We start from the raw sequence: 57,671 nt of genomic DNA, 5'->3' as shown, positions 1-57,671 counted from the left end.
TCTGAAATTTCAGCCGCTTCATCGTCTTCGAGACCAAGCAATGCTTCGAGAACTTGGGCCTTCTTTTCGGCCTCTTCGTTGTTGCCCCACATGACCATTTTGCCAGACGTCAGCTCGAGTTCAATTGAGTCTATCGAAGATCCTGAAGCTGCCCGTACTTGCTCGCGCAGATCGTCTGGCAGCGAGCCCAGTACTTCCGTGATGGTGTTGAATACATCTTCGTCGGCTACATCTGCTGCAGACGCAACCACTGGAAGGTCAAATTCTTGGGCTTTTTTCGATGTGATTTCGGCCAGTTCTGTGCCGTCTTTAGAGAACACAACATATTCTTTGCCCCGCGGTCCCATAGCAATAGGTCGATGCTCATGGATATTGACCACGAGCCCATGAGGTGGTTCTGCGCGCAACGCCACGTCTTTGACAGCCGGAATATCTTCAAAGAGTTCGTTCACACCGCGTTCCCCCACTTGGGGTAACGGCTTCCCTTCGAGCTGTGTCGTGCGTTCGGTTGCCTGGGATTCTGTCACCAGATCGAGTCCTTCATGCTCGATATCTTCAATGGCCAGAATCGGAGAGAAGAACAATACCGCCCATCCGCCTCCAAGGAGCGCCAGGGTTGCAAGGACGCTAATCCCTATGGTTCGACGACGTTTAGCTTTGCGTTGCTCAGGACTGGGTGGCAGTTCCAAGACTGTTTCATCCTGTTTGCCGGTGTCTGCCTGCGGACTTTCCTCTAAGACGCTCTTAGGCATTGCGGCTTTGTCTTCTGTCTGAGGTATCCCCGTTTCCGTCACCGTTTTTTCATCAACGTGGACGGGTCGCTCTACTGAAATAGATTTTGCCGGTTTTTTAGCTGCCAAACCGGGAAACTTCTGAGCGACTTTGTCAGCATCTTGCGAGCTATTTTGTGGATCGTTGGGAGGGTTTTTCGACATGAGCGCTAGCTATTGGTTTGGTTGAGACCGGCAAGAATGGCTTCAATAAGCTGATTTACATCACCGGCACCCAGGGTCAAGATAATGTCTCCCGGTGTGGCAACTTGCACGACCGATTTCACGGCAGCTTCCCTGCTGGCCACTTGCGTTGCTTGAGGATATCGAGTGGTGAGTTCTTGTGCCAGTTGGGATGTGATAAGTTCGGCGCTCACGCCCTCGATGGGTGTTTCTCGAGCACGGTAAATATCCAGCACACGCACAGTTGACGCCAGTGAGAGGGCTGCAGCGAATTCTTGGGCAAAGTCTTGCGTCCGGGAAAATAGGTGTGGCTGAAAAACTACGTGGACCTTATTTCCAGCAGCCATCGTGTTGGCTGCGGTGATCGCGGCGTGAACTTCCGTGGGGTGGTGAGCATAGTCATCGTAGACGCGAATGTCGTTCACTGTGCCGTGGTGTTCGAAACGTCTGGCTGATCCGGTAAATGATGCCAAACCTGCGGCTGCATCTGCTGCCGGTATACCTGCCAACACGGATGCTAAGAGCACACCGGCCGCATTGAGGGCATTATGTGTGCCAGGAGTCGCTAATGCAACGGTTTCAGAGCTTCCGTCGCTGAACTGATAGGTGACTTGTTGGCCAGAACCGGTCACATCCGGTTGGATATCGGTGATGGCTAGGTCCAGCGCAGGCGCGTATGTGTTGGTAGCCTCTTTCGGGTCCATACTCGGAGCGAGCCCATAGGTATATACTTTCGCTCTTGGGTTCTGTGCAGTTTCTCCGTCGCGGTGACGTTGTGCCAAGGAAGCTGCGCCCTCGTCGTTCACGCAAACAACAAGAGCCCCATCTGGTTTGATCTGCGTTGCAAAATCGGCAAACACTTGATGGACGGCTGCTTCGGTGCCATAGTAGTCGAGGTGATCTGCTTCAATATTTGTGATAATTGAAATATTTGGGATGTAGTTCAAAAGCGAACCATCGGATTCATCGGCTTCTGCAATAAACCAGTCACCTGCTCCATGCTCCGCATTGGTCCCAAGATTAGCAATGGCAGCCCCTACCGCGAACGAAGGTTGTGCACCGACATGGTTAAACGCGACTGCGGCCATTGATGACGTCGTCGTTTTTCCATGCGTACCGGCAACCGTAAGGACCTTCTTGCCATCCATCGCCGCGGCAAGGCCTTCAGAACGGTGGTAAATCGGCACCCCGGCAGCTTCGGCCGCCTGCCGCTCCGGGTTATCAGCATTAGCCACAGTGGAGGCAATAACAACGTCGATGGAGCTGTTGGATTGTTCTTGTGCCCGGTGAAAGTTCTCCGCGTCATAGCCCACGTAGATGGTAGCGCCACGATCACGGAGTTGCTGCATAACTGGCAAGTCTTTGGCATCAGTTCCGGTCACAGTAATGCCACGGGCGAGCAATATACGTGCGACACCGGATACGCCAACTCCTCCGATACCGAGAAAATGGGCATGCCGAATGTCTTGCAAACGAGGGGTGTCGTGGTGGGTCATCGTGCGACTTTCGTTTCGGAAATAATAGTGGCCATGGTTTCTGCGGCATCGTTAATGCCTAGATTTTTGGCAGTCTGAGCCATGTACTCAAGACGGGGCTGGTCGAGCAGAAGATTGGGCAACCTTGTGGCCACCCATTGGGATGTGAAATCTTCATCAGCAACCACCACAGCGGCCCCGGATTCTTTGAGGCCGGCCGCGTTTAGCTCCTGTTCTCCGTTACCGATTGGCAGTGGGACTAAAACCGAGGGAAGACCGATGGCCGCTAATTCATGGACAGTCCCGGCACCTGCGCGAGCTACAATCAGATCTGCTGATTGATACACGCGAGCAAGACCGTCAATATATTCAACTTGCACATACCCTTCCTTGTTGACGACGGCACCTGAGGTATCGGTTACGGCCTTGTCGCGTCCAGTCAAATGCAGTATTTGCGCGTCGGTAGCCAGGAGGTCATCCAACGCCCCACCAACTGCGCTATTCAAATTCAAGGCTCCTGATGAGCCGCCTGTGACCACGAGGGTTGTTTTGTCAGGATCCAGTCCGAGTGATTGTCGGGCCTGTGCCTGCATGGTGGGGCCCATTGGAAGGTCCGTAATATCCGTCCGCATGGGCATTCCAACGTGGATAGCGCCGGGTAACTCGGTGCCTTCAAATGCACAAGCGACCACGCTAGCGAAACGAGCCCCGAGTTTATTTGCCAGCCCGGGTCGTACGTTACCTTCGTGCACGATGACGGGGACTTTTTCAGCACGAGCGGCCAAATACACCGGTGTCGAAGCATATCCACCCACACCCACCACGACTTGGGTTTCATGGTCACGGAGAAGTTTCCGTGCCTGCTTAATAGCTTTTCGGAGCCGAAATGGAACCTTCAATAAATCTGTCGAAACCTTGCGGGGCATTGGCACTTTATCGACAGATGAAAACTCATAGCCTGCATCTGGGATGAGAGTGGCTTCCATTCCTTCTGCGGTGCCGACCATTAAGACATCTACCTCAACTTCAGTGTCTTGGTAACGATGAAGCAGGGCGTCAGCCATCGCGAGCATCGGAGAAACGTGGCCGGCTGTACCGCCACCTGTGAAGACAACGTTCATAGTCGTAGTCATTGTATGAGTTATACGCTTTCTTTCGTGACTGGCTGCCGTTGCGCCGTTGACGTTTTATCTTGGATCTCTTGTGCCTGATGCCTTGCAAAAGATAGCACCACACCTACCGCGAGTATGGCCATAAGCAGTGCCGAACCTCCCGCAGATATGAAAGGAAGTGGAACACCAATCACGGGAAGTAGGCCGGTCACCATGGCAATGTTCATGAAAGCTTGTCCTAATAACCACGTCATAATGGCACCGGTGGAAAGACGAACAAAATTATCGGTGCTGTTATAGGCCACGCGGAACATGCCGATACCGAGGGTGACGAATAGACCAATCACCAAGAGTGCACCGAGTAGCCCGAGTTCTTCACCCAATACCGTGAAAATAAAGTCGTTTCCGGCTTCAGGTATATAGGACCATTTTTGTCGGGACTGTCCGAGCCCGAGGCCGAACCATCCGCCCGAAGCTAAAGCAAAAATACCTTGTTCGTATTGGTAACAAGGGTCTGCTGGGTGGTCGCAGTTTCCCATCCACGCTTGGATGCGCATCATACGGTTATCAGACATCATGGTGAGCACAGCCACACTAATGAGTCCAAGCACAGCGGTACCAACCAGGTAGATGGTTCGCATACCACCCAGGTAGAGGATGGTGGCCATGATCATGAGCATAATGAGGACTGTGCCGAGGTCACGTCCACCCATAATCAGAGCCACGATCACGATACCGAACGGGAATACCACCGGAACCAAGAGGTCTTTGCCGAAGGTCTGATACTTCAGCTTTTGACTGAGCGCATATGCAGCCCACACGCTAAAGGCCAGTTTGGCCGCCTCCGCAGGCTGGAATGAGAATCCGCCCAGTCGCAGCCAGTTTCGGTTTCCGTTGACTTCTACACCTAGCGGTGTAAAGACTAGAGCCAGCAGCACAATACTGATCAGCAGCATAATCACCGCGAGCTTGTGATATGTTTGCCGTCGCCACTTTCCCATCCAGAACAACAGCACTAGCCCAATGACAGAGTACAAACCCTGTGAGCTCAGCGAGGAGAACGACCCTGAACCGCCAATGAACTCCACCGATGAGGCGGACAGCACCATCACGACACCGATAAAGGTGAGCGCGACGGTGGGTCCCAGGATCAGCCAGTAGGCCGATTTTTGGGAATGCACACCGGTGAGCCAATCCCAAGCACGAGCTACACGAGGTGTCGGACCTATGGTCATGTCGTGCTCCTGTTGGTTAGCGGTCTTCATGTCCCGGATAGTTGATGTCGGATAGCTTCGTGGCGATTGCGTCTGTGAAAGCATCGCCGCGAACCTTATAGTTGGCGAACTGATCCATTGATGCAGCAGCCGGCGAGAGCAACACCGTGTCATATGGCTCTGCTAGGTCGTGGGCTAAGTTCACGACTATTCGCATCACTTCGGCCCCGTTTCCAACTTCCACTGTAGTGTCTCGCAAGTAGTCGGTGTGGACAGGTACCGTCGGTGCGTGTCGCTGCAACGCGGCAATGATCCCAGCATGATCCGTACCTATGAGAATCACCGCTTTGAGGTTATTTTTGTGTGTTTTCACTAGGTCGTCATAGGAAGCGCCTTTCGACAGTCCCCCTGCGATCCAGATGATTGGATTATAAGTAGCCAACGCTGCATCCGTGGCATGCGGATTGGTTCCCTTGGAATCATCTACCCACAAAATGTCGTGAAAATGCGCTACGGGCTGGATCCGGTGCGGTTCCGGCTCGTAGGTGCGCAAGCCGGCTTGAACTGCAGCAGGCTCTACGCCCACAGCTCGTACCAAGGCAGCAGCGGCTAGTGCGTTGAAGACCATATGCTGGGGCGCAGGACTTCCGATATCGCCAAACTCGGCCAGTTCAAGCGCCTGAGATCCGCGGTTGAAGAGATATGCTCTATCAACCAGCAGGTCATCCACGGTGCCCAGCATGGACCGCTGCGGAGTATCTGTAGTGATGCCAATGGCTCGGCATCCTTCGATCACATCCGCTTCCTCGACCATCCGAATCGTCTCAGCTTCGGCGTCATTATAGACGGCCGCAATGCGGGTGTTCTCATACACCTTTGCCTTAGCCGCCATGTAGTTTTCCAGACCACCGTGCCAGTCCAAATGGTCCTCAGCAATGTTGAGCACCACAGAAGCTTCCGGTTCGATGCGTTCAATCCAATGCAGCTGGAATGAGGAAAGTTCTACGATAAGCAGATCAAAACCGTCGGGGTAACGAATCGCATCCAAAATAGGCGTCCCGACATTACCAACGGCAACGGCATCTAGACCCTGTGCACGAGCCATGGACTGCGCCATCGTAGCGACCGTGGTTTTACCATTGGTTCCGGTCAAGGTAACCCATTGGGCTGTGCGTTTCCCTTCGCGCTGGCGAACCCGCCAGGCAAATTCAACATCGCCCCATACAGGGATCCCAGCTTGTTGGGCTTCGATCAGCACGACATTGTCGGGCCGCCAGCCTGGCGAGGTGATAACGAGGTCGATGGTGCCACCTATACTCGTGGCGTCCGGCAAACCAGTAACAGCTTCCTCACCCAACAGTACGTCTTTAACCCCGACAATCTTCAGGGTCTCGGCAGCTTTCTGGTTCGCAGCGTTGTCTTTACCATCGATGACGAGAACTGATGCGCCTAGTTCTGCAAGTGTATCCGCGACCGAGAAGCCGGTGACGCCGATCCCGGCGACCACCACGGAGAGGTCCGACCAGTTGGAATCCCAAGTGGTGAGATGGTCTAAGGTCCTGTTCATCGGAGGATCACCCATTCAGCGTAAAACATTGCTAGTGCGGCCACGACGAAGCCTAATCCTATAAGCCAAAAACGGACCACGACAGTGACTTCTTCCCATCCTTTGAGCTCAAAGTGGTGCTGGAGAGGCGCCATCAGAAAGACACGCTTGCCGCCGGAAATTTTGAAATATCCAACTTGAATAATGACTGACGCTGCAATCACAACCATGAGTCCCGCAAGTACAACGAGTAGCACTTGTGTTTTCGAAAAGATTGCGAATCCGGCCAGTGCGCCACCAAGTGCCAATGAGCCGGTATCCCCCATGAAAATTTTGGCTGGTGCGGTATTCCACCAGAGAAAGCCCAGTAATACGCCGGCCAGAATCGATGCCAAGAGGGCAAGATCCATGGGGTCGCGTACTTGATAACAACCCCCTGCAATCGTTGTGCCTGAGCACGCTTGGTTGCTTTGAAAGAGAGTGATCAAGACATAGCCAACAGAGACCATCGCGACAGCTCCTGTCGCGAGCCCATCGAGGCCATCGGTGAGGTTCACTGCGTTGGTTGTCGCTGTTGTGATCAAGTTGGACCAGATAACGAATAGGATGGCACCCGCTGTCGCGCCGAAAAAGGCCAGGTCCCAGGATGTGTCACGAAAGACAGATATGGCTGTCGACGCGGGAGTGAATCCCTGACTATTCGGGAAGTTCAGGGCCAGGATGGCAAATGTAATGCCGACTGCGCCCTGCCCAATAATCTTGCCGGTGGCCGTCAGGCCGAGGGAACGCTGATTCGAAATTTTGATGTAATCGTCAAGGAAACCGATTATGCCCATACCCGCGGTAAGGAACAGCAGTAGCAACGCCGAGACGGTGATTCCTGAATTCTCTAACTCGAGCAGTGACATGATCCAGTGCGTGATGAAATATACGAGTACGAAATTCATCACGATCACTACCCCGCCCATGGTGGGGGTACCGCGTTTGGTCGCATGCGTGGTGGGCCCGTCGTCACGAATGATTTGGCCGTAACCACGCCGATGGAGCAAGCGGATAAACAAGGGGGTTCCCACAACCGTGAGGATGACGCCAAGTACAGCGCCTATTAATAGTCCAATCACTTACGGCATCTCCTTGCGGCCCACCAGTTTTTCAGTGGTCAGTCGGTCGGCGAGTTCCCAAAGGCGGGTGCCGTTGGAACCCTTGACGAAAATGATGTCGCCTGGTTCAGCTCGTTCTGCGAGCAGCTCGAAGGCCTCATCGTTCGATAACACGTGATCAACCTCATCGCCCCAAGACCCCTCATTAACGGCACCGGTATAGAGTGCTCGAGCGTCGGATCCCACCACGACAAGTTGGGCAATATTCAACCGTACGACGATCTCCCCCAGCAGGATATGTTCCTTGGCGTGTTGGTCACCGAGTTCCAGCATCGGGCCCAAGATTGCCCAGGTACGACGTCCGGTGTTGCGCCCGAGCATAGTTAGAGTTTTGAGTCCCGCACGCATGGATTCTGGGTTCGCGTTATAGGCGTCATCAATAATTGTGATGCCGTCAGCCCGGTCGGTACGTGCCATACGGTGTGCTGACACAGGTGCAACTTCAGGCATGACTTGAGCGATGGTCTCAAGACTGAGACCGGCAGCCAATGCCGCCGCTGCTGCAGCGAGCAGGTTTGTTGTGTGATGTTCACCGATCATGTTCGCGGTGACATCCCGCCCTTGTCGGTCGCTGTCTGTAGCATCTTCGGCGAGGTACTGGAGGTTGAAACGTGGGTTTTCATCCTCAGTTGTTGCTGCGTTTGCCGCATAAAGTACATGGTTGCGCTCCGGTGGCATGGAAGCAGCAGAAAACCAGATTGTCTTCGCCCCGCTGGGCACGCGGGAAGCCATTTCGGCAACCTTGACGTCGTCTGCGTTCAGGACCGCGATGCCGTGTGGCTTAAGCGCCTCTACGATCTCACCCTTTGTTATGGCGATGTTCTCCAAGGAACCGAAGGACTGTGCATGTGCCGTTCCTACGGTGAGGACCACGGAGATATCTGGGCGCACGATATTGGTAAGGTCTCGAATATTTCCGAGTCGATCAGCACCCATCTCAACAATGAGGTACCGGGTTTCTAGTTCGGCGGTGAATATCGTCAGGGGTAAACCGGTCTCACCGTTATAGGAGCCACGCGGAGCCGTTGTGGTTCCCTGGGATGAAAGCAGCGTAGCAAGCGCATCTTTGGTCGTGGTTTTGCCAACGGATCCGGTTATACCAATCACCGTGGTTTCTGAGTGTGCTCGAATCTTCTCGACAATGTAACGGGCAAGATCGCCCATTGCTACGGTCGAGTCTTCAACGATGACGGCTGGGTCGACGATACCGTCGTGGTCGGTCGTTTCTCGTTCCGCCAGAATAAGCTGGGCTCCGGCTGCTCGGGCTGAAGCAATAAAATTGTGACCATCCGTGACTTCACCGCGTCTGGCGATGTACAAGGAATTCGGTTCGAGTTGGCGCGAATCGGTATCAGCAGATGTCACTAGAGTCGATTCTTCGACGCTTGCTGTGAGTCGACCGCCCGTAGCTTCTGCTATCTGGAGTGCATTGAGTTCAATCATTTCGCATTTGACCTTACCGCGTTAGTCCGTGAGTTCCGCTGATGCTGCGCCAGTTGTGATGAATCCGTAATCGACGAGGTTACGGCGAAGAACCTCGCGATCGTCAATCTCGAAAGGTTCCCCGGCAATGTCTTGGTGCGTTTCATGCCCCCGTCCGGCAGCCAAAATTGTGTCGTGAGGCGTAGCCATCCCAATTGCGTATGCCAAAGCTTCGTTACGTGGCGCTATTTCCAATATCTCAGTGTCGGAGTTCGTGGCTTCAATGTGAGCCTTCGCCCCTTGGACGACAGGTTTACGAATCTCCGAGGGCTCTTCGTAGTGTGGATCATCATCAGTAACTATCACGACGTCAGCGTACTTTGCAGCGATACTGCCCATCAGAGGTCTCTTTGCAGTATCTCGCTGTCCTGTGGCACCAAAAACAATGATCGTTCGACCGTCGTCGTTCCGGGAACGATTCACAGCCTGTAGGGCTTGTGTTAGGCCATCCGGGTTATGAGCGAAGTCGACAATCACTGTTGGCTCTTGCGAAATAACCTCCATGCGTCCGGGCACGTCTGATTCGAAGGGCGTGTGCTTCTCGGCATTCAATATGGCGGTAATGTCGTCCCAGCCTTGGCGTTCATATCCGGTATAGACCATCACAGCGGCCAGGGCCGCATTAGCCACATTGAATTTGCCTGGCATATTGACTCGTGTTGTGACTTCATAGCCGGATTCGTGCTGCAGAGTAAATCGATGACCAATGCCTACGGTCTCAAGCTCAGTAACCTTCCAGGTGGCGGCGGGCACCTCGGTTTCGATGGCTGCCGCCGGGCCAAGGTCGAGGGTCACGGCATTGGCTATCTGTTGGGACAACGCTCTGCCCCATGCAGGGTCAGGCCCACCGTTGACGGTTACGACTTGTTTTTTAGAGTGGTCCTCATTGAAGAGGAGTCTTTTTGCTGCGAAATAGTCCTCCATAGTGCCGTGGAGGTCGAGATGGTCCTGCGTCAGGTTGGTAAATCCGACCACTTCGTACTGTATTCCGAAGGTTCGCTTATATGCCATGGAGTGTGAAGATACTTCCATGGCTGCTGCGCTGACGGATGATTCCCGCATAAGCGCAATGAGGCTATGCAGGTCTGGTGCCTCGGGCGTCGTAAATTGCGAGGTTACCGATTCACCTGCGATACGCGTCTCGATTGTCCCGATCAGTCCGGTAGTTTCGCCTAGTGCTGCTAAAAGCGCATTGACGAAATAGGTAGTGGTAGTTTTCCCATTCGTCCCGGTTACGCCATACATTCGAGGAGTTGTGGCGGCGATATTGTTGTATATCGCCGCTGCGGCATCGGCGAGTGCTCCGCGTACGTCTTCCACTACGATTGCGGGAAAATTCCTAGGGACGCGCTCCATGCCACGAGTATCCGTCAATACTGCAGCGGCCCCAGTCTGCAATGCTTGGTCAAGATAGTCCGCGCCGTGGTGATTCGCACCGGCAATTGCCGCATACAGGTCCCCGTCTTGGACGGTTTTCGAATTCATGGAGATACCAGTTATCGAAACATCGGTGGGACCCGATGTTGAAGGCTTGTACTGCCTAAGATGTTTTGTGATTGCGTCGAGTTTTACGTTGAGTTTATTTTTTGGTCGCAGCATGCTCATTGTGGTGGCCCCATTACCCGGGCTACCACGGCCTTTCCTGTGGGTCTTCGGTAAATACATCATAGCTTTGGGATCCGGTCTCGGACGGCGGAACGGAGTATTTACTCAGCAGATATTTCATGATATCGGCCGCAGTGTCGGTTACTTGCCAGGTTTCCCAGTTGCCCTGTGGCCGGTGGACTGCCACTGAAACGATGAATTGTGGATCGTCCAAGGGCACGACACCCGTAAACGATGTGGTGTGGCCGTCATATCCTCCTGCTCCAGCTGCCTGCCCTGTTCCTGTCTTACCGCCGACCCGATAGCCGTCTATTTGGGCGTTATAAGCCGTGCCTTCTTCTACGACGCCTTCCATAAGCTTCAACATTTCATCTGCTGTGTCCTCGGAGACAACTTGTTTGGGTTCTGTTGGTGGTTCCCATGGAGTTTCGACGCCGTCTTCGTCGATATAGGAATCAATGATCCTTGGCGGCATCATCTTGCCATCATTTGCAAGAGCTTGGAAGATTCGGGTGGTATGAAGTGAAGTTAGGGAATACCCTTGACCGAATGTCGTGGTGAAGTGTTGGCGACGATCCCAGTTCTCCCACGAGGTAAAGAGCCCTTTATTGACCCGCGTCATTCCTATGTCTATAGGCTCGCCAATGCCGAAGTCTTTCATGTACTCCCAGCGTTCTTGGGCACTAAGTTTCGTGGCCACTTGAACTGTGCCGGTATTGTAAGACCGGCTGAAGATTCCTGCCGTAGTCATATCAAAGGTGTCATGCGGCATGGAGTCACTGATTTCTTCGTTATTGAAGGTCTGACTATTTGGTACCGTCCACTTGTCCTCAGGCTCGACCGCTCCGGCATCCAGGGCGGCTGCGAAGGTGACTGCTTTACCAGTCGAGCCGGGCTCGAACGCTTGTGATATTGCAGTGGGGCGCCAGAAGAGCGGGTCCGTCTCGGTGGGATCTGTCGGATCGACTGTTTCGGAGTCCGATAGGGCCAGTATCTCGCCGGTTTTGGCGTCCATCACCACAATGTTGCCCCATTCCGCATTGTACTGATCAACCTTGGCAGCGATGGCTTCCTGTGCGTACCAGGAGACGTCTTGATCAATGGTCAGCTTAACATCATTACCGTCGACTGCTGGTGTTTCAGAAAACGATGCATTGGGAATGCGCACACCGTCGGCAGAAATCTCAAAAATACGCTCACCTGTCTGGCCACTGAGGCGTTTGTCCTGTGAGCGTTCGATGCCTTCCAGACCATTCCCGTCGTGTCCGTTAAACCCAATAACGGACCCGGCTACGGCCCCATTTGGGTAGATCCGATCCGCCACAGGTTCGGAGATCAGGCCGGGAATGTTGAGTTCGAGGGCTTCTTCTTTGACCTCCGGGGTAACTCTGCGTGACACAACACGGTAGGGCCGTTCTCCCACCATAATTTCTTCTAGCTCTGGATAGTCGATCTCCAGCACATCGGAGAGTTGTTGGAGCTGCTCTTCGATGTCGAGATTCACGTAGCCCGATTCTTCAGGATCCCAAACTCTGGAGTCCTGCACTAAGCGCTGGTCAACGACAAGGTCATAGCGTTGGACAGACTCCGCGAGGATCTTGCCATCTCGATCTAAGATTGAACCCCGTTCAGGTGCAAGCGTGACCGGTCTTGTCCTTCGGTCCATCGCTTGCTGAGCTTGGTCCTCTGCGTCAATACCTTGAATAAACAGGAGTCGACCGCCCAGCACCAGCAGGCATATCATTAAGAGCGACATAGTCACCTTTAATCTGGATTTTTGTGATCCAGCACCTAGTGCCTGGGGCACACGACTCACCTGCCTTCAACAGATTCAACCAGTTACCCGGCGTTAGTTGCCGGTAGGAAGACTAACCTGGGGTCCTTGAAGACTACCTACCGGTGAGTCACCATTCGCATCTGCCACGCCATTCTCAGTTGCTGAATTCGTCACACCTGACTCTGGCATGGAGATTTGCGGTTCAACGATTTTTACTGTGTCAGACTCGGGCCCCGGGACTCCCTCGTTTGTCATCGTCACTGGCTCAGTGTCAGTGTCTGCCGGCGCTTCCACTTCTGCAGGTACGCCGGTACCTGCTCGAACAGTAGGTTCCGATACGAAACTCGTTGGGGTGTTATCTGCTTCAGCAGCAGTTGCAGTACCTGTGATCTTCCCCGACGCGAGATCGATTGACGCCGACGTACCCGGCAAGACCATGCCAAGATCAGCAGCCTGTTGCGCCACCGACTGAGGTGCAGAGCTTTGGGCCAGATCTTGTACCAGCGCTTCGTTTGTCTGTGTGATGTTCGTCAGCTGGCTATTGAGCTCAACCAGGTCGTACTGTCGGTTCGAGAGCACGATGTTAACGACCAAGACCACTAGGAGCGCAACAATTGGGATGGTCATAACAAATATCGTGTACCCAATTGGTGTGCGCTTGAGCTGGCCAGAAATGACCTTGAACTGCTCCCGACGTGTGTTTGCGTCTGCGTCTCCACCATTTGGTATGGACTCGGGCTGAGTTTCTAGGTCGTGAAATTGATCATCGTTAAGAATTCTCGCGGTGGCATCCGTGGAGTATTCGGGGTGCAATACGCGGATGTTCGAGGGGGAAGTTGTCATCCGTTGCTCCTGTTTGGTCGAATCTTTTCAATTGCGCGTACTTTTGCGGAGGCAGCGCGAGGGTTTTCAGTAATTTCTTGTTCAGTGGGCTTTTCGGTGCCCCGCGTCAATATCTTGACCACGGGGGCGTGTTCCTCGAGTTCAACCGGAAAGTTGGGCGGTGTAAGACTAGTCGCGAGTTCCTGGAAAGCTTTTTTGGTAATTCGGTCCTCTAATGAGTGATAACTCATGACGACCATGCGGCCACCGATATGCAAGCCTTTGAGTGCAGCAGGCAAGGCGTCTCGGAGAATATTGAGTTCCTCGTTGACTTCTATGCGCAACGCTTGAAAGGTTCGTTTTGCAGGGTGCCCACCGGTGCGGCCAGCTGCTACTGGTACTGCTGCGCGGATTACCTCTACGAGGTCGCCTGTGCGGGAAAAGCGTCGCTGATCTCGTCTTTTAACGATGGCTGTGGCAATACGCCGTGCAAACTTTTCTTCACCAAAACGGCGAATCAGCTGTTCTAGTGGGCGCTGGTCATAGTCATTTACCACGTCTGCAGCACTGAAACGGGCCGTGGGATCCATCCGCATATCAAGCGGAGCGTCATACGAGTAAGCGAAGCCACGTTCTCGTTCATCGAGTTGATATGAAGAGACTCCCAGGTCGTAGAGGTATCCGTCAGCAGCTTCTGTTTCTGCTGTCGCTAATGCAGGGAGAATTTCCTCATACGTACCGTGGAAAGCGATAAACCGGTTGCCGTAAGCTGTAAGTCTTTGCCCTGCAAGTTCAAGGGCTTGGGTGTCACGGTCGATACCGATGACGAGTGCATCTTCAAATCGCTTCAATATCAACTCAGCATGTCCACCCATGCCCAGAGTTGCATCGACAAGTACTGGTCGACGATGCTGCTGTCGCGCAGATTCGACCCCTGGTACGAGTAAATCGATGACACGCTCAGCCATTACAGGCACATGGCGTCGGGCAGCGCTAGGAGCTTCTTGGGCATCGTGCTGACCATGTCGGTCACTAGCTGCCATTATGCTCCTTTGCGTTGCTCCGATAGTGCTGAGAAAATGATGGCTCTTAGTCCAGATCCCCATCCGTGCACCTGGCCCAGGGGAAGGCAGGCCAGCTGTCCGGATAGAGGTCTGAAATAAGAGTCCCCACCATAATGAAGTTGTATTTACCTTGAGGGCCGTTCGCTAGAACAGTCCTGGAATGACTTCCTCATCAGTTTCAGAGAATGCCGACTCCTGTTCGCTGAGGTAATCGCTCCAAGCAGTTTGATCCCAGATCTCTGCACGGGTCCCCGCACCGATGACTGCTACGTCACGATCTAGCCCCGCATACTCACGCAGCGGGGCTGGAATGGTAATCCTGCCTTGCTTATCCGGTTTCTCATCTGAAGCTCCAGATAGGAAAACACGAATATAGTCCCTAGCTTGGCGCGAAGAGAGCGGAGCTTCTCGCATCTGTTCATGCACCCTGTGGAACTCTTCCATTGAGAACACGTACACACAGCGCTCCTGTCCTCTTGTGAGCACAACGCCATCGGACAGCTCATCCCTGAACTTTGCGGGCAAGATCAGGCGTGATTTCTCATCCAAGCGTGGAGTGTATGTACCCAAAAACATTTGGCACGACCCCCCACGTTGTTTGATCCCACTTCGTTCATGCTCTGCGACCACCGTCCTCTTATTCCTCCACTTTACCCCACTTTCCCCCACAATCAATATTTCAAGTACCATTTTGCGGGAATTGCTGCCTTTTATCCACCCCCTCACGCCCACCAAGCGCATGAGATTCGCTGCATTTCAAAGAATTCCTGATGAATGGACCGAAGTGGAGCGCTTTGGGGAGGGAATTGGAGGGCGTGTCGTCGCAGCGTGAAGCCTGTGACAAAAGTAAATAGAGTTCGGCCACAAGCCCATTTCCGGTCGGATTTTTGACCCGCATACGCACTTCCCTGAACAAGTGGAGAGAAGTGGGGGCTCTTTAGGGAGCGAGGTGGGGAATGACAAAACATTGCTCGTCGACCTTTTGGCAGTGACCAACGCGCTAAAACAAAATAGCCAGTGCAGACACATCGACGACCTCGGCTCGTTAAGATAGATGCAGCAGCCATGCGTCGATATGTCCAAACGGCGTTGAATCAACTGAAAGCGACACCTTGGAACAATTACCGCCACCAAAGCCCGACCCCGCGCTCCCACCAAACACCAGAGCGCGACTCCTCACATTTTTCGCTTTCTTCGGCACCCTCGTTCTCACGGCTTGTGGCGCCGACGTGAATACGCAGCTCAAACTGCAGGAGGATCATTCAGGGCAACGTCAATTCGTAATGACCATGGCCGACGAAGACGCTCAGAACCTCGACGGAGGTGTTGATGGCGCGGCCCAAGCACTAAAAAACCATACTCCAGATGTACTGACCTTCGAGGGCATTGAACAGGAAGATGCTGGGTACAGCGCTACTTTTACAATGGACTTCGATAATGTCAGCGACTACGAAAACAAAATCAAGGCCCTACTCGACGCCTCAGATGTACCCGATGAGGCCCGTGAGATGGACGTGCAAATAGACGAGCAGCAGTTGGTGACGTCGATTATCTTCGAAGAATCGTTCTATAACGACGACCTTATGGGTTGGGCGTCAAACGCTCTGATCGAAGATGACATTGTGCCAGCAAGCACCACGGTGCTGACTTCCGGAGGTACCGCCTCCGTTGTCTATGACGGCGATGAAATCGAGACCTCCACTTCTCTCCCCCGCATTAATTTCAGTCTGCAAGATGATCGACGGTTCCATAATTTAGGCATGGACCTGGCAATCCTCGGATCAGGAGATTTTGAGATCGCCATGTCATACCAGGTCTCCCCCGACAACGCCGCGGTACAAAATAGATTCATCACTGACCGGGTACAAAACCTCAATGCCCAAGAGGGAGTTACCGGTGCCGTTGAAGACTCTGGAGCAACAGAAAACCATGATTCCGACAATGCTGAAGTGCGACAAGTTTCGGCCAATTTCGAATCTGTCGAGGCCGTAGAAGAAGGCTTACAAACTTTGCTGGCAAACGAGCAAGCAACCTTTAGCGCTACTGAGACTGTGGGGGAAGCTGCTCCAGACACCATCATCGAATACTCTGGTTCAGACTGGACTTGCGACACCATCTGTGACCCGACTAATATTCAACAATTGGACGGCGAAACCGACTATCCAGACGACTGGCAGTTGGTAGACCAACGTCGGGGCGATGGCGATTTTCAGCTCGAGCTCAATCGGGGTATGCCTTTGGACTCCATGGCCTCCACTACGCACTTACACTTCGACGGAAGTATGGAGCAGACGTTTGAATTCGTTCTAACTGATCAAACGACGGAAGAACATGAGGACGCCATAGCTGAGCGCTTCGAACCTCCTCAAGGAAGCGGTTCCTTTCGTTCCTCTAGCCAAGATGGAAGTACCGTCTACACCACTTCGTTTAAGGCACAAGATGCTCAAGCGCTTGCCGGCCAGGTCAACACTTACCTCGAAGAAAAAGGCGTTAGCGATAGTATTACGCTCCGGCACGATCCACTTGTCGGCATATGGGCGGACTACAACCTTGACGTCGATTTGTCTGCTATATGGGGACTCGCCAGAGGCGGTGTGGAAGAGTCTGCAACGTTCCATGTAGTACTGCCAACTATGCATTCAGGTGGAACGATGTCCGGAGACTTGACGGACCAAACCGTCACGGTCGAAGACTCCAGTGGCACATTTACGGTGGCCGCAAGCGGTCCAACTATGACCACCGTTTGGGTAGTGCTGGCATTAATCACGTTGCTAGTCATCGTATTCGTCGCACTGCTGATCTGGCGGAAGCGAACTGTCGATCACAGCGGGGCAGACTCGTCGGAAAGCATGAAGGGTGCACCGTATAACGTACAAGGGCCGAAGGATACACTAACCGAAACCCAGATCTTTCGGTCGCCATTGGTCCCAAAGGCACTCCGCACAGATCCTGAAGATTCGCGCACGACTCCACTGGCAGATTGGGAACATGCGCGTATATACGATCAAGCACGCCCCTTTCCAGATGTACCGATTCCCTCCCCCACAGAGCATCCACAACTGGAAAAACCCCATGACCAGCAAGATGACGCGGACAACATATCTGATACAAGCTCAAACACCCAAGGTGAGTCAGCTAGCGAAGATGATCAGAAATAGATCTGCCAGAGCTGCCGTCATGTAGACAGCAGAAAACCCGCAGTAGATACTGCGGGTTTCCATGAAAGGGCAGGCGCCAGTGGTATGGCGAACATCATTGATGACGGCGCCGCTCGTCCCAGCGAGATTCCAGCCCTTCTATAAAACTTTGATTTGAAGTTGATGAATTACTGGCGGAGCCACCACGTCCGCCGGATTTACTCGGTGGTTTAGTCGTCCGTTTGGATGCTAGATAAATACCCCCACCCATAATGATGAAGCCAACGATACCCAACCAAATTGCATCGATCGTTACGCCCGTCAGCAGGACGGCGATGCCGGCGGTTGCCATTAACACGCCTAAAACAATGTTCCGGGTAGAGAATCGGCGAGCCGAATCTTTCTTGCCCATCTGCATCTGCGACGCGAATTTGGGATCGTCGGAAATCAGCTGAGATTCAATCTCAGCAAATGCCTCTTTCTCTCTATCGGATAAGCCCACTGTTGCCTCCACATAATCTGCCGAAAATCCCTGAGAATCTCCGGTTGAGTTTGACTCTATTCTAGAGTTTTTGCCTGACGATTTGCTGATATTGTCACACCGTGACGTGTGTGACTCACCACCTATCCGTCTGACATGCGCTGTTGTCTTTCATGTTGTAGTAATGTGGCGGGTTTTATTGCTGCACTAGGAAATTTCTTAGCTACATCATCTAAAATTTGGTCAGTCGAAATCCAGTCTTGACTTGCGTCGGGCTGTTCGAAAATAGTGTCATCTTCGAAAAGCGATTCTTGTACCTCGTGCTGCACCGCTGGCTCAGCCAAGCGATCAGCCCTTACGCCGAGCAGACGTACCGGATGCCAACGCTGCTGCATTAGCATCTGCAAGAGCGGCACTGCTTGTTTAAAGAACACCGCACCTGAAGTAGCTGAACTTTGTAGTGATAGTGATTTTGTACGCGTTGAAAGCTCAGTATCTTTGACTTTGACGCTCAAGCCCCAAGCCACGAGACCCTCCTGGCGCATCCGACGCGAACACTCATAGGATAGATCAAGCAGATATTTTTCCAGCACCTGATTATCGACGATATCTCGTTCAAATGTGTGCTCAACCGATACGGATTTTGAGTCGTGACGCGGTTCAACAGTTCTCGGATCTTCGCCAGATGCAAGTGCTACTAGCTGCGGCCCAATTGCGCCTAACCATCGTTGCATTCGCCGCGGATCCTGTTTGGCAAGTTCGCCTACTGTATGTATGTCTGCATTCATCAGACGTTGATGTAGCTTGGGTCCAACGCCCCAGATCACGTTGACGGGCAGCGGTGCCAAGTACTCTTGGGTTAGCTCGATTGGAACCACCCCCAGACCATCGGGTTTTGAATGATCCGAAGCTATCTTGGCAACGGATTTGTTCGCGGCTACGCCAACGGTCGATGGGAGCCCAGTGACAGCACGCACTCGCTGCTTAATAAGTGCAGCGATTTGTGCCGGGGTACCGAGTCGTCGCCGAGCTCCACTGACATCAATAAATGCCTCATCGATAGAAAGCTGTTCAACGCTTGGGGTGATGTCGTGTAGCACTCCCATAACTTTCTTAGAGGCGTGTGAATACTTATCACGAGTGGGTTCGATAATTGTTAGGCGCGGATATAAAGCCAGGGCCTGGGACATCGGCATTGCCGAGCGGATTCCGTACTTCCGTGCTTCGTATGACGGCGAAGTCACAACCGAGCGACCTGAATTACCGCCCACCACGGCAGGTATGCCCCGAAGTTCTGGATGGTCCAATAGCTCCACCGACAGAAAGAAAGCATCCATATCAATATGTAAGATGGTCGAGTCCCACGAACTATCAGCCCACTCAGGGCGGGGAGTTGTGCTTCGACCCGTAGAGACCATATACCAATTCTACGCGGTTCTCCCAGTAAGGTTGAAGGGTCAGGATTTAAGCCGTTCGCTTCAGTCAGTCAGGAGATTCAAAACAGTGACAACGATCGATGCGATGTGGTTCCGGAACACATTACATAGCCGGATGCAGGAATTGTTAGCTGAATATCAACAACAAGCCCGCACCATCTCAGATTCTGCCGAACCGCTCGTGACATCGATCGTTGACCTGGTACAGGGAGGTAAGCGCTTACGCGCACTTCTCGCATGGTGGGGCTGGCAGGGTGCTGGCGGCGATGCGGATGACACGAGAATTATCGACGCTGGTGTTGCGTTAGAGCTTTTCCAAGCTGCGGCTCTGATCCACGACGACATTTTAGATCGCTCTGACACACGACGAGGACAGGCCTCAGTGCATAAGCGGTTCCAGAATCTGCATGACGACAATCAGTGGGTCCAGGACGGCACGCATTTCGGAGTTTCAGCTGGCATTCTTGCAGGTGACTTAGCACTTGGCCTCAGCGAAGAAATCTTCTCCACCACTGCCGATGCCACAGCATTCGCGGCTCCGGCCCGTGAAGCGTTCCACGCCATGCGATTCGAAGTCATGACCGGCCAATATCTCGACATATTAGCCGAAGCAGACATCCCAGATGACTCCGGAGTCGCTTTGGAGCGCGCCAGAAAGGTGTTGCAGTATAAATCTGCACACTACTCTGCCGTCTGGCCGTTTGAACTCGGAGGTGTCTTAGCAGGTGCTGACGACACAACCCTGTCGGCCTACCGTGACTTTTCCCTCCCTGTGGGTATGGCCTTCCAACTCGGCGATGATTTGCTCGGCGTATTCGGGGACCCGGAACTGACTGGCAAACCTTCCGGGGACGACCTGGTAGAAGGTAAGCGGACAGAACTGGTGGCCCACGCGCTCAGCAGTCTCGGTGAAAGAGAAGCTCGAATGCTCAACAACTTTTTGATGCATCCAGCAGACAGCGCCCACAGCGTCCAAGAAATTCAGGAACTGCTGGAGCGCTCTGGGGCACGCACCACCGTCGAAGCTGAAATCGAACGACTCAGTCTCGAAACACAAGGTGCGCTAGACCGACTCGCTGTCCCAGATGCTGTGAAAACCGGCCTAGAAGACCTCGTATCTGGACTCATCGGCCGACAAAACTAAAGCGCCTACCAACCCATGGCTTGAGCGCGGCGTCGGATTTCGGTCTTTCGTCCGGCTCGCAAAGCGTCAATCGGGCGTCCGGGTAATGACTCATCTTCCGTAAACAGCCACCGGACTATTTGTTCCTCATCAAAGCCGGCGTCCTCGAGCACAGTAATGGTGCCACGCAGTGGCTTCAATAAGCCTGATTCCATGAGAAATGCAGCCGGGATATAGCGGATTCGATCGTTGCCGAGTCGTATATCTAAAAGTTGTCTGTCCTTAATCATCTTGTGAACTCGGGTCACAATTACATCAAGGCGCTCTGCAACGTCTGGAAGCGTTAGCCAGCTGCCAACAAGATTTTCTAGATCACGTGTTTGATTCACATCTCTACCGTATCGCAGATATTCAAGATTTTGCGATTGGATCCCGTGAATAACCTATCTTCGAGCTGATCCGGGAATAAACTTGAAGCTTCTATTAACATTTGCACCAATAGTCATGTATATTCTCGTATGTAACATTTTCATCACGTACACCTCGACGCTACTTTTGTCACACGTTGCACAAAGGAACTTCCCCTGGCGCAGGTGCCTGACGCAAGAGGATACGTTTAATGATCGACCGTACATCCGGTGCTTCCCGGTTCTACAAAACAGCGGTTGCCACATCGGCCCTGCCGCTACTCGCGATGGGCTCTGCTGCAGCAGCTGCCCCTGCGGTGGCTGCTGCACCTGGTACGGCGCTGAGCCCGAAACCAGCGACTGCCACCAACGTGAACGCCGCGCAAAGCAAACTGCACAGCACTCTCCTGTCAGCTGATCAGCAAGCTGTCCAACTACCAGCCCGATTCACCCAAACCAACTTCCGGGCTGCCAGAACGGCCCCCTCCACCTACAAGGTGAAGGCAGGTGACACCCTCGGCCATATTGCGCATGCTGAGGGAGTATCTCTTTCGAAGCTGCTGAAGTGGAATGGCCTCAAGGCGTCCTCGGTTATCTATCCTGGAGATGTTCTCAAACTCGGAGAATCCAAGTCCACTACATCTTCTTCTTCGACTGGCTCAAGCTCTTCATCAAACTCCTACACTGTTAAGGCTGGCGACACTCTTTCCGGTATCGCCGCTAAGCAAGGCATGGGGCTGTCATCACTACTCCGTGCGAACGGGCTGTCGATGTCCTCGATCATCTATCCGGGGCAAACTTTGAAACTTTCGGGCACTTCGGCCTCGCCTTCGGTGTCAACCGGGTCAAACACCTCGAGCTCGAACTCATCGAACGGTTCGTACAAGGTCAAGTCGGGCGACACACTCTCCGGCATTGCTGCGAGCCAGAACGTCAGTTTGTCAACGCTTTTGAAAGCCAACGGTATTTCTGCGTCAACAGTCATCTACCCGGGGCAACAGCTGAAACTCTCCGGGACTAGCTCCTCGACAACCTCGACAGATTCCTCCTCGACTTCTTCCTCCAGCTACACAGTTAAAGCCGGCGATACGCTTTCAGGAATAGCCGCACGAAACAATGTCACCCTTTCAACCGTTTTGAAGGCTAATAACCTGTCCCTCTCCTCAGTTATTTTCCCCGGGCAGACTCTCAAGCTCTCAGGTTCGAATAGCTCAAGCTCGAGTAGCTCGGCAGTCTCATCGGTCAGCACCGCCAGCTCCGCCGGATCCACCTCGAGTGGCACTTATAAAGTAAAATCCGGTGACACACTCTCTGGCATTGCGGCCAAGGAAGGCGTCAGTGTTTCGACCCTTCGCAGTGCGAACAACCTAAGTGGCGATAACATTTATGCCGGTCAGTCGCTCAAACTCTCAGGGGCAACGAGTTCATCAGCAAACTCAAGCTCCAGCACTTCGAACTCAGCAAGTTCATCGAGCTACAAGGTCAAGTCCGGAGACACCCTATCCGGTATTGCCTCACGCAACGGCCTGAGCTTGCAGCAATTGCTCAGCGCCAACAGTATGAAATCCACAGATATCATCCGTGCCGGCCAAACACTCAAGCTCAGTGGCTCAGGCACCAGCTCAACCACTACTGCCTCATCCGGTAACGCTGAGCAACTTGTGGGAGACACTTTCCTCCACAGAACCTACCCGCAAGACGTTGTCGCAAATGCAAACGACAATAAGCGCGCGCTGCTCAATGCGCAGATGCCATCCCGCAGCCAGGTTCGCGAAATGGTACGCTCAACCGCGAGCTCGATGGGCGTTGATCCATCACTCGCCCTAGCGCATGCACAGATCGAATCGGGTTTCGACGCCACTGCGGTATCACCTGCCAACGCGATCGGCACCATGCAGGTTATTCCGAGTTCAGGCGAATGGGCTTCACAGTTGGTTGGCCGGGATCTCAATCTCATGGACCCACAGGACAATATCACCGCTGGTGTGGCGATCATCCGGCATCTCCAGAGCAACAACCCTGGCGACGTCGGCATCGCAGGCTACTACCAGGGCGCGGGGGGCGTCGCCAAGTACGGCATGTACGACGATACCAAGGACTATGTGAAAAAGATCAACGCGGCAAAGAGTCGATACTAAAATCACGTCCACTTACATGGAAACGATACCCGGTCAGCGTGGCTGACCGGGTATCGTATGTGTCGTGAATACACCCGCAAGCCCCTCACTCGTTGGCACTACCGTTGACAACCGTTACACCATTACGCAACGGATCGCGCACGGCGGCATGGCCACTGTTTATCGTGCAGTTGACGCCCGACTTGACCGCGAGGTCGCGCTAAAAGTTCTGCGCCCGAACATGACCGAAGATCCGGCTGTGATCGAAAAGTTCGAAGCAGAGGCTAAGAACACGGCCAAAATCAATCACCCCCACGTAATAAATGTTTACGATCAGGGGGTTGGACCAGCAGGCGATGGCAATGTGGCATTTCTCGCGATGGAGTTCATTGAAGGTCACACTTTGCGTGAAGTCATGCGTGCTGCCCACGACATGACCGTTGAAGAGATGTGGAACATTGCCCTCCCCGTCATCCGGGGTGTTGCAGCCGCACATCGCATCGGGCTCATTCACCGTGATATTAAGCCAGAGAACGTTCTTGTATCTCACGACGGTGACATTAAGGTTGCTGATTTCGGTCTGGCACGAGCTGCCTCAAATCATACGGGTACGGGTATGGCTCTGATGGGCACAGTGTCGTATATGTCGCCCGAACTTGTGACAGGAGAACAGGCTGATGAACGATCAGACGTCTACGCCCTCGGTATTCTTATATTCGAAATGTTGACCGGTAGCCGACCCTATACAGGCGAATCTGCTGTAGCTATCGCCGTCCAGCATACTAATTCTCGGGTCCCGGCGCCGTCGACACTCGTATCAGGCGTCAGTCCTGCCGTTGACGACCTTGTCCTGCATATGACCGAGCCGTCGCCTGAGGATCGTCCGGCAGATGCCACTGAAGTTCTTATCCTGATTCAGCATCTACTTGAAAATCCAGATACCGCGGACCAACTCGCGGAACATTCCCCCGCTGACGAAGCCGCTACCGACGCATTTAGCGATGTCGCAACACAACCTTTCAACCACGCTGCAACGCGTCCGTATCAGGCCAGCCCTGAGTCGGACGAAGTTGACGATCCGACGAAAGTCACCGGCCCCCCACAACCTCCGGCGCCTCCCCAGCCAAACGTGTCAATTCTGCCGCCCTCGGTGGTCGCAGGGGCAGCACCTGCTGGTGACTTCAACCATTATCAACGGGAACCCGAACCGTCTCTATCGGTGCAGCCCCAGGCCCGTTCGTTTGGCAACAAGAAGCCACATCAGCCCGCGCAGACGTTCGCACCGATCGCACCCTCGAGAGCTGCGATCCTGACGTTACTGATCATTATGGCATCCGCAGCTACTGTCTTGCTCGGCCATTGGGCAGGAACCTGGATCATGAGCTGGCTATTCGGGTAGCAGCCTAAAGCCATGCTCTCCATCACCGTGGAGCGGGTAACCGGCACGAAGATCTGTACGCTACCGTCCTCGCGAAGTTACACGCTCTCAGCAGCCGAATACTGACCCCGCAGCTGAGATTTCACACTGCGGGGTCAAACATTTTTTACATCGTTGCTGTCGGTTAGCTCGTAGCATCAGCCTTTGCTTGAGCAGATAATGCCTCCGCAACTAAAAACGCCAGTTCTAACGACTGCTGATGGTTCAACCGCGGGTCGACCAGGGTCTCATAACGCTCATCAAACGCGGATTCATCTACTTCAACAGATCCGCCTAGACATTCCGCAACATCGTCACCGGTCAACTCGATGTGCAAGCCCCCGGGATGAGTGCCAGTTGCCTGTGCCACCTCGAAGAATCCACGAACCTCGTTCATGATGTCTTCAAGGCGACGGGTCTTGTAACCGTTGGCCGCAGTAATGGTATTGCCATGCATCGGATCATTTATCCAAAGCGGTGTCGCACCGGCGGCTTTGACGCCTTCCATGATGGTGGGTAACTTTTCGCGAATAGTATCTGCGCCCATACGCACAATGAAAGTCAGGCGACCTGGTTCGCGGTTCGGGTCAAGCTTTTCCACCAGTTCCATTGCCTGGTCCACGGTCGTTGTTGGCCCCAATTTCACACCGATTGGATTACGAATGCGGGACAAGTAGTCCACATGGGCGCCATCGGCCTGACGGGTTCGTTCGCCGATCCAGACAAAGTGTGAAGACGTAATATAAGGCAGCCCGGTGCGTGAGTCCACGCGAGTCAGTGCCCGTTCATAGTCAAGCAGAAGCGCTTCGTGAGCAGAAAAGAACTCCACTGTGCGTAGCGCGTCGAAATCTGCTCCAGCGGCAGCCATGAAGCGGACTGCGCGGTCGATTTCTGCGGCAAGTTCATCAAACCGGGCATACGCTGGGTTCGACATAAAGCCCTTGTTCCAGGAGTGCACGGTCCGCAAGTCTGCAAATCCACCGGTGGTGAATGCACGAATCAGGTTCAATGTCGACGCCGAGGTGTGATACGCCTGCATCATGCGACGTGGATCGTGGCGGCGGGACTCTTCAGTGAAATCGAACCCGTTGACAATTTCTCCACGGAATGATGGCAACGTGATGTCACCGCGAGTTTCCATATTGGATGACCGGGGTTTGGCGAATTGTCCTGCCATACGTCCCATCTTGACCACGGGCATGGAAGCGCCATAAGTCAGGACGACTGCCATCTGCAAGATCGTGCGGATTCGTGAGGAAATCTTGTTTGCGGTTGCACCCGCAAACGTTTCTGCACAGTCACCACCCTGCAGGACAAAAGCATTGCCAGACGCAGCCTGAGCTAACCGTTCACGCAGCACATCAACCTCACCTGCGAACACCAAAGGCGGCACGTGCGAAAGCTCATTGAATGTATCGTCAAAGACTTTCTCGTCATACCACTGCGGTGCCTGCTTTACTTCAAGATCCCGCCAAGCGTCCAAGCCTGGATAGTCAGCAGCGCCTTGGGAAAGGTTGGTCCCGAAGGGTTCTATCGCTTGAAAATTTTCCGCAGTGTCAAACATCATGCAGCCAAGCATACGGCTCCCAATCGGGCCGTTGGTAGTTCATGACGCTATAAGCCAACACATTGATATTGCCAGCGCAATCGCTGATAAATCTGGCCCGCGGCTCCTCACTGGTTGCACAGGTGACTATGCTGGTGGCAATGGATATACAGCATTCCTCAAATTATCTTGAGCCGGAACCGGGCGGGGCACTCAATTCTGATGGAGTCCGTTGGGCAGTTCTTTTGCTGCACGGTTTTACTGCGGGACCGGATTCGGTGCTCCCTTGGGGCCGCGCCTTGGCACAAGCCGGTGCAGCTGTATCAATCCCATTACTCAGCGGTCATGGCACCAACCTTGCTGAGCTAGCCCAGACGACAGCTGGCCAGTGGCGTAGCGACGTGCAACGTGAACTCGATCGCCTTCTGGCTGGACCATACGACGCCGTCGCAGTTGGCGGACTATCAATGGGCGGCACCCTTGCCCTTGATGCCGCAGCCCATCGTCCAGTTGAGGCAACCTTTGTCGTGAATCCGGCACTGAGTTTCAAGGCAAGTGACCGACTTGGTGCATATCTGTCACCGCTAGTACATCGGATCGTGCCCACCGTAGGTCCGCTCGCCGGTGACATCAACCGACCAGGTGTAGCAGAAAAGGCTTACGATCGAACCCCTGTAGCAGCAGTACAACAGTTGGCACAGCTATTTCGAACAACCCGGAAGAATTTATCGCGGATCAATTCCCCGGTCTCACTTTATCTCTCGCGAGTAGACCGCATCGTGCCACGTTCATCCGCACGCATCTTAGAGCGTCATCTCGCTGCTGGCATATTGCGCAAGCTCGTACTTGAAAACAGTTTCCATGTTGCGACACTGGACTATGACGCCGAGACGATCCACCAAGATAGCGTCGCGAAACTTACCTCAATATCTGGAGGGCTTCGTGACGCATGACGAGAGAAACCGCGATTCCGAATGGGAAGACCTTGTTCGTCGCTTGGGTGGAAGTCCTGAGCAGGCGACAGGCGAGCCTATAGTCGAAAGTCACCAAGACAGACAACATCGGAACGTCGAAGATTTGGACGCCGATGTTCCCCACCCGACGTTGGGTGCTCCGGGCCCGAGAGACTATTCGTTGGCTGAAGAAGAACCCCTGGACTTTCAGCCACCTGATCCGAAACCAGTTTCAGCTAGTGCTCCTCGAACAGTGCTGTCGTGGCTGGGAGTTATCAGTGCTACGGTGCTGTGGATCATGGCAGGTATGGCAGGTTGGCAACTCCCCTGGTGGCTCAGTGCGGCCTCAATTTTAGGCTTTTTAGCCGGTGTCACTAGCCTGTTCTTTCTCCTTCCCAAAACCTGGGCACACCGTGACCGTTTTGACGACGATGACTACGGCAGTGGAGCAAAAGTTTAATACCGTACTATTCCGACTGACTCCGCATCATAACTCGTCAATCAAGATACTAGCCGGTAGAATGTGAGTCACATCTCACTAGCACTTACACCACAGAGGAGCCACATGCGAGAGATCACCCTTCCGTCGTTGGTTGAAGCACCACCGAACTCAAATGCTACAGACCTCATTGAGGACCATTACGCAGACGACCCAAATCTCGCCTTATTTGCACGTCAGACAGCTGCCGGTGAATGGACAGATATTTCAGTCCGCGAATTTCGTGAAGACGTCCAGACACTAGCTCGTGCACTCGCGGCCATGGGTGTCGAACAAGGCCACTCCGTCGCGATCATGAGTCCTACCCGGTATGAGTGGACACTGTTGGACTTGGCAATCTTATACGCTGGTGCCGTCACTGTGCCCATCTATGAGACATCGTCCCCTACACAGATTGCCTGGATTTTAGAGGACTCCGACGTACAAGCGGCCATCGTGGAAACCGACCAGCATAAGCGTGCGGTCCAAACCGCCATCCAGCGCGAGGGACTTGGCGATCTCCGCGGCATCTGGATCATGGACAACGGTCTTGACGACCTGCGTGCTCAAGCAGAACTCGGCCCAGATGCCGAAGCGATGGACAAACGTCGCTCCGCAGCCAATCTAGATGACGTGGCAACGATCGTGTATACCTCCGGAACAACCGGCCGTCCCAAGGGGTGCATGATTACCCACGGCAACCTGGTAAATCTATCGCTCAACGTGTTGGCCTCGGAAATGGGCTCCGTATTGCCCCGCGGAAGCAAGACCATCATGTTCATACCGTTGGCACACATCTTTGCTCGGTTCATCTCGTTTCAAGCTATAGCCGCGGGCGCAAAAGTGGGCCACACACCTGACGTGAAAGATCTGGTCCCCGATCTGAAGTCATATCAGCCGGACTTCATCCTGGCGGTCCCCCGGGTTTTTGAGAAGGTCTATAACTCGGCCATGCTCAATGCCGAGCAAAGTGGCAAAGGAAAAATCTTCAAGACTGGTGCTGCGCTTGCAGCCGAGTACTCGAAAGCGAAAGAAGCGGGCCACATTCCAGTTGGACTCCGACTGAAACACTGGGTCTTTGATAAATTGCTCTACACAAAAATTCGGGCAGCCATGGGTGGCAACGTCACCGATGCGATCTCGGGAGGTGGACCACTCGGCGAATATCTCAGCCACTTCTTCCGAGGAGTCGGTATCGATATTAAAGAAGGCTATGGTCTTACTGAAACCACCGCTCCAGTGACAGTCAATCGTCCAGGTGATCGGACTCGAGTAGGTACCGTCGGCCTCCCCATTCCGGGGAATAGTATCCGCATTGCCGATGACGGCGAAATCCTGGCGCAAGGTATCTCCGTCTTCAAGGGATACCACAATCTGCCAGATAAAACTGCCGAAGAGATTGTTGACGGTTGGTTCCATACTGGTGACGTAGGGCAGCTAGACGATGACGGGTTCCTGTCCATTACTGGACGGAAGAAGGAAATTCTTGTCACGGCCAGTGGGAAAAACGTCGCACCAGCACAGTTAGAAGATCAAATCCGCGCAGATGGACTCATCTCCCAAGTCATGGTCGTTGGCGATAACCAAAAATTTATTGCTGCGATCATTACCTTAGACGCTGAGACGGCCCCGTCCTGGCTTCAGCAACGTCAGCTTGATGACTCCATGACGATGTCTGAAATGGCTCAACACCCTGCGGTTCGTGAGCACGTTCAAGGTCTCATCGATCAGGCCAATGAATCTGTGTCTCGCGCAGAATCGATCCGCGAATTCAGAATCACTGATCAGGATTTCACCATCGAATCCGGTCAAATGACGCCATCACTCAAGATCCGTCGCGAAACTATTATGCGCGACTACGCTGATCTGATCGACGACATCTACCAGCCGACCGCATAGTATCGCCTATACAAAGTCTTCCGGATCGTGGCAGAGCTGCCCGGTCCGGAACGCTTTTACATACGCGGCACTCCGCTACAGCAACCCGGCATCTGGCACTTCCAGGCCTAACAAGGCATTTTCCACAACCTCAGCCATGGCAGGGTGAATCCAGTACTGACCTCGTGCCATTTGATGAGCGGTGATGCCAAACGACATCGCCATAATAATCGGCTGGAGCAGGTTCGTAGCTTCTGGCCCCATAATGTGTGCACCAAGTAGCAAACCAGTTGAATTATTTGCGATGAGCTTCACGAACCCATGTGAGTCCTCCATGGCCCAGCCGTAGGCTGTGTCCCCGTAATCTTGAATTTTTACGGAGATTGCATCCTGCCCGAATTGAGCACGTGCTTCGTCTTCTGTCAATCCTGTACTAGAAATCTGCGGGCGGGTAAATACCCCTGCAGGTACCGGCCCCAGCGTATCTGATTTCATGTCGGCCGGGTTTTCCAAATTATGCGCGACCACCCGCTGTTCATGGTTCGCTACGTGCTTCAGCATCTGTGGATTTGCGATATCCCCGATAGCCCAGACGTCCTCGAGTGGATGATCATTCGATAATACCCGGAGATACTCATCCCTTGCAATTACATCGCCGGCCAAATCGATATCAGCAGCTTCCAAATTCAGTCGATCGGTATTGGGAACCCGACCCGTAGCCAACAACACGACATCGCCGGTGAAAGACTCGACGATGTCATCGCTATTCTGTCCTGTCGCAGTGACGTTGATTCGCAGCTGGTCACCGTCTGTCTCAACAGAGTGTAGCGTGCGGTTTAACGCAAGTTCCCATTGTTCCTGTGCGACGCGGGTGAATCGTTCCGAAACTGTTTTGTCGTGGCTGGATAGAAGCTGCCCGGAACGGTTGACTTGGATTACCTCCGACCCTAACCCGGCGAAAATCGCAGCAAATTCGGAGCCGATATATTTTCCACCAACGATAATGATGCGTTTAGGCAGCTCCTCCAGTCGCATCACGGTGTCAGAAGTGTGCACGCCGGGGAGAGTTGTTCCAGGTACATCAGGCAAGCTCGGCCGAGAACCTGCAGCAATTACAATCTGCTCAGCTTCAAGAACACGTCCAGAAGTTGTTGTGAGTTGTTTCGGGCCTGAAAAACGAACTTCTTCGGTGATGAGGGTCGTGTGATCCAGTTCGACATCACGGTACTGCTTACCGCCGTCTGAAATAGCATCGATTCGAGAGAAAATACGATCGCGAATCGCTGGCCAATCTGCTGATCGGAAGTCCATATCCACGCCAAGTCGTGCAGCGTCAGCAGGATTCGACGCTAACTGCGACGGGTACGCGAACATTTTGGTTGGAATACAACCAACGTTTAAACATGTTCCGCCAAAGACACCAGAGTCAATGATCGCGACTTTTTTATCATCCCAATGGGGCGTAATAAGTGAATTACCGGACCCAGAACCAATGATGGCCAGATCGTATTTTTCGATGCTCATGCCATCAGTGTAATGGTTCCGAATCCGGTAATGACGTACTGGTTCACACCCAGCGTTATGCTTGGTCAAGCACCACTATGAGGTCGTTGCCTGCAACTGGGGTTGGTGACGGCAGTACCACGCGCGAGACTGTACCGGCTACCGGCGCAGTAATGCCGGCTTCCATCTTCATAGCCTCGATAGTCGCCACGGTATCCCCGACTGCTACGGTGTCGCCTTCTTCGACAGTGACGGACACAGTCCCCGAAAACGGAGCGGGCACATGGCCCTGTTTGGAAGCATCCGCCTTTTCAGCTTCATGAACGCTGGATTCGACAGACCGGTCACGCACATCTACCTGGCGTTGTTGCCCGTTGAGGGTCACCATGACGGTTCGCATGCCCTTATCATCGGCTTCTGACACAGCTTGAAGAGTCGTGAGCAACCGGACGCCTTTCCCAAGCGAGATGACATGCTCGTGCCCCTCAACCATTCCATATAGGAAGTCACGGGTATGCAGCACCGATGTATCGCCATACTGGCGTACGTGCTCCTCATACTCTGCTGTGGGCCCAGGGAACAGCAGATGATTGAGCGTTCGGCGACGTGTTTCGCCAGGCTCATCGAGTTTGGCTGCATCGTCCGCCGAGATATCTTCAAGCTCAATTCCGGTTGCCTTGCGGCCTTCTAGGGCTTTAGTACGGAATGGTTCGGGCCAGCCACCTGGAGGATCTCCAAGTTGGCCCGAAAGGAATGCAATGACAGAGTCCGGAATGTCGTAGTTTCCGGGGTTCTCTTCGAAATCGGCCGGGTCTGCATCCGCAGATACCAGGGCCAATGCAAGATCGCCGACCACTTTGGAAGACGGGGTGACTTTTACGATGTCGCCGAGAATGTCATTGGCAGCCGCATACATGTTTTCAATATCTTCGAACCGTTCCCCAAGGCCTAGCGCAATAGCCTGTTGCCGTAGATTGGACAGCTGCCCGCCTGGAATTTCGTGGGAGTAGATACGTCCGGTTGGTGCCGGGAGACCCGATTCGAAAGGTGAGTAAATCTCACGTACCGATTCCCAGTAGGGCTCCATTTCAGCAACATGTTCCAGATCCAAACCGGTTTCGCGTTCTGTATTGTCCGTTGAAGCGACCAACGCTGACATCGAGACTTGCGAGGTCGTACCGGCCATGGCCGCAATAGCGGTGTCAACTGCGTCTACACCTGCTTCGGAGGCAGCTAACAAGGTTGCGAGCTGGCCCCCGGAGGTATCGTGAGTATGCAGATGAACCGGCAGGTCAAAGTTTTCGCGCAGCGCAGTAACAAGCTTCGTCGCCGCGGCGGGACGAAGCAGTCCGGCCATATCTTTGATCGCTAGTACATGTGCACCAGCCTTCACCATCTGATCGGCTAAGCCAAGGTAGTAATCAAGCGTGTACAGCTGCTCTTTCGGATCCAGCAAGTTGCCGGTGTAGCAAAGCGCGGCTTCTGCAACCGATGAGGTGTTTTCACGGACCGCAGTAATAGCGGGAATGATCTGGTTGACATCATTCAGCGCATCAAAGATACGGAAGATATCAACACCTGTTTGTGCCGCTTCCTCAACAAATGCTTCAGTTACACGTTGTGGGTATGGCGTGTACCCGACAGTATTGCGACCGCGAAGCAACATTTGCAGCGGGATGTTCGGCATTTCCTCGCGAAAGCGAGCAAGACGGTCCCATGGATCTTCAGACAAGAACCTGAGTGCAACATCATACGTAGCCCCACCCCAGACCTCTGCAGATACGAGGTTGGGCAATAGGTGCGAGACCGCTGGAGCTGCAGCAAGCATATCTCGTGTGCGGATTCGAGTCGCCAGTAGGGACTGGTGTGCATCGCGGAACGTCGTATCCGTGACCCCTAGGCCCTCGTAGTCACGTAGTGTCTGTGCAAAACCTTCCGGTCCTTTTTCAAGCAGCAGGTCGCGCCATCCAGAAGGAGGGGCAACCTTCGACGGACCATCAAACGGGCTTCGGTCGGGTTCATCGGACTTATCGCCGGGGAAATGGGGCAACTTCTTCCGTGGATCCATGCCTTCAACTCGCGGACCATACGGACGGTTGACCGTGACATCAGCCAGGTACGCGAGTGCACGGGACCCCCGGTCTTGAGACCGGTTAATCTGCGTCAGGTAAGGGTTTTTATCGATGAAGTCTGTTGCAACGTCACCGTCAATGAACTGTTGGTTGTCAAAGACGTTGAGGAGAAATGGAATGTTTGTGGCAACACCACGAACCCTAAATTCAGCCAGCGCCCTACGAGCCCGACGCTGTGCCGTTAGGAAATCGCGACCACGGGCAGACATCTTGACCAACATCGAGTCGAAGTGCGGAGAAATTTCCGCACCCGTGTAGATCGTTCCCCCATCCAGTCGAATTCCTGAGCCTCCGGCAGACCGGTATGCGGTAATTTTTCCAGTATCGGGACGGAAGTCATTGGCCGGGTCTTCTGTCGTAATACGGCACTGAATAGCTGAACCGCGTACGTAGAGGTCCTCCTGACGAATGTCGAGGTCTTCAAAGGTTGCCCCCGCAGCAATGCGCAGCTGTGCCCCTACCAGATCCACATCGGTAATTTCTTCGGTAATCGTGTGTTCAACTTGGATGCGCGGGTTCATCTCAATGAATACATGCTGTCCGGCACGCGCACCTTCGGTATCTACCAAAAATTCCACAGTGCCGGCATTGCGGTAGTTCATTGCCTTAGCAAATTTCACAGCATCATCGTAGAGGCGCTGACGCAGCTCGTCATCAATGTTGGGCGCAGGTGCAATCTCGATGACTTTCTGGTGTCGTCTCTGCATTGAGCAGTCACGCTCGAACAGGTGTACGACATCACCGTTGCTGTCAGCCAGGATTTGAACTTCAATGTGCCGCGGACGCAGTACTGCTTGCTCAAGGAAAGCTGTTGGGTCGCCAAAGGCTGTGTCTGCTTCATGCATAGCCGCCTTCAACGCTTCAGCCAGGTCTTGTGCCTTCTCAACACGTCGCATGCCACGGCCGCCACCGCCGGCAACGGCCTTGACGAAGAGTGGAAATCCAATGTCTTCGCCTTGTGCGATGAGTTCATCCGCATCAGAGGACGGCGCTGTGGATTTGAGAACTGGCACACCAGCGGCTTCAGCTGCACGCAGCGACGCAACCTTATTGCCCGTTTGTTCAAGTACATCTGCTGGTGGGCCCACAAAGGTCAAACCGTTTGCTTCGGCTTTCCTTGCGAGTTCTGCGTTCTCAGAGAGGAACCCATAACCTGGGTAGATGGCGTCGACGCCCGCTTCCAAGGCCACGTTGACAATGCTATCCACATCGAGATACGCCCGTACAGGGTGGCCTTCTTCGCCGATCCGGTACGCTTCATCGGCTTTTTGCCGGTGAATCGAATTACGGTCTTCATAAGGGAATACGGCTACGGTCTTTGCATTGAGTTCGTGACACGCGCGGAATGCACGGACAGCGATCTCGCCTCGGTTTGCAACCAGAACTTTCTTAAACATTCGTCCCCCACCGTTGCTTTCGGCCGAGTTAGCTTGAGTATCAGCCAAGGTACCTCCATGGATGTTGGTGCTGCTGTCACGATTGGCAACAGACGCTCAGGTATGTCCCACGATATCGTTCGTGTATACATTGAACATATGTGATACTACCCACGCTGGAGGTCATTGCAAAAATTATGTACGTCACAGGGACGAACACCGAAAGCAGCCCATTCGCTTGTTAGAATGTGTTATCGACCAAATCTTCTATTTCATAACTAAGGTGCAATCGTAGTGCAGGTTATCTCTATTTCGAGCCTCAAGGGCGGCGTTGGCAAGACTTCTATAACGCTAGGTTTGGCATCAGCTGCCTGGGCAGCCGGAATTTCTACTTTGGTCATTGATCTTGACCCGCACGCTGACACGACAACTGGTCTAGGTATCAAACATGACCACAACGGACGCGACATTGGAACAATGTTGCGGAAACCAAAACACCACAATCTTGCAGAGCACGCCGTACCAGCAGGATGGGCTCCTGCTGCCCACCAAGAAGGCACCCGTCCCGGTATCTTGCACGTCGCTCGCGGTTCGGCAAAGACATCGATGTTTGAAAAGGTGTCTACGCGACGCCGCGAATTAAACCGACTTTCGACACTGCTGGAAACCGCAAACGAATATGACCTTGTACTCATTGACTGTCCCCCGGCGCTCAATGGCATCACTCGAATGGCCTGGGCTGCCTCCACCGCGGTACTTCTTGTCGCTGAACCAAGTCTCTTCTCGGTTGCTGGAACCGAACGCACATTCCGCGCTTTGGATTTATTCCAGCGCGAATACGCTCCGAAGCTAGAGACCTCTGCAGTTGTCGTGAACAGAGTTCGGGCCGCATCGACTGAACATAAATATCGTCTCTCTGAGATGCGCAGGATGTTCGGCAATCGCCTATTAGAAACCCAGGTGCCTGAAACTTCCAATTGGCAACAGATGCAAGGCGCGGCATGGCCGGTACACGCCTGGCCTGGCGACACAGCCTACACTGCGGCTCGGACCTTCGATCAGCTACTCGAGCGTTTGTATGACGCCAAGCAGGCGCCACGGAGGGCTCGTCGAGGTTAAGAACCTTAAACAACAACGCATGTGTTGCGAATAACATAAACCCGGTTATGTATACATAACCGGGTTTTCTATGCTTCGTGAGTAGTAAGCTCAGACCAACTTTAAGACGCTGTCTTACGTCGAGCATCACGCCGTACTGCGAGTTCGTCGCCAGGAAACTCGTCTTCCGTTGTCTGTCCATCTGCAAGACGTTCTGCCGGAAGTTCAGACAAGGTGCCTTCGACTTCACGCCATACGCGTCCCACGGCGATACCGTATACACCCTGGCCGCCTTGGACAAGATCGATGACCTCATCAGCCGAGGTACATTCATAAACGGACGCGCCATCAGACATCAACGTGATTTGCGCGAGATCCTCCACGCCGCGCTCACGGAGATGCTCAACCGCGGTCCGAATCTGCTGGAGGGACACGCCAGTGTCAAGCAGACGTTTCACTACCTTCAGCACAAGAACATCGCGAAATGAGTAGAGCCGATGTGTACCTGACCCTTCAGCGCCACGTAATGACGGGACAACAAGACCAGTACGCGCCCAGTAATCAAGTTGACGATAGGTGATGCCAGCTGCTTTCGAAGCTGTAGGACCGCGGTAACCGTGGTCATTATTTAGCCAGGGTGCGTCGTCGCTAAACAGTACGCCCTGATTGCCAGAGTCCATATTCTGGCCCTGCCCTGAATCACTGGTGTGAGACACTAGGGGTTCCTCCTGCTGATCTGTTCCACCCGGGGAAGTTTTGTAAGCACATCACCCTTCGCCGAATCACGCTCGGCTTCCAAATAATGGTCTCACATATACTGTGGAACTTATAGTGGTCCACGCTATTCTGCGAATTGATCCCGGTCAAAGACCACAAGCGAATAATCAATTCGTGTCGGAACTATTTATCTGTTTCACCAGGATTATCGTTGTCTTCCACGCCGTTTTCAGGGTCCTCTTCTTCGAACAGGGGCGGCGTTTGTGGTGCTCCGCCCGATTCCAGAAAATCTTCTGGATTCAGGTCTTTTAAGAATTCACGGAAATCGTCAATGCTTTCTTCAGTTTCTTCAGGCTGTGTCTCGGGAGTCTCGATATTAAGTTCCGCGGCAATGTCGCCCTCGGTCAAATCAATACCTGCGGACTCGAGAACATCTTCACTTGCATATACGGAGACGTCTGCGAAGAGAGCGGCTGCAACAGCGTCTGATGCACGTGCATCCACCGTTGTGCCAGATTCCAGCATGAGTTCCGCGTAGAAGACCTCGTCATCAACTTTGGCGATTCGCACTGCATCAATCGGGTCCCCAGCGCGCTCAAGAGCCTCTACCAGGAGCTGGTGCGTTGTTGGACGAGGGGTGTCAACGCCTTGCTGTGCCAGACCTATAGCCGTACCTTCTGACGGGCCTATCCACAGTCGCAATAACCTCTGAGAGTCTTGGTGCAAAAGTAGAAGAATGGGTTGATTACCGGGAAGGACAATCCGAATTTCAAGGACCTTCATTACTATGTCGGCCATGGCGAAGCTCCTTATCTGAGTGCTGCCTAAAACGAGACGAGACTATTCTTCCATATCTGCAATTTCAGCACTCACTACCCCAGCATGCAAGCTCAAGCAAGCTTGGGTTATTTCCCGTGCAGCTTCCGTCACGCGTTCTTTAGAGACCCCGCCGTTATTTTGGGCGATGCCTGAGGTAGCTTGTTCAACCATTCCTAGTTCACGGTCTGCCGCTATACGGAATGGTCGAAGATGCCGTGCTTCAAATCCGAACCCCGTAAGTGTCACAGCCGCCCGGGCCACTTTGAGACTGTGGTCATCGTAACGTCCAGTCTCGTCGGCCCAAATAAGGCGATAGGCTTCAAGCGTTCGCATGAGGTCATCTGAAGCACCAGACATACCTTGCAGTTCAGCTCGAGACATCGGCCGAATATGTCCGGTCAGTTCTTGCGCAAGCTGTTGCGACACAGAACGAGGCTCGAGTCTTAAACCACCAGGTAAAGAATCTGGCCGTTTTCCAGCGTCGATCGCATCCAAGTAATCTTTTATAACTTTAAGCGGCAGAAACTGGTCTCTTTGGAGCGCCAAGATGAACCGGAGCCTGTCAACGTCCACCTCGGTGTATTTCCGATATCCAGCCGCTGTTCGTGCAGGTGTTAGCAACCCACGTTCCTCAAGAAAGCGTACTTTCGAAGCTCGCACCTCAGGGAACTCGGTATTAATACGCTCCAACACTTCGCCAATCGTCAAAAGCGCTTGGGAACGTTTAGCTATATCAGAGGTGACAGGACGTGGTTTTGGGGAAGCGGACAATTGGTTTAGACCTTTACGACAAGTAGGACCAGATACACCTTGTCGCCACTTATCTGAGCAGCGACAAAACGACCGAGAGCTTAAGCGTTTGTTTGCTGTGTTCCTGCATAATAGGACAGCCGGAATTTTCCAATTTGAAGTTCCATACCCGTATGCAGTTCGAGAGAATCCACCCGGTCGTTATTAATATATGTACCGTTCAGCGAACCAGTGTCCACGACTTTGAATCCTCCTGAATGACGTTCAAAGGTCGCGTGTTGACGGGAAACGGTGACGTCGTCCAAGAAAATGTCTGCATCCGGGTGCCGTCCAACCGAAACCTTGTCTTGGTCGAGCAAAAATCGTGCGCCTCGGTTAGGACCTTCGTGTGCAACAAGCAGAGCTGAACCCAAGGGCAATGCTTCTACAGCAGCACGTTCGTCCGGCTGCAAGTGAAGATCCTTAAGAGGTTCAAGCTTTGGCAACCCTACGGTTGTTGGCTCAACATCAGAATGATCTTCTGAATTACCAGGAACGGGGTTATCTGTTGTCATGCTTGAGCGCTCCTTGCAGTGCATAATTTTGCTGACGACTCGGTTCCATGAGTCGCCTTGACTCACATAGTTTAGCTGATCGGTGGTTTGAATTCACGGCTTGGGGAAAACTAAATAGCATCGAATCAGCTTGTCACCTTGAAATTTCAACTTCAGTATGCTGGAAGTGAGATCTTTCCCCGAATTACGTTGCTGGCCAAGACCCAATTATCGTCGCAACGGGCAAGCGATTGTGCAAGATATGAAAAAGAAAACATCCTTGGCCGAACTATAAGTCCAAGGATGTGCTGGTCGGGCTGACAGGATTTGAACCTGCGACCCCATCTCCCCCAGAGATGTGCGCTACCAAGCTGCGCCACAGCCCGTTCCAACGCCTAAGTGCAAGCGCTAGGATACTCGGGTTACTATACACGATGCCAAGTGAAAGTCCGAATTCACTATTGAGTTGAGTATCTTCGGCTGACGCTAAACGTTTTAGACTACAACCCATGACTACTTTTCCTTCTGACACCGAGCACATCGCGTATGCGCGCTCTTTGATCCGTACCATCGAAAACTACCCCCAACAGGGTGTCAGCTTTCGTGATATCACTCCCCTATTGGCCGACGGCCAAGCCATGCGGACAGTGGCAGAAGCTCTCGTGGCACAAGCCGACACCTCATTTGATGTCGTAGCCGGTGTCGAAGCTCGAGGATTCATCTTTGCTGGTGCAGCTGCTGCGGTGGCTGGAACCGGAATGATCCCCATCCGGAAACAGGGCAAATTACCAAAACCAGCTCACCAAATCTCCTACGAGAAGGAATACGGTCAGGACGTGCTGGAAGTTTCCACAGAGCTTCAGGCGGGTATGCACGTGCTTCTCCTCGATGACATTCTTGCCACAGGTGGCACGTTGAAAGCCGGAGCAGAGTTGGTTGAACGTGCCGGAGCTCAAGTCGTGAGTGTCGGAGTCGTCATGGAGCTCCAAGGGCTCGACGGGAGAGCCATGATGCCGCAAACTAAAGCCCTATTCAGCTTATAGTCCACGGCATCTTCAGGGATCTGAAGCTTAGCGGCGTCGGCGTTCCCGTACTCGCATCGCAAGCTCAATCGGGCTGCCTTCGAAACCAAAGAACTGTCGCAAACGATTGATAATAAAGCGACGGTACCCTGGGTCTAAGAAGCCAGTGGTAAACAGAATGAATTTGGGCGGCCGAGTAGAAGATTGCGTGGCGAATAGGATTCTCGGCTGCTTGCCACCTCGCACAGGGTGCGGATGAGCTGCAACGAGTTCTCCGATGAATGAATTGAGTTTTCCAGTTGGGATACGACTTTCCCAAGACTCCAGAGCAGTTTCTAGCGCGGGTACTAACCGATTTTTATGCCAGCCAGTTTTGGCTGACACATTGATCCGTGGTGCCCATGAGACGTGTTGCAAATCTAGGTCGATCTCACGTTCGAGGTCATCTCGGCGATCTTCGTTCATGAGATCCCACTTGTTGAAGGCCAGGATCATCGCACGTCCAGCGTCCAACACCATCTGAATGATACGCACGTCTTGCTCACTAAGAGGCTGCGATGATTCCAAAAGCACTACCGCAACTTCAGAGCGGTCTAACGCGGCACGAGTACGCAACGATGCATAATAGTCCGAGCCCGAAGCCATGTGTTGACGTCGACGAATACCAGCCGTATCGATAAATTCCCAAACTTCACCGTCCAGCTCGACTAATTCGTCAACGGGATCTCGGGTGGTACCAGCAATATCATCCACAACAGCCCGCGACTCATTAGCGAGGGTGTTAAGCAACGAAGATTTGCCAACATTCGGACGTCCAACGATAGCAACACGACGTGGGCCCTGTGCAGTAAGAACATCCTTATAGGCCGACTCCTCGGGTAGGTCATCGACCAGCACGTCAAGCAAGTCAGCTGTGCCTCGACCGTGTAAGCCAGAGACGGGGTACGGATAGCCGAAGCCAAGCCCCCAAAGCATGGAAGCATCAGCTTCCTGTGACAGGCCATCGACTTTATTTGCAGCCAAGAGGATAGGTTTGCTGGCTTTGCGCAGCATGGTGACGATCGCTTCGTCCGTGGCTGTGATGCCCACCGTGGCGTCAACAACGAAAATCACGTAGTCCGCTAAATCAACTGCACGCTCTGCTTGATCCGCGACTTTTGCGCCTAGACCTTTCACACCGTATTCCCAGCCGCCGGTGTCGGCAACAGTGAAGAGTTTGCCGTTCCATTCAGCTTCATAGAAGACGCGGTCGCGAGTAACTCCAGGCACATCTTCCACGACTGCCTGACGACGACCAATAATACGGTTCACCAGGGTGGATTTACCTACGTTTGGACGCCCCACTATTGCAACGACGGGCGGAATGAATGAGCGTTCTTCATATTCCTCAGCAGCGTCGAAGCCCGACAAGACCAGATGGTCGTCGTCTTCTAAATCATATTGCTGCAAGCCCGCCAAATACGCTTCTGTACGAGCCTGATGGTCTTCATCTGACATTTGTGTCAGATCTTCATCAACTGTATCGGCAGTCGATGGAATGTATTCTTCTTCAGTCATAATGCTTTCTTAGGATCCGCTCGTATTTACTTGACGCTGAATTTCGGCCAATACGACGGTCACGGTGTCTTCAAGGGAAAGATTGGAGGAGTCAATTTCGGCAACGCCTTCGGCAGGGGTCATGAAATCAACAAGTGCAGAATCTTTAGCATCGCGTCCCACGACATCTGATTCCACGTTGCCTGGGTCCTGTTGGGTTTCGCGCAATTGTTGGCCACGACGCGCCATCCTGACCTCAGGAGAGGCGGTTAATAAGATTCGGGCTTCGGCGTCTGGTGCAACAACCGTTGTGATGTCGCGACCTTCAACCACGATGCGTGGTCGCGATTGGATCGCTTGGCGTTGCAACTCCACGAGGTGTTCACGAACTTCACGTCGTGTTGACAATACCGATACATTAGCGGTGACCTCATCGGACCGAATCGCCTCAGTAATGTCTTGACCGTCTAATGCCAGCGAAAAATTATGCGGGTTCAAATCTTGAGCCAAAGGCATGGTCGTAATGAGATCAGTGATTTGTTGAGTATCCACGGAGTCAGGTTGCGCAAGGTCTAGGCCGTTTTTCATGCACCACAGGGTGGCAGCGCGGTAGTTCGCTCCCGTATCTAGGTAACTGAGGTTCAATTCCTGGGCGATCCAGCGAGCGATCGTAGATTTTCCGGTGCCTGAAGGGCCATCAATAGCGATGACGAGTCGAGGTTGTGCTGACATTAGAGTACCTTCCATCCAAGATCGGTCAATGAATCGACCAAGTGCTGTTTTTGGCCAGGAACGACGGCAATCTCCAGCATACCGACCTGGTAACCAGATGAATGCTCCATTCGCAAGTCTTCCACGTTCACCCCAACATCAGCTACCGCTTGCAGAGCTGCGACAATTGATCCAGGAGCATCGTCGACCAGGACCGTCACCAGAGCAAAAGACTCTGCGGGTCCACCATGTTTTCCAGGTATTCTTGCTTGCCCACGGTTCCCCTCATGCATCAGCCGTGCAACATCAAGGCGCGACCCGGTTTCGAAGGGCGCAGATAAGGTCCGGATCAAACGATCCAGGTCCTCTTTCATGCCGTGCAGCTGTGGAAGGATCTGGCCGGCATTCGCCGTCAAAATTTGCACCCATAGCCCACCGTCTGAAGCAGCGATACGCGTCGTGTCGCGCAGACCGTTCCCGGTCAGCTGGAGCGCATGGGCTGGCGTATCCTGCAGCCGGGATGCCAACAGCGACGCTGCAATTTGCGGTAGATGGCTAATTTGTGCCACAGCAGCATCATGTTCTTCGACTGTCATGTGGTAAATCGTGGCACCCAACAAACGTGCAACGTCAGAAGCTGTATCGACGATGGATTGCGGGGTCTCCTCTCTCGGGCAAAGCACCCACGGGGCGGCAGTGAAAAGTTCACCGCGCGCTGCGACAGGTCCCGATCGTTCCCGGCCTGCCATAGGGTGGGTCCCGATATAGCGTTTCGCATTGGCTTCAGGAAGTCGCCCTGCCGCCACGGCTTCAGCTAACTCTTCTGCTATTGCGCCTTTGACTGATGCGATATCAAGCACCACCGCTTCGGGCCAACGCTGCAGAGCCTTGATAACTTCTTCGCCTGTGACATCTGGGGGTGCAGCTACCACAACGGTCCCCGGTTCGTCGCCGTCAGTGAGACCTCGCCCGGCACCAATGTCTTCGGCAACCGCCTGTGCCGAAGGCGAGGGGTCGCTCAGCAGGACCTCAATTCCAGCGCTTCGTAAACCGAGACCGATCGAGGCGCCCAAGAGGCCGGTGCCAATAATCAACGCCGGCTGGTGAATCGAATGCTGTTTCGAGACCGTTTCGGTGGCTGCTGCCAACGAGGCAGTATCGACAATTTCGGTGCGTGAGAACCGAGGTGTGGTCATAGTCCCACCGTTGCCATCAGATGACCAACTTCTTGAGAATTTAGCTGCCGGATTGAGCCCTGGCGCTGATCTCCCAGAGTAATTGGACCATGGGCGATTCTCACCAGGCGTTGTACCGGGTACCCAACCGCTTTCATGAGGCGTCGAACCACACGATTTTGGCCACTGTGAATGATGACCTCGCACAAAATATGACCCGGCGTTGAATCGACGAGACGGAATGAGTCGACGGACACGAGGCCGTCCTCTTCTAGTTCGATGCCGGCACGAAGTTCTTCGCCCACGCCCTTACGCATCGGTCCCTTGACCTGCACCAAGTACGTTTTGGGGACCTCATAGCGGGGATGTGACAGGCGGTTTGCGAGGTCTCCGTCATTGGTCAACAACAGCAGACCTTCGGTTTCGTTGTCCAGACGCCCAACATGAAATAAGCGGGTGTCGGTGCTATCAACAAAATCTGCGATAGATGGTCTACCTTTAGGATCCGACATTGTCGAGATGACCCCACGTGGTTTATTAAACGCGTAGTAAACGGCTTCGGGTTTCGTATTCACACGGATGCCGTCAACGAAAATGATGTCACTATCAGGGTCGACTCGAGTGCCTAACGCTGTAACAATATCGTCGTTGACTTCAACACGACCTTCGGTGATGAGGTCCTCTGCAACACGGCGGGATGCGATGCCTGCAGCAGAGATGACTTTCTGAAGTCGCTCCCCTTGCGGCACATGCTGCCGGGATTTCTTGCCTTGACCTTGGCCCTTTTTACGATATTGGCTGCGATCAACTGGACCAAGATTGCGGTCGTAATCGGCACCGGAAAACGGCCCACCGCGACGACCAGACTTTGGTGTGCGACTGCGGTTTCCGGAGCCTCTCGGCTTGCGGGATGTCATAGTTATTCCTGACTTTCTGCCATTTTCGTGGCTTCGTCTACCCCCGGGAGTAACGGGGAAATCTTTGGTAGTTCCTCTATCGAGTTTAGCCCAAGGAGCTCGAGGAAATAGTCCGTTGTACTATAGCGTACGGCACCGGTAAGTTCTTCAGTTCCATTTTCGCCGATCAGCCCCCTGGTGAGCAGGGTCTTGATGACTGAGTCTGAGTTCACACCGCGAATTTGAGCTACACGTGACCGGGTGGTCGGCTGTAGATACGCGATGACAGCTAGTGCTTCCAGCCCCGCCTGACTCAGTTTCTGTGTTGCGCCCTGGATCATGAAAGCCGTAATCGCTTCGGCATGTTCAGCTCGAGTATACAACCGCCATCCCCCAGCCACGTGGCGGAGTTGAAATCCGCGACGAATACCAGTTGCATCGCCGTCATAATCTCGCTGAATGGCCTTTAACGTGGATTCGAGTAATTCCGGTGTTTCGCCGGTGGCCTTGGTCAATTGGTCGAGTGTAATGGGTTCATCAGTCACCATGAGCAGTGCTTCCAGCTGACCGAAAAGCTCGCTTTGATATCGTTCTTGAGTCACGAAGCCTCTTGCCAATACACGGTGATCTCCCCCAAGGTTGCTGCTTGGTGCCATTCAATGAGTCCGTCACGGTACATGGTCAACAGTCCTAACAGACGGACGACCACCACCATCGTGGTGGAGGCATCCGCTACCAGTTCGGTGAATGTTAGGACGCCTGCTTCCTGAATCCTGCGAGTCATGAGTGCAACTTGTTCGGTGGCGGAAACCACCGGCGCATGTAGGTGTTGAGTCCCTACGCGTTCAGGTTCTTCAACGAACTTCTCAAATACATCCTGCGCCAGGTTAGCAAAATCGTTTGAAGTGAGATCAAACACGAGGGTGGGCAGTAAGTTCGCATATTGTGGTTCTGGCCCGGCATCGCGAGCCACCATGGACCCTTGGGTGTCAAGACGTTCGCGGATCATTTCAGCTGCTTGTTTAAAAGCACGGTATTGCAACAACCGCGCAAACAGCAGATCCCGTTCCTCAAGTAATGCCATTTCTTCTTGGGCATCCCGGATACTGGTAGGAAGCAGTCGCGCAGTCTTGAGCTCGAGCAGTGTTGCCGCTACCACCATAAATGCCGTTGAGTTTTCTAACACTTCCTGAGTGGTATCCAACGTCGTGATATACGCCAAGAACTCGTCAGTGACCTCGGCTAAGGCAATCTCTGTGACATCCATGCGACGTCGGGCAATCAACGACAGCAACAGGTCGAAGGGACCTGAAAAATTCGTCAGCGCTAGTTCAAAGCCAGCATGTCCTTCTGAGTAGTCTTCCTCGAATGCTGGCGTTGAAGGTTGGCTCACGGGGCTCCGCCGCGGCTAATGAGTTCGCGAGCTAGTTGACGGTAATTCTTAGCGCCGGCATGCCGGGGCGCAAACGCAGTAATAGGTTCTGCAGCTACCGTGGCATCCGCAAATTTGATCGAACGATTAATAACCGTTTCAAAGACCTGGTCACCAAAAGCCTCTACAAGACGTCCAATGACCTCTTTGGAATGTAGCGTTCTCGCGTCAACCATCGTGGCAAGGACACCGTCGACTACAAGATCAGGGTTAATGCGATCCTGAACCTTCTCGATGGTTTCAACCAGTAATGCAACCGCACGTAGTGCGAAAAACTCCGCGGTGAGTGGGATGATGACGCCATGCGCAGCGGCAAGCGCGTTGACGGTCAGAAGACCCAGCGATGGTTGGCAATCGATGATGATGACGTCGTAGTCGTTCATTACTGGGCGCAGCGCACGTGCAAGAACCTGCTCACGGGCTACTTCATTTACCAGTTGAACTTCTGCGGCAGACAGATCAATATTTGCTGGCAGGAGATCAATATTGGCGTCGTCGGTCTTGAGGATGGCTTCAGAGACATGCACGTCGCGTTCCATCAACACGTTGTAAATGGTGACATCCATTTCATGCGGGTTTGTCCCGAAACCTGCGGATAATGCACCCTGTGGGTCAAAATCGACCATCAACACTTTGCGCCCGTAGTCTGCTAGAGCAGCTCCGATATTAACAGAGGAAGTAGTTTTACCGACGCCACCTTTTTGATTAACCAGAGCGATAATGCGGGCAGGTCCGTGAGAATCCAACGCCGCAGGGACGGGAAATTCGTGTTTTGGCCGCCCTGTTGGACCGATGACGGGTTCTCCGTTGATCATCATCACAGGACGTGGTTGTTGGCTGGCGTCATTCACGATGTTTAAAACTCCTGACCGCTACGTAAATTGGGGGTGCAATCCTCTTAGTGTGCTAGAAAATAGACTTTTATCAATTCAGTTCCAGTCTATGGCGCATTCTCTATTTGCACGAACAAATGCCACATTTTCTCGGCGAGCCTTAAAGCTTAAAGTCAAACCTGAAGGTCTTATTCGCTATTCGCACGGGGGTGTGCTGAGGCAAATACTTCACGAAGTGTATCAGCGGTCACCTGCGTATAGATTTGTGTGGTCGTTACTGAGGCATGCCCCAAGAGTTCCTGGACTACTCTGACATCCGCTCCGCCCTGAAGTAAATGGGTAGCAAACGAGTGGCGCAGAGTGTGCGGAGAAATTTCATGGTTAATCTCGGCAACCTCGGCGGCCTGTTTAAGGATATTCCAACCTGTTTGTCGGGAGATGCGGTTTCCAAAGCGGTTCAAGAACAGCGCTGGTGATCCTTTACCTCTCGAGGCTAGCTGGGGTCTGCCTCGTATGAGGTAAGCATGGAGCGCATCAACAGCGTAAGCTCCCAATGGAACGACCCGCTCTTTGGACCCCTTACCGAATAGTCTGACGACGGTTGCATCGTCATGTTCGAGGCTAATGACATCATCGACGTCGAGTTCAATGGCTTCGGTAATGCGAGCGCCACTGGCATATAGCAGTTCCATAAGTGCTCGGTCTCGTAGGCCTTGAACGGTTTCTGCAGCTGGGGCCTCAAGGAGCCGCGTGACGGTATCTATCGATAAGGCCTCCGGCAGATATAACCCCGTCTTTGGAGGTTTTATGTCAGCTGCGGGGTTTATTTCGGTCGTCTTCTCTAGAAACATGAACCGGTGCCAGCCACGAGCTGCAATGAGGATGCGATTGGTGGAGCTAGCGGCCAGCTGGCCCATGTGGTGGCTCCCCGAGCTAAGCGCCTGGAGAAATCCAGCGACGTGGTGCGCGCTTATGTTCGAGACGTCGCAAACTTGCTCTTGTGCCAGGTAGCTCAGATAGCGCTTAAGGTCACGTTTATAGGCCGCCATGGTGTTCTTTGAGAGGCCGCGCTCAATCGTGAGGTGATTGAGATAGGCATACATCTGGTCTTGCAATGGCGTTGGGATATCCGTCTCTTGTGAAACCATGACTCATCTAAAAGGAGCGTCGACGGAACGAGCCTGGCGTCCCCCAAGCACAACAAGGTGGGCTGCCAGAATTCCCGCCACCGCATTGGTATTCCGAATGTCACCGGCCATGACGGCATCGAGCAGTTCGGCGATAGGTACCCAGCGCAGGACGAGGTGCTGCTCTTCTGCTTCGCGAATATGAAGCTGACTTTTCGGCACTCCTCGGAGATCTTGGGCCAAGAAAATTCTGATAGCTTCCGATGATGACCCACCAGACGGATAGTGATCTACCAGGACGGACCAGGTGTCTGCGAATAAATCAGCTTCTTCCGCTAGTTCACGCTGTGCTGTAGCAACAAGGTTCTCTCCGCGGACATCGAGCAATCCGGCGGGTATTTCCCAGCAGTCCTGTCCCACTGGATGCCGGTACTGGTTGATCATGGCGACCTGTTGCTGTTCGTCAATTGCCACTATTGCTACCGCGCCTGGGTGCCGTAGATATTCTCGAGTCATAGGAGCATCAGTTGACTCGATGGTAAAAGTATCTCGCTGAATGTTCCATATTGCACCGCGATACACCGTTTGGTGCTCCTGGATATCCACCGTCCGGTCGGTGTCCTGAAGATGCCGTTCACTCATGCGTGGGAGGCCTCCAACAGTTCGCGTGCATGTTCACGAGCTGAGCTTGAACTTGCGTGGCCAGCCAACATACGCGCCAGTTCTGAGATGCGTTCCTCACCGACAAGTTCACTAACGTCGGAAGTCGTGAAGCCAGCTTCCACGTTTGGATCTTTATTGACCCGCAAATGTTTATTGGCATAAGCCGCGACTTGGGGCAGGTGCGTCACAACGATTACCTGCACCCTTGTAGCCAGTCTCGCAAGCCGTCTACCGATCTGGACGGCTGCTTCGCCACCAACTCCGGCATCAATTTCGTCGAAAATAAACGTTGGGACGGGATCAGTATCTGCAAGGACCACTTCCAGAGCAAGCATGATGCGCGAGAGCTCACCCCCCGAAGCACCTTTGCCTAAAGGCCGGGGTTCCGAACCCGGATGAGGCTGCAGGAGTAATGCGATCGAATCGAAGCCATGTGGCCCGGGAGCATCTAAGGGGTCTACGGCCACTGACAACTGTGCGGTCGGCATGAGGAGGCCGTGAAGTTCCTCGGTTACCTGTGCGCCCAGTTTGACGCCATATTCCTGGCGTAGTGCCGTGAGTTCAGCACCTTGCTCGTTCAAAGTTGCGGTTAGATGCTGTTCTTCTTCGGTAAGATATTCGATTCGGTCGGTATCTCCGTGCAGTACGTCTAACCTTGGACGTTGTTCTTGGGCCCAGGTCAACACGTCAGCTAGATCAGGACCATAGAGCTTCTTCAAGCGATTGAGCTCAGCAAGTCTCGATTGGGCTTGATTCAACGCGTATGGACCATCTTCTGTGAGACTCGAGGCGAACTGCGAGATTTCAGCAGTAATATCAGAGAGTTCAATACCTACCGTGGCCAGCCGATTGCGAATCCCCTCTAATTCCTCAAGTTCACCTGGTGTCTGGTCGATCGCTTGCCGAGCCAATTCCACCAGTGATTCAGCGCTTGGTGCGTCAAGGTCATTGTCATCACCAGATAAGGCAGTCGTCGAAATATGGGCGGCACTACGAAACTCCTCGGCCGATTCCAATCGCTTGATCTGATCCTGGAGTTCAGTATCTTCTTGGTCTTCTATGTTTGCATCATCGATCTCTTCCAAACTGCGCTGAAGGTTTTCTGCCTCTAATGCGCGTTCTTGAGCCTGGTTCAGAAGTTCTTGCAGTTCGCTGGAGACACTCTGCAAGGTATCGTAGGTTTTTCGATAGTTTTTTAGGGCAGCGGACAGCGTCTTACCACCATAAGCGTCTAAGGCAAGTCGTTGAGCCGTGGGAGATTTCAAACGTAACTGGTCTGATTGGCCATGGATGGCAACCGCATGCTCCCCGATCTCTCCCAGGAGCGCCACCGGGACCCCGCGGCCTCCAGCCGTTGCACGCGATCGCGTTCCAGTCCCAGATGCCGTGATTGAGCGCGTAACCACTAAGTGCCGATAATCAGCATCTTCGTCAAGGACTGCACCCGCGTCCACGGCTGCAGTAGCGGACTTGTGATCTGGCGGCAGAATAAATCCGGCCTCTACACTAGCTTTTCCGTCACCAGCTCGGATCGCGCCCGCATCCGCACGAGCGCCTAACAGAAGATTTAGGGCAGTCACCACCATGGTCTTACCTGCACCGGTTTCACCGGTCACCACAGTAAGTCCTGGATCAAGTTCGACGACGGTTTCTTCAATGACGCCCAAGGAGTTAATCGACAGATGCTCTATCATTTAGTCGTTCCTCGGTTCCTCATTCTGGTCGTCTGTTGGCGGTTGGGATGAAAGCTGCACGATCTCTTGTTCGTCTGCCTTGGTGATCACAGGGATGGGTGTCGTCACTGGCGGAACGACCCCTGGCCTAGGAGCAGTGTGGTGGGGCTCTACTATGCGGATCCCGTGAGAATCTGCCAGCGTTTGGTGCCAATTGTCTCGGTCACGACGGTCCTGTTTACGATCTTCCATTGCAGCGCGGTCCTTGTCTGGAATGCTGCCGCGCCAACCGTGCGTTGGCAAATCAAACTTTCGCACCAAGCGTTCAGAAAACGGTGTTAAAGCCAAGCGTGCAAGTTTTACTGGGCTCGATGAACGGGTAACTTCGATGCGAGCCCCAGCCGGAAGATCGACGGTACGGCGACCATCACACCACAAAACTCCGGCTTCATTAGTCCGCTGCAGAACGTCAACAGAGATCACGGATTCTGGTGAAACGACGAGGGGGCGGGCGAATAGGGCATGCGCTGAAAGAGGCACCATCAGCATTGCCTGAACTTCGGGCCAGACAATCGGTCCGCCACCGGAAAAAGCGTACGCGGTTGAACCAGTGGGTGTAGCCATCACCACGCCGTCACAGCCAAAGGACGAAATTGGACGATCGTCAACGCCCATAACTACTTCCAACATGCGCTCGCGGTTGGACTTCTCGACTGAAGCTTCATTGAGCGCCCAGGTATGCGCGACCAGATGTTTGCCAACCAATACTTTAACGTCGATAGCCATGCGTTCTTCGACTTTATAGTCCTTATTGACGATTGACGTGACGGCGCGTCCCAGATCGGCTTGCTCTGCTTCAGCAAGAAACCCAACGTGTCCGAGGTTGACTGCCATGAGCGGTAGGTCGGACTCTCGAACCATCTCTGCGGCGCGCAATACTGAGCCGTCTCCGCCTAGTACCATGCCAAGTTCGACATCCTGAAGTGATGACTTCGTATCGATACTTTCCACGGTCAACCCGTTAGCGGATAACACCCCGTTATGGATAGCCTCGTATACAACAGCGGAGTCGTGGGGCAGCATCACCGGGGTCAGTCCAGCTTCTCGCAGCAGCTCAATGGCGTGCAACGCAGATTGCATAGCTTCTTGGCGCCCGGTGTGAGCCAAAATTAGTATTCGCCGGCTCATCGATCTCCTTTGCTTGTACGTCTGCCTATTGGTCCAATCTAGTCTGTCTATTCGATTTTGTTATCAGGCCAGGCGCGGTGTGGATAACTAACTAGGGGTTCATCCGCCCACCCCACACGTTGGGTGTCCAACCACTGTGCGGCGTCGGGCATTTCATAGCCCAATCCCCCATCAGCCCGAAGGCTAGCCCAAAAGAAATATTCTCTATTCCCATCCTGCCCCGGTAACGGACTCGTCGCTACGGCCTGCGGGGTCAACCCACGTTTGAGCGCCTCTTCAATAACGTTCGTGACGGCTTCGCGTCGTTGCAGCGGGTTCACCACCACACCGGTTTTCGGTAAGCGCTCTCTACCAATCTCAAATTGTGGCTTGATCATTAGCACTAGCTGAGCACCTGGTTTGCAGACAGCCACTAGTGAGCGAATGACGAGCCTCAATGAAATGAACGACAAATCAGAAACGACGACGTCCACTGGCTTAGCGATATGTTCCGGTGCCAAGTACCGAACATTGACGCCTTCGCGAACGTCGACCCGCGGATCGTCGCGAAGTCGCTGCACAATCTGATCATGACCCACATCCACTGCAACGACTTCGTGGGCACCACGTTGCAGAAGCACGTCGGTAAATCCCCCAGTTGATGCTCCGGCATCGAGGCACCGTGTCCCAACAACAGCTATGGAACTGAACCTATCCAAGGCTCCAGCCAATTTGTGGCCTGCTCGTGAGGCGTACTGAGGCCCAACGATGTTGAGTCGCACATCGTCATGATCTGATATTTTTGATGCTGGCTTGGTGACAATCTCACCATTAACGTTGACTTCACCAGCTTGGATATGCCGGGCCGCTGCCGTTCGCGAAGTCGCCAGTTGTCTAGCCACTAAAACTTGGTCCAGACGCTTCACGTTAGCCAACCCCCGGTCCTTGTTCTTCAGGCGCATTAAGCAATTCTGTGAGAGCAGAGAGCACCTGTTCGAATGTAGCAATCTCATCTGATGGAGACAGCTGGTCAACACCTTCCAGCTGCGAAAGGATTTGAACGGTACGGTGCTGCGGATCAGCCATCTCTCCCCCGGTATGCATCGAGTGGTTCTCTCAGTAAGGCTCCAAGATTGGGTAGCACCCAATCAGGCACAACCACGTCCTGGAAGCTCGCGATATCGGCTCTGCGATGGATACCGGTCTCAACCAGGGCTCCGTGGAATCCTGCGTTGACAGCACCCAACATGTCCGTGTCCAGCCGGTCCCCCAAGACTAAGGGCCTGGTCATAGAAAACCGTTCAGCCATAGCCGTGAACATCACGGGCGCTGGCTTTCCGGCCGCGACTTCTGGACGAGTTCCCGTGGCTTGCGCAACGGCATTGACCATGGAACCGTTCCCAGGAGCAACCCCCTCGGTGAGTGGAATGGTTAGGTCTAGGTTAGATGCTAACCATCCGGCTCCGTTCTGAATAGCAAAACTTGCCTCAGCAAGATCGCGCCAGCCAAGTCGAGGATTAAAGCCCTGGACTACCACCTGCGGTCGATCTGTTGCCGTATCAGTTACGACATAGCCCTGGGCTTCAATCTGAGAAGCTAACTGTGGAGAACCTGTCACAAGGACAGGGCCAGAATCTCGGGGATATTTGACGGCGAGTAAGTCAACCACGGCCTGAGCGGACGTCATGACCTGCTGGGACTCAGCATTCAGGTCCATGGACGTCAATCGGTCGGCTACTTCGACTGCGGATTTCGAAGCGTTATTAGTTATAAAAGCAACTGGTACGCCTTGTTCGATAAGCGCGTTGAGTGTAGTGACTGCGGTATGAATCCGATGTGACCCCGCATAGACCACACCATCGAGGTCGCATAAGACGCCGTCGTATCCATCAAAAAAGGTAGCCACTGACTACTCTTCGCCACCTTTGGTCGCATTCTGCGTCGAAGAATCGTTTGGCGGCAGAATATCACGGGCCCGTGGTGGATTGGCATCGTACTCTTCGTCTCCGAGATCCAGTATTTCGGGCTCAGGTTCAACGTCGAGGCCAAGTGCACGCTCAGCTCGCGCAGTCAGATTTGCCCATTTTTGGGCGTCATCCTGTCGACCTGCAGCTTGCAGTGCTTCAGCATACGCACTAAAAAGTCGAGGTGAGTAGGAGAAACCACGACGCGGGTTCAACTGCGGAATTTCAAGAGCCGCGACGGCAGCTTGAGGATCATCATTATCTAAGTGGATCCCGGACACGACTATGGCCAACTCAACTCGCGAAATTGCGGGGAGCTTGTCGAGTGGGGCTTCCTGAACCAATTGCAACGCTTTGTCAGTACGGCCCAGTGCTCGCTCGGAATCAACCATTTCTGGCAAGTGAGCATTATCGCCCGAAATACGACGGTACGTCCGGAATTCTCGCAACGCTTCAGAGTACTTCCCAGCAGCATAGGCGGTCATACCCGCAGCTTCACGAACCACTCCTAGTCGTCCTCCACGGCGAGAGGCAGCTAACGCGTGGTCAAAGGCCAGCTCAGCGTCCTCTTCCAGTAGCCGTAGAGCCATGACTAAATGTTTTTGCACCCAGGGACGGTTTTGTTCGTCTAAAGTACCCAATTCACGCTGAACGCTACGGTCTAATTCTTTACCCGTTACATCATCATCAATGTTCGGGGAACGACCGCGATCGGGGCGATTTGCTGAACGCAAGTCGGCCGGATTGTGCTGGGGCTTGTTTGCAGCCTCGTCACTTCGGGGTGAACGCGCAGCGCGGCCCCTGCTTCCTTGCCGTCCACGCTGATCATCTCCACCCTTCCTACCCCGACCCTGTTCACGCTGATCGCGGTCACGTGGCCCACCTCGGCGGTTGGAACGTGATGAATCGTCGCGACTCTTCGGCTGATTTGCACTGGTATCGGTCAAAGCTAATATGTCCTCGGGTCAATGTTGTGCCTGAAATTCATGTAGCAGGCACATAACTTCTTTGTGACCATCCTACAACTGTTCAGAGGTTTTCCTTCGTGGATTTTATCCCTATTAGCTCACCGGGCAAGGCCGTCAAGGTTATTTACATTGCGACAGCATTTTTCCCAGCATTGGTACTGCACAAATAGCTGGTTTCGAGGATTCTAGCGCTACAAAGTCGGGGTCTGCGCCGCCGACCGAAAAATCAATCGCCGGGCGCTCAGCCCCTGTGGTTGGAATTGATGAAAACCTTGGAACAGCAGTCATGATATTCTCCTCAAGAAAATTGAGAGCATTCTTTTGCATCGATTTTTGGGCCTGGTGGAATCCCCGACACTAAACGTAAGGTCAGGTATCTGAAATGCCTTCAGCAAGGTTCATTTCTGGAACTTTTGAAAACCGTCAACAATGAATTCACAGTTATTGCCCGCTATGTCGCTACGGGCCGTTCCATGGATGCCAAATCATATGCTGCATCATCGGAGCATCAATGAGAGTAACTGTAATGCAGATCACACATTAAAGCCAGGGCTTCGCAAATTTTCCTGGTCAAGACTACTCAACACCTCTACATTTTAGCTTGGCTGTCGATGTAGCGTGCTATTCTGTCAACCTCAATTCATGTGGCCTTTGAGCCTCACCAGGCCAGTGCCGCTGCATGTGCTGTCATCATCCACCCGATGATCGTCAGGAAGTGCATACGACTCGTTCGAAACACATCCGACCATGGCATTCATGCTGTAATCCGCCGTCTTATATTTTGCCAAGGAGTCCAATTAAACATGGCAACACCTAGCCCCGGCTATTCGATCATCGTCAAAGTTCATGCCCCCTCAACTTTTACCGCAACTAGCGATCTCACAGCAGTCGTCGCTGAAGCCGGTGCAGCCATCACTGCTCTGGACATCGTAGATGCCAGCCACGATAACAACATCATCAACCTGGCGTGCAATACTCGCGGCAAAGAACACAGCCGGAAGGTCAAAGAATCAATTGACGCTGTCGAAGGCTTCGAAGTCCTCAGCCTCTCCGACCGCACCTTCCATATGCACCAGGGTGGAAAACTTCAGACTACTTCCAAGGTGAACGTTCGTAATCGCGATGACCTCTCCAGGGCTTATACTCCAGGGGTAGCTCGAGTTTGCACCGCGATCGCAAAGGACGTGAACCGCGCCCGCGAACTGACTATCAAGAACAATACGATTGCTGTCGTGACGGATGGAACCGCCGTCCTGGGTCTAGGTGATATTGGCCCAGAAGCTGCCATGCCAGTCATGGAGGGGAAAGCCGTACTGTTCAAGCAATTCGCAAATGTGGACGCATGGCCCGTCGCCCTGGACACTACGGATACCGAGGAGATCATCAATATTGTCAAGGCGATTGCGCCCGCTTACGGGGGCATCAACCTTGAGGATATTTCAGCACCGCGCTGCTTCGAAATTGAAGCACGGTTACGCGAAGAACTTGATATCCCGGTTTTCCACGATGATCAGCACGGTACCGCTATCGTCACTCAGGCAGCTTTGAACAACGCGTTGAAAGTCGTTGGTAAACAACTTGCCGATGTTCGTATCGTCTTATCAGGAGTTGGGGCAGCCGGTCACGCCATCATCCGCTTGTTGAAGGCTTCTGGCGCCAAACATATCTTGGCTGCAGGAAGGGATGGTGTACTCGAACAGAACACCACCCAACGTGACGAGCACCGCCAGTGGCTGGCCGACAATACCAACGCTGAAGGCTTTACGGGTACATTGAAGCAAGCTCTGGTTGGAGCGGACGTTTTCATCGGGGTGTCGGCTCCAAACTTGCTGGATGGAGACGATGTCGCAAGCATGAATGATGGCTCTATAGTATTCGCCATGGCCAACCCGGATCCGGAGATCTTGCCGACGGAAGCTTCAAAGCACGCTGCAGTTGTTGCTACCGGACGTTCAGATTTCCCGAATCAAATCAACAATGTCCTGGCGTTCCCCGGCTTCTTCCGAGGGCTGTTAGACGCGGGAGCTTCTGACATCACCGAAGATATGTTGGTCGCTGCTGCAGATGCAATTTCCGCAACGATCAGCGATGAAGAGCTCAACCCGAGCTACGTTATTCCATCAGTATTTAACGACAAGGTAGCCGGCGCGGTAGCCGAGGCGGTCGCTAACGTTGCAGAGCAGAACGGCATAACGCAACCAACAGCCACAAAGACCCCCGACGATATCGACTTCTAACTCACCACACTGTAATGAATTTGGCGGGACCAGTACCGGTCCCGCCAAATATTTTATGCAATCCAAGATGGCACGTTACGCAGCGTTCGCAAGGGCATCTTTCAATGCAGAAAGCACCATGTGTGCGTTCGCCGTTGTCGCGTTGTGGCCCATCAGTCCGATCCGCCAAATCTTTGCAGCGTACGCGCCGGTGCCAGCGCCGATCTCTAGGTCGTATTTATCCAATAAATACTTGCGTACAGCTGTAGAATCCACGCCGTCAGGGACTTCCACAGTAGTCAGCTGGGCTAGCCTGGCGCCTTCCTCAGCAAACAACCGTAGTCCCATCTCCTCTAAGCCGGCCTGTAAGGCTTCGCCAGCCGCTGCGTGACGGGCATAGACGTTATCCAGCCCTTCCAACAGAATCCGTTGCAAGCCTGCCTGTAAAGAAACAACCATGCCTGTGGGCGCAGTATGATGGTACGTTCGTTTGCCGCCTGGCTCCCCGCCGGCGTAACCGCCAAGCAGGTTCAAATCCAGGTACCAGTTTGCAGGTCTCTCGACGCGCCGTTTGAAAGCACGCTCAGAGATGCTGAATGGTGCTAAGCCCGGGGCGACGCCAAGACATTTTTGGGACCCGGCGTAAGCGATGTCTACGCCCCATTCATCCAATTTTATTTCCATGCCACCAACAGAGGTTACGCAGTCGGCAAGTAACAACGCATCACCTTTGTTTTCACCGAGAGCTTTGATGTCCGATACAACACCAGTCGAAGTTTCTGCGTGTACAGCTGCGATTATGTCAGGGTTCGGGTGAGCTGTTACAACGCGTTCGACGTCAACTGGTGTGCCGTACTCGTGCTCCACAGTGACGACTTCGGCACCATGACGCGAGGCTACTTCGGCCATCCGTTCGCCAAATAATCCGTTAACCGCAACAACGACAACGGCCCCCGGACGAACCGTGTTGACGAACGCGGCTTCCATACCTGCAGACCCGGTGGCTGATAGCGGTAATGTCCGCTGGTTTCGGGTCCCCCAGACCTGACGGAGCATCTCACTGGTGTCATCCATTGCAGAGATGAATGCTGGATCTAAGTGACCAAGCAAGGGCAGACTCAACGCCAGCTGCGCCTCGGGATAGGGGTTGCATGGCCCCGGGCCAAACAGTTGACGGCCAAGAATTGGACTTGAAAAAACTGAATTCTCTGTCATGGTCGTCCAGTCTAGTCTCAAACGTCGCAACCAAGAATAGCCGACTAGCGCTCTGACTCATCAGCGAACGAACTGAATGCCGGGCCATGACGGAAACAAGCACCTTCGTTGCCCACCAACGAGTTGCTGCGTTGTTTCAATCCTCCCCTATGGTTCAGGCTGGGATTTCGATAAGCTGCACACAAGTAACCCTAGGAGCACTACGTCTGGGATCCCTCCGAACTCGTCGATACCAACTATCAAATGTCAGAAAGATAAATCTCCAGTGATGCAACCGAATAAAGATGAAATCAGGGCCATAAGCATTCAAGATCAACAGTTGGAACTCCTCGACATTGCCCGCAACGCGCATGCACGTCGAGCCGGTAAGACGCTCTATCACGGTGACGGATTACGACAGACTATGGTTGCACTCCTGAGAGATGCGGAGCTCGCAGAGCATGAGAGTCCACTAGAAGCGTTTCTGCACGTTCTCCAGGGAAAAGTGGAGATACAAGGAGACGGACGCCAGTGGGAAGTCAAAGCAGGTGAGCAGATCCCGATCCCACCGGAACGACACTCCCTCACAGCAGTCACCGATAGCGTCATCACCTTGACGGTTCTAAGAAGCGCCCCTATCCCTCACGACTAATCGCAGTTTAAAACCGCTGATGTCCATGCAGAATTGACTGGATAACAGGCACCTTTATGAATGCTCGGCTATGATGGAGTGGGTTCTGGTGTTTGTGTGTTAAATGTGTGGAGGCCCTTACCAAACCACCGCCCAACGAGCGGGGTGTTTGATAAGGGCCTCCCCTTTTGAAAAAGTGTCCGGCGGTGACCTACTCTCCCACAACCTCCCGGTTGCAGTACCATCGGCGCTGTGAGTCTTAGCTTCCGGGTTCGGAATGGGACCGGGCGTTTCCCCCACGCTATAACCACCGTAACGCTACCACCACACACCCAACAAACCCGGGGTGTGG

General features: G+C 53.5%; 50 protein-coding genes, 1 tRNA gene and 1 rRNA gene (1 of these 52 running past the window's edge). 11 read left to right on the top strand and 41 right to left on the bottom strand.

Annotated features, from left to right (window positions below; genetic code table 11):
• The 12 genes from G583_RS0107850 to mraZ all read right to left on the bottom strand — a co-directional run.
• Window positions 1-935: the 5' portion of a cell division protein FtsQ/DivIB gene (locus G583_RS0107850; protein WP_022870632.1), read on the bottom strand. Its footprint begins 40 nt before the window's first position; 935 of the gene's 975 nt are visible here — the first part of the coding sequence; it begins with the start codon at window positions 933-935; its stop codon lies beyond the left edge, outside the window.
• A gap of 5 nt (window positions 936-940) precedes the next feature.
• On the bottom strand, window positions 941-2,449 hold the full coding sequence (gene murC / locus G583_RS0107845; protein WP_022870631.1) for a UDP-N-acetylmuramate--L-alanine ligase: 1,509 nt from the start codon (window positions 2,447-2,449) through the stop codon (window positions 941-943).
• Complete coding sequence (gene murG / locus G583_RS0107840; RefSeq protein ID WP_029629386.1) at window positions 2,446-3,561, bottom strand: undecaprenyldiphospho-muramoylpentapeptide beta-N-acetylglucosaminyltransferase; 1,116 nt, start codon at window positions 3,559-3,561, stop codon at window positions 2,446-2,448. Before murG ends, murC begins: the two co-directional genes overlap by 4 nt.
• 8 nt (window positions 3,562-3,569) lie before the next feature.
• A complete protein-coding gene (gene ftsW, locus G583_RS15050) occupies window positions 3,570-4,775 on the bottom strand; it encodes a putative lipid II flippase FtsW (RefSeq protein ID WP_022870629.1) in 1,206 nt (401 codons plus the stop codon).
• Window positions 4,776-4,791: 16 nt separating this feature from the next.
• Window positions 4,792-6,321: a UDP-N-acetylmuramoyl-L-alanine--D-glutamate ligase gene (murD, locus tag G583_RS0107830; RefSeq protein ID WP_245540603.1), complete on the bottom strand. Its 1,530-nt coding sequence runs from the start codon at window positions 6,319-6,321 to the stop codon at window positions 4,792-4,794.
• Complete coding sequence (mraY, locus tag G583_RS0107825) at window positions 6,318-7,421, bottom strand: phospho-N-acetylmuramoyl-pentapeptide-transferase (protein WP_022870627.1); 1,104 nt, start codon at window positions 7,419-7,421, stop codon at window positions 6,318-6,320. The genes murD and mraY overlap by 4 nt, the downstream gene beginning before the upstream one ends.
• Window positions 7,422-8,903: a UDP-N-acetylmuramoyl-tripeptide--D-alanyl-D-alanine ligase gene (locus G583_RS0107820; RefSeq protein WP_022870626.1), complete on the bottom strand. Its 1,482-nt coding sequence runs from the start codon at window positions 8,901-8,903 to the stop codon at window positions 7,422-7,424.
• Between the two features lie 21 nt (window positions 8,904-8,924).
• Window positions 8,925-10,541, bottom strand: a complete 1,617-nt coding sequence (locus tag G583_RS15045) for a UDP-N-acetylmuramoyl-L-alanyl-D-glutamate--2,6-diaminopimelate ligase (RefSeq protein WP_022870625.1) — start codon at window positions 10,539-10,541, stop codon at window positions 8,925-8,927.
• 28 nt (window positions 10,542-10,569) lie between these two features.
• Window positions 10,570-12,303, bottom strand: coding sequence for a peptidoglycan D,D-transpeptidase FtsI family protein (locus tag G583_RS15040; protein WP_084677319.1), 1,734 nt, complete (start codon window positions 12,301-12,303; stop codon window positions 10,570-10,572).
• A 93-nt stretch (window positions 12,304-12,396) separates the two neighbouring features.
• Complete coding sequence (locus tag G583_RS16350) at window positions 12,397-13,167, bottom strand: hypothetical protein (protein WP_022870623.1); 771 nt, start codon at window positions 13,165-13,167, stop codon at window positions 12,397-12,399.
• Complete coding sequence (gene rsmH / locus G583_RS0107800) at window positions 13,164-14,189, bottom strand: 16S rRNA (cytosine(1402)-N(4))-methyltransferase RsmH (RefSeq protein ID WP_022870622.1); 1,026 nt, start codon at window positions 14,187-14,189, stop codon at window positions 13,164-13,166. Before rsmH ends, G583_RS16350 begins: the two co-directional genes overlap by 4 nt.
• 165 nt (window positions 14,190-14,354) lie before the next feature.
• A complete protein-coding gene (gene mraZ / locus G583_RS0107795) occupies window positions 14,355-14,786 on the bottom strand; it encodes a division/cell wall cluster transcriptional repressor MraZ (protein ID WP_029629384.1) in 432 nt (143 codons plus the stop codon).
• Between the two features lie 653 nt (window positions 14,787-15,439).
• Here mraZ and G583_RS0107790 point away from each other — a divergent pair.
• On the top strand, window positions 15,440-17,368 hold the full coding sequence (locus G583_RS0107790; RefSeq protein ID WP_169558777.1) for a hypothetical protein: 1,929 nt from the start codon (window positions 15,440-15,442) through the stop codon (window positions 17,366-17,368).
• Window positions 17,369-17,462: 94 nt separating this feature from the next.
• Here G583_RS0107790 and G583_RS0107785 read toward each other — a convergent pair whose 3' ends face one another.
• Window positions 17,463-17,849, bottom strand: coding sequence for a DUF3040 domain-containing protein (locus G583_RS0107785; protein WP_022870619.1), 387 nt, complete (start codon window positions 17,847-17,849; stop codon window positions 17,463-17,465).
• Window positions 17,850-17,971: 122 nt separating this feature from the next.
• A complete protein-coding gene (dinB, locus tag G583_RS0107780; protein WP_022870618.1) occupies window positions 17,972-19,246 on the bottom strand; it encodes a DNA polymerase IV in 1,275 nt (424 codons plus the stop codon).
• A gap of 85 nt (window positions 19,247-19,331) precedes the next feature.
• Here dinB and G583_RS0107775 point away from each other — a divergent pair, with 85 nt between their 5' ends.
• On the top strand, window positions 19,332-20,408 hold the full coding sequence (locus G583_RS0107775; RefSeq protein WP_022870617.1) for a polyprenyl synthetase family protein: 1,077 nt from the start codon (window positions 19,332-19,334) through the stop codon (window positions 20,406-20,408).
• Between the two features lie 5 nt (window positions 20,409-20,413).
• Here the strand turns inward: G583_RS0107775 and G583_RS0107770 are convergent, their stop codons facing one another.
• Window positions 20,414-20,776: an Rv2175c family DNA-binding protein gene (locus G583_RS0107770; protein WP_022870616.1), complete on the bottom strand. Its 363-nt coding sequence runs from the start codon at window positions 20,774-20,776 to the stop codon at window positions 20,414-20,416.
• 230 nt (window positions 20,777-21,006) lie between these two features.
• Here G583_RS0107770 and G583_RS0107765 point away from each other — a divergent pair, with 230 nt between their 5' ends.
• Together G583_RS0107765 and G583_RS16345 are read left to right on the top strand one after the other, a co-directional pair.
• Window positions 21,007-22,932: a lytic transglycosylase domain-containing protein gene (locus G583_RS0107765; RefSeq protein WP_022870615.1), complete on the top strand. Its 1,926-nt coding sequence runs from the start codon at window positions 21,007-21,009 to the stop codon at window positions 22,930-22,932.
• A 64-nt stretch (window positions 22,933-22,996) separates the two neighbouring features.
• Window positions 22,997-24,310: a protein kinase domain-containing protein gene (locus tag G583_RS16345; RefSeq protein ID WP_022870614.1), complete on the top strand. Its 1,314-nt coding sequence runs from the start codon at window positions 22,997-22,999 to the stop codon at window positions 24,308-24,310.
• A 163-nt stretch (window positions 24,311-24,473) separates the two neighbouring features.
• On the opposite strand, the gene G583_RS0107755 is transcribed toward G583_RS16345, so the two are convergent.
• Window positions 24,474-25,895: a class II 3-deoxy-7-phosphoheptulonate synthase gene (locus tag G583_RS0107755; RefSeq protein ID WP_040895368.1), complete on the bottom strand. Its 1,422-nt coding sequence runs from the start codon at window positions 25,893-25,895 to the stop codon at window positions 24,474-24,476.
• A gap of 140 nt (window positions 25,896-26,035) precedes the next feature.
• Between G583_RS0107755 and G583_RS15025 the strand changes: the two genes are divergently transcribed.
• The 3 genes from G583_RS15025 to G583_RS0107740 all read left to right on the top strand — a co-directional run bounded on the left by G583_RS15025 (window position 26,036) and on the right by G583_RS0107740 (window position 29,204).
• Window positions 26,036-26,827, top strand: a complete 792-nt coding sequence (locus G583_RS15025) for an alpha/beta hydrolase (protein WP_169558776.1) — start codon at window positions 26,036-26,038, stop codon at window positions 26,825-26,827.
• Complete coding sequence (locus tag G583_RS16340; protein WP_022870611.1) at window positions 26,817-27,287, top strand: hypothetical protein; 471 nt, start codon at window positions 26,817-26,819, stop codon at window positions 27,285-27,287. Before G583_RS15025 ends, G583_RS16340 begins: the two co-directional genes overlap by 11 nt.
• Window positions 27,288-27,392: 105 nt before the next feature.
• A complete protein-coding gene (locus G583_RS0107740; protein WP_022870610.1) occupies window positions 27,393-29,204 on the top strand; it encodes an AMP-dependent synthetase/ligase in 1,812 nt (603 codons plus the stop codon).
• 75 nt (window positions 29,205-29,279) lie between these two features.
• On the opposite strand, the gene G583_RS0107735 is transcribed toward G583_RS0107740, so the two are convergent.
• Together G583_RS0107735 and G583_RS0107730 are read right to left on the bottom strand one after the other, a co-directional pair.
• A complete protein-coding gene (locus G583_RS0107735; protein ID WP_022870609.1) occupies window positions 29,280-30,707 on the bottom strand; it encodes a mycothione reductase in 1,428 nt (475 codons plus the stop codon).
• Window positions 30,708-30,762: 55 nt separating this feature from the next.
• Window positions 30,763-34,215 carry a pyruvate carboxylase gene (locus G583_RS0107730; RefSeq protein ID WP_029629379.1) on the bottom strand — a complete coding sequence of 1,151 codons (3,453 nt, stop codon included), beginning with the start codon at window positions 34,213-34,215 and terminating at the stop codon, window positions 30,763-30,765.
• Between the two features lie 273 nt (window positions 34,216-34,488).
• On the opposite strand from G583_RS0107730, the gene G583_RS0107720 reads away from it, so the two are divergent.
• Window positions 34,489-35,313, top strand: coding sequence for a ParA family protein (locus tag G583_RS0107720; RefSeq protein ID WP_022870607.1), 825 nt, complete (start codon window positions 34,489-34,491; stop codon window positions 35,311-35,313).
• 101 nt (window positions 35,314-35,414) lie between these two features.
• Here the strand turns inward: G583_RS0107720 and G583_RS0107715 are convergent, their stop codons facing one another.
• The 5 genes from G583_RS0107715 to G583_RS0107695 all read right to left on the bottom strand — a co-directional run bounded on the left by G583_RS0107715 (window position 35,415) and on the right by G583_RS0107695 (window position 38,497).
• Window positions 35,415-35,972 carry a MerR family transcriptional regulator gene (locus G583_RS0107715; RefSeq protein ID WP_084677346.1) on the bottom strand — a complete coding sequence of 186 codons (558 nt, stop codon included), beginning with the start codon at window positions 35,970-35,972 and terminating at the stop codon, window positions 35,415-35,417.
• A 220-nt stretch (window positions 35,973-36,192) separates the two neighbouring features.
• Window positions 36,193-36,807, bottom strand: coding sequence for a bifunctional nuclease family protein (locus tag G583_RS15015; protein ID WP_022870605.1), 615 nt, complete (start codon window positions 36,805-36,807; stop codon window positions 36,193-36,195).
• Between the two features lie 42 nt (window positions 36,808-36,849).
• Window positions 36,850-37,536, bottom strand: coding sequence for a transcriptional regulator FtsR (gene ftsR, locus G583_RS17130; RefSeq protein WP_084677345.1), 687 nt, complete (start codon window positions 37,534-37,536; stop codon window positions 36,850-36,852).
• 143 nt (window positions 37,537-37,679) lie between these two features.
• Window positions 37,680-38,132 (bottom strand): FHA domain-containing protein, encoded by a 453-nt coding sequence (locus tag G583_RS0107700; protein ID WP_022870603.1) that lies wholly within the window; start codon window positions 38,130-38,132, stop codon window positions 37,680-37,682.
• A gap of 288 nt (window positions 38,133-38,420) precedes the next feature.
• Window positions 38,421-38,497: transfer RNA gene (locus tag G583_RS0107695), tRNA-Pro, on the bottom strand.
• A gap of 123 nt (window positions 38,498-38,620) precedes the next feature.
• On the opposite strand from G583_RS0107695, the gene G583_RS0107690 reads away from it, so the two are divergent.
• Entirely contained in the window at window positions 38,621-39,154 is a 534-nt protein-coding gene (locus tag G583_RS0107690) for an adenine phosphoribosyltransferase (RefSeq protein ID WP_022870602.1), read from the top strand.
• A 27-nt stretch (window positions 39,155-39,181) separates the two neighbouring features.
• On the opposite strand, the gene der is transcribed toward G583_RS0107690, so the two are convergent.
• From der to G583_RS16730, 16 genes are all read right to left on the bottom strand, one after another.
• Window positions 39,182-40,690: a ribosome biogenesis GTPase Der gene (gene der, locus G583_RS0107685; protein ID WP_022870601.1), complete on the bottom strand. Its 1,509-nt coding sequence runs from the start codon at window positions 40,688-40,690 to the stop codon at window positions 39,182-39,184.
• 9 nt (window positions 40,691-40,699) lie between these two features.
• A complete protein-coding gene (gene cmk, locus G583_RS0107680; protein WP_022870600.1) occupies window positions 40,700-41,401 on the bottom strand; it encodes a (d)CMP kinase in 702 nt (233 codons plus the stop codon).
• Complete coding sequence (locus tag G583_RS0107675; protein ID WP_022870599.1) at window positions 41,401-42,576, bottom strand: prephenate dehydrogenase; 1,176 nt, start codon at window positions 42,574-42,576, stop codon at window positions 41,401-41,403. Before G583_RS0107675 ends, cmk begins: the two co-directional genes overlap by 1 nt.
• Window positions 42,573-43,472, bottom strand: coding sequence for a pseudouridine synthase (locus G583_RS0107670; RefSeq protein WP_022870598.1), 900 nt, complete (start codon window positions 43,470-43,472; stop codon window positions 42,573-42,575). The genes G583_RS0107675 and G583_RS0107670 overlap by 4 nt, the downstream gene beginning before the upstream one ends.
• A 2-nt stretch (window positions 43,473-43,474) precedes the next feature.
• Window positions 43,475-44,053 carry an SMC-Scp complex subunit ScpB gene (gene scpB / locus G583_RS0107665; protein WP_022870597.1) on the bottom strand — a complete coding sequence of 193 codons (579 nt, stop codon included), beginning with the start codon at window positions 44,051-44,053 and terminating at the stop codon, window positions 43,475-43,477.
• A complete protein-coding gene (locus G583_RS15010) occupies window positions 44,050-44,844 on the bottom strand; it encodes a segregation and condensation protein A (protein WP_022870596.1) in 795 nt (264 codons plus the stop codon). Before G583_RS15010 ends, scpB begins: the two co-directional genes overlap by 4 nt.
• Complete coding sequence (locus G583_RS0107655) at window positions 44,841-45,701, bottom strand: ParA family protein (RefSeq protein ID WP_051129683.1); 861 nt, start codon at window positions 45,699-45,701, stop codon at window positions 44,841-44,843. Before G583_RS0107655 ends, G583_RS15010 begins: the two co-directional genes overlap by 4 nt.
• Before the next feature lie 203 nt (window positions 45,702-45,904).
• Entirely contained in the window at window positions 45,905-46,864 is a 960-nt protein-coding gene (gene xerD, locus G583_RS0107650) for a site-specific tyrosine recombinase XerD (RefSeq protein WP_022870594.1), read from the bottom strand.
• Window positions 46,865-46,867: 3 nt separating this feature from the next.
• Entirely contained in the window at window positions 46,868-47,485 is a 618-nt protein-coding gene (locus G583_RS15005) for an NUDIX domain-containing protein (RefSeq protein ID WP_022870593.1), read from the bottom strand.
• On the bottom strand, window positions 47,482-49,200 hold the full coding sequence (recN, locus tag G583_RS0107640; RefSeq protein WP_022870592.1) for a DNA repair protein RecN: 1,719 nt from the start codon (window positions 49,198-49,200) through the stop codon (window positions 47,482-47,484). The genes G583_RS15005 and recN overlap by 4 nt, the downstream gene beginning before the upstream one ends.
• On the bottom strand, window positions 49,201-50,367 hold the full coding sequence (locus tag G583_RS15000; protein WP_022870591.1) for an NAD kinase: 1,167 nt from the start codon (window positions 50,365-50,367) through the stop codon (window positions 49,201-49,203).
• Window positions 50,368-50,414: 47 nt separating this feature from the next.
• Entirely contained in the window at window positions 50,415-51,272 is an 858-nt protein-coding gene (locus G583_RS14995) for a TlyA family RNA methyltransferase (protein WP_051129674.1), read from the bottom strand.
• 1 nt (window position 51,273) lies between these two features.
• Window positions 51,274-51,432, bottom strand: a complete 159-nt coding sequence (locus tag G583_RS16735) for a hypothetical protein (protein WP_022870589.1) — start codon at window positions 51,430-51,432, stop codon at window positions 51,274-51,276.
• The gene (locus G583_RS0107620; protein ID WP_022870588.1) at window positions 51,425-52,252 is read right to left on the bottom strand and encodes an HAD-IIA family hydrolase; all 828 of its coding nucleotides are present in this window, start codon (window positions 52,250-52,252) and stop codon (window positions 51,425-51,427) included. Before G583_RS0107620 ends, G583_RS16735 begins: the two co-directional genes overlap by 8 nt.
• Before the next feature lie 3 nt (window positions 52,253-52,255).
• Window positions 52,256-53,257 carry a tetratricopeptide repeat protein gene (locus tag G583_RS14990; protein WP_022870587.1) on the bottom strand — a complete coding sequence of 334 codons (1,002 nt, stop codon included), beginning with the start codon at window positions 53,255-53,257 and terminating at the stop codon, window positions 52,256-52,258.
• A gap of 141 nt (window positions 53,258-53,398) precedes the next feature.
• Window positions 53,399-53,566 (bottom strand): hypothetical protein, encoded by a 168-nt coding sequence (locus tag G583_RS16730; protein ID WP_022870586.1) that lies wholly within the window; start codon window positions 53,564-53,566, stop codon window positions 53,399-53,401.
• Between the two features lie 515 nt (window positions 53,567-54,081).
• Here G583_RS16730 and G583_RS14985 point away from each other — a divergent pair.
• Window positions 54,082-55,515, top strand: coding sequence for an NAD-dependent malic enzyme (locus G583_RS14985; RefSeq protein ID WP_022870585.1), 1,434 nt, complete (start codon window positions 54,082-54,084; stop codon window positions 55,513-55,515).
• A gap of 75 nt (window positions 55,516-55,590) precedes the next feature.
• Here G583_RS14985 and G583_RS0107600 read toward each other — a convergent pair whose 3' ends face one another.
• Window positions 55,591-56,709, bottom strand: coding sequence for a pyridoxal-phosphate-dependent aminotransferase family protein (locus tag G583_RS0107600; protein WP_022870584.1), 1,119 nt, complete (start codon window positions 56,707-56,709; stop codon window positions 55,591-55,593).
• 268 nt (window positions 56,710-56,977) lie between these two features.
• On the opposite strand from G583_RS0107600, the gene G583_RS0107595 reads away from it, so the two are divergent.
• Window positions 56,978-57,340: a cupin domain-containing protein gene (locus G583_RS0107595; RefSeq protein ID WP_022870583.1), complete on the top strand. Its 363-nt coding sequence runs from the start codon at window positions 56,978-56,980 to the stop codon at window positions 57,338-57,340.
• A 177-nt stretch (window positions 57,341-57,517) separates the two neighbouring features.
• Here G583_RS0107595 and rrf read toward each other — a convergent pair.
• Window positions 57,518-57,634 (bottom strand): 5S ribosomal RNA (gene rrf / locus G583_RS0107590).
• Window positions 57,635-57,671: the final 37 nt, after the last annotated feature.

Origin of the sequence: Yaniella halotolerans DSM 15476, from assembly GCF_000420805.1 — a bacterium.
GTDB classification, from domain to species: Bacteria; Actinomycetota; Actinomycetes; order Actinomycetales; family Micrococcaceae; genus Yaniella; species Yaniella halotolerans.
The sequence above is the reverse complement of the archived record's forward strand: the minus strand, read 5'-3'. Positions and strand labels throughout refer to the sequence as shown.

What these genes read in the sequence shown, in the direction of transcription:
- murC (WP_022870631.1), bottom strand. Translation starts at nt 2,449, where the DNA reads ATGACCCACCACGACACCCCTCGTTTGCAAGACATTCGGCATGCCCAT.
- murG (WP_029629386.1), bottom strand. Translation starts at nt 3,561, where the DNA reads ATGACTACGACTATGAACGTTGTCTTCACAGGTGGCGGTACAGCCGGC.
- ftsW (WP_022870629.1), bottom strand. Translation starts at nt 4,775, where the DNA reads ATGACCATAGGTCCGACACCTCGTGTAGCTCGTGCTTGGGATTGGCTC.
- murD (WP_245540603.1), bottom strand. Translation starts at nt 6,321, where the DNA reads ATGAACAGGACCTTAGACCATCTCACCACTTGGGATTCCAACTGGTCG.
- G583_RS0107820 (WP_022870626.1), bottom strand. Translation starts at nt 8,903, where the DNA reads ATGATTGAACTCAATGCACTCCAGATAGCAGAAGCTACGGGCGGTCGA.
- G583_RS15045 (WP_022870625.1), bottom strand. Translation starts at nt 10,541, where the DNA reads ATGCTGCGACCAAAAAATAAACTCAACGTAAAACTCGACGCAATCACA.
- G583_RS15040 (WP_084677319.1), bottom strand. Translation starts at nt 12,303, where the DNA reads ATGTCGCTCTTAATGATATGCCTGCTGGTGCTGGGCGGTCGACTCCTG.
- G583_RS16350 (WP_022870623.1), bottom strand. Translation starts at nt 13,167, where the DNA reads ATGACAACTTCCCCCTCGAACATCCGCGTATTGCACCCCGAATACTCC.
- rsmH (WP_022870622.1), bottom strand. Translation starts at nt 14,189, where the DNA reads ATGGCAGCTAGTGACCGACATGGTCAGCACGATGCCCAAGAAGCTCCT.
- mraZ (WP_029629384.1), bottom strand. Translation starts at nt 14,786, where the DNA reads ATGTTTTTGGGTACATACACTCCACGCTTGGATGAGAAATCACGCCTG.
- dinB (WP_022870618.1), bottom strand. Translation starts at nt 19,246, where the DNA reads ATGGTCTCTACGGGTCGAAGCACAACTCCCCGCCCTGAGTGGGCTGAT.
- G583_RS0107765 (WP_022870615.1), top strand. Translation starts at nt 21,007, where the DNA reads ATGATCGACCGTACATCCGGTGCTTCCCGGTTCTACAAAACAGCGGTT.
- G583_RS0107755 (WP_040895368.1), bottom strand. Translation starts at nt 25,895, where the DNA reads ATGATGTTTGACACTGCGGAAAATTTTCAAGCGATAGAACCCTTCGGG.
- G583_RS15025 (WP_169558776.1), top strand. Translation starts at nt 26,036, where the DNA reads ATGGATATACAGCATTCCTCAAATTATCTTGAGCCGGAACCGGGCGGG.
- G583_RS0107740 (WP_022870610.1), top strand. Translation starts at nt 27,393, where the DNA reads ATGCGAGAGATCACCCTTCCGTCGTTGGTTGAAGCACCACCGAACTCA.
- G583_RS0107735 (WP_022870609.1), bottom strand. Translation starts at nt 30,707, where the DNA reads ATGAGCATCGAAAAATACGATCTGGCCATCATTGGTTCTGGGTCCGGT.
- G583_RS0107730 (WP_029629379.1), bottom strand. Translation starts at nt 34,215, where the DNA reads ATGTTTAAGAAAGTTCTGGTTGCAAACCGAGGCGAGATCGCTGTCCGT.
- G583_RS0107715 (WP_084677346.1), bottom strand. Translation starts at nt 35,972, where the DNA reads ATGGACTCTGGCAATCAGGGCGTACTGTTTAGCGACGACGCACCCTGG.
- G583_RS15015 (WP_022870605.1), bottom strand. Translation starts at nt 36,807, where the DNA reads ATGGCCGACATAGTAATGAAGGTCCTTGAAATTCGGATTGTCCTTCCC.
- G583_RS0107700 (WP_022870603.1), bottom strand. Translation starts at nt 38,132, where the DNA reads ATGACAACAGATAACCCCGTTCCTGGTAATTCAGAAGATCATTCTGAT.
- G583_RS0107690 (WP_022870602.1), top strand. Translation starts at nt 38,621, where the DNA reads ATGACTACTTTTCCTTCTGACACCGAGCACATCGCGTATGCGCGCTCT.
- der (WP_022870601.1), bottom strand. Translation starts at nt 40,690, where the DNA reads ATGACTGAAGAAGAATACATTCCATCGACTGCCGATACAGTTGATGAA.
- cmk (WP_022870600.1), bottom strand. Translation starts at nt 41,401, where the DNA reads ATGTCAGCACAACCTCGACTCGTCATCGCTATTGATGGCCCTTCAGGC.
- G583_RS0107675 (WP_022870599.1), bottom strand. Translation starts at nt 42,576, where the DNA reads ATGACCACACCTCGGTTCTCACGCACCGAAATTGTCGATACTGCCTCG.
- G583_RS0107670 (WP_022870598.1), bottom strand. Translation starts at nt 43,472, where the DNA reads ATGACATCCCGCAAGCCGAGAGGCTCCGGAAACCGCAGTCGCACACCA.
- G583_RS0107655 (WP_051129683.1), bottom strand. Translation starts at nt 45,701, where the DNA reads ATGATGATCAACGGAGAACCCGTCATCGGTCCAACAGGGCGGCCAAAA.
- xerD (WP_022870594.1), bottom strand. Translation starts at nt 46,864, where the DNA reads ATGGTTTCACAAGAGACGGATATCCCAACGCCATTGCAAGACCAGATG.
- G583_RS15005 (WP_022870593.1), bottom strand. Translation starts at nt 47,485, where the DNA reads ATGAGTGAACGGCATCTTCAGGACACCGACCGGACGGTGGATATCCAG.
- recN (WP_022870592.1), bottom strand. Translation starts at nt 49,200, where the DNA reads ATGATAGAGCATCTGTCGATTAACTCCTTGGGCGTCATTGAAGAAACC.
- G583_RS15000 (WP_022870591.1), bottom strand. Translation starts at nt 50,367, where the DNA reads ATGAGCCGGCGAATACTAATTTTGGCTCACACCGGGCGCCAAGAAGCT.
- G583_RS16735 (WP_022870589.1), bottom strand. Translation starts at nt 51,432, where the DNA reads ATGGCTGATCCGCAGCACCGTACCGTTCAAATCCTTTCGCAGCTGGAA.
- G583_RS16730 (WP_022870586.1), bottom strand. Translation starts at nt 53,566, where the DNA reads ATGACTGCTGTTCCAAGGTTTTCATCAATTCCAACCACAGGGGCTGAG.
- G583_RS14985 (WP_022870585.1), top strand. Translation starts at nt 54,082, where the DNA reads ATGGCAACACCTAGCCCCGGCTATTCGATCATCGTCAAAGTTCATGCC.
- G583_RS0107600 (WP_022870584.1), bottom strand. Translation starts at nt 56,709, where the DNA reads ATGACAGAGAATTCAGTTTTTTCAAGTCCAATTCTTGGCCGTCAACTG.
- G583_RS0107595 (WP_022870583.1), top strand. Translation starts at nt 56,978, where the DNA reads ATGCAACCGAATAAAGATGAAATCAGGGCCATAAGCATTCAAGATCAA.